The sequence below is a fragment of the Stenotrophomonas sp. YJH_SMC_130 genome, from assembly GCF_059369035.1.
Map to the genome: position 1 here is coordinate 55,978 of NZ_JCAFSH010000003.1, position 51,730 is coordinate 107,707.

Annotated in this window: 72 protein-coding genes and 2 tRNA genes (1 of these 74 cut by a window edge); 26 read left to right on the forward strand and 48 right to left on the reverse strand. The window is 64.9% G+C overall.

Annotated features, from left to right (window positions below):
* Positions 1–76: 76 nt before the first annotated feature.
* Positions 77–1,432 carry a hypothetical protein gene (locus tag AC5P5V_RS06490; protein WP_495215829.1) on the forward strand — a complete coding sequence of 452 codons (1,356 nt, stop codon included), beginning with the start codon at positions 77–79 and terminating at the stop codon, positions 1,430–1,432.
* Here the strand turns inward: AC5P5V_RS06490 and AC5P5V_RS06495 are convergent.
* On the reverse strand, positions 1,429–1,644 hold the full coding sequence (locus AC5P5V_RS06495) for a hypothetical protein (protein WP_495215830.1): 216 nt from the start codon (positions 1,642–1,644) through the stop codon (positions 1,429–1,431). The two genes, AC5P5V_RS06490 and AC5P5V_RS06495, sit on opposite strands and share 4 nt — an antisense overlap.
* A 175-nt stretch (positions 1,645–1,819) precedes the next feature.
* Between AC5P5V_RS06495 and AC5P5V_RS06500 the strand changes: the two genes are divergently transcribed.
* Both AC5P5V_RS06500 and AC5P5V_RS06505 read left to right on the forward strand, forming a co-directional pair.
* Positions 1,820–2,302, forward strand: a complete 483-nt coding sequence (locus tag AC5P5V_RS06500; protein ID WP_125892313.1) for a LexA family protein — start codon at positions 1,820–1,822, stop codon at positions 2,300–2,302.
* Positions 2,286–3,536: a Y-family DNA polymerase gene (locus AC5P5V_RS06505; protein ID WP_495215831.1), complete on the forward strand. Its 1,251-nt coding sequence runs from the start codon at positions 2,286–2,288 to the stop codon at positions 3,534–3,536. The genes AC5P5V_RS06500 and AC5P5V_RS06505 overlap by 17 nt, the downstream gene beginning before the upstream one ends.
* 69 nt (positions 3,537–3,605) lie before the next feature.
* Here the strand turns inward: AC5P5V_RS06505 and AC5P5V_RS06510 are convergent, their stop codons facing one another.
* From AC5P5V_RS06510 to AC5P5V_RS06620, 23 genes are all read right to left on the reverse strand, one after another.
* Positions 3,606–4,046 (reverse strand): hypothetical protein, encoded by a 441-nt coding sequence (locus AC5P5V_RS06510; protein WP_445978269.1) that lies wholly within the window; start codon positions 4,044–4,046, stop codon positions 3,606–3,608.
* A gap of 497 nt (positions 4,047–4,543) precedes the next feature.
* Entirely contained in the window at positions 4,544–5,476 is a 933-nt protein-coding gene (locus AC5P5V_RS06515; protein WP_495215832.1) for an SOS response-associated peptidase family protein, read from the reverse strand.
* Positions 5,477–5,488: 12 nt separating this feature from the next.
* Complete coding sequence (locus AC5P5V_RS06520) at positions 5,489–6,307, reverse strand: DUF7946 domain-containing protein (protein WP_445978271.1); 819 nt, start codon at positions 6,305–6,307, stop codon at positions 5,489–5,491.
* Between the two features lie 173 nt (positions 6,308–6,480).
* Positions 6,481–6,951: a hypothetical protein gene (locus AC5P5V_RS06525; RefSeq protein WP_495215833.1), complete on the reverse strand. Its 471-nt coding sequence runs from the start codon at positions 6,949–6,951 to the stop codon at positions 6,481–6,483.
* Between the two features lie 2 nt (positions 6,952–6,953).
* Positions 6,954–8,201, reverse strand: a complete 1,248-nt coding sequence (locus AC5P5V_RS06530; RefSeq protein WP_495215834.1) for a hypothetical protein — start codon at positions 8,199–8,201, stop codon at positions 6,954–6,956.
* A gap of 69 nt (positions 8,202–8,270) precedes the next feature.
* Positions 8,271–12,989 (reverse strand): host specificity factor TipJ family phage tail protein, encoded by a 4,719-nt coding sequence (locus tag AC5P5V_RS06535; RefSeq protein ID WP_495215835.1) that lies wholly within the window; start codon positions 12,987–12,989, stop codon positions 8,271–8,273.
* A complete protein-coding gene (locus AC5P5V_RS06540) occupies positions 12,980–13,372 on the reverse strand; it encodes a hypothetical protein (RefSeq protein WP_064239301.1) in 393 nt (130 codons plus the stop codon). The genes AC5P5V_RS06535 and AC5P5V_RS06540 overlap by 10 nt, the downstream gene beginning before the upstream one ends.
* A complete protein-coding gene (locus AC5P5V_RS06545) occupies positions 13,372–13,833 on the reverse strand; it encodes a DUF1833 family protein (protein ID WP_064239302.1) in 462 nt (153 codons plus the stop codon). Before AC5P5V_RS06545 ends, AC5P5V_RS06540 begins: the two co-directional genes overlap by 1 nt.
* Complete coding sequence (locus tag AC5P5V_RS06550; protein ID WP_134968102.1) at positions 13,830–14,156, reverse strand: hypothetical protein; 327 nt, start codon at positions 14,154–14,156, stop codon at positions 13,830–13,832. Before AC5P5V_RS06550 ends, AC5P5V_RS06545 begins: the two co-directional genes overlap by 4 nt.
* Positions 14,157–14,185: 29 nt before the next feature.
* Positions 14,186–16,957 carry a phage tail tape measure protein gene (locus AC5P5V_RS06555; RefSeq protein ID WP_495215836.1) on the reverse strand — a complete coding sequence of 924 codons (2,772 nt, stop codon included), beginning with the start codon at positions 16,955–16,957 and terminating at the stop codon, positions 14,186–14,188.
* Entirely contained in the window at positions 16,950–17,144 is a 195-nt protein-coding gene (locus AC5P5V_RS06560; protein ID WP_495215837.1) for a hypothetical protein, read from the reverse strand. Before AC5P5V_RS06560 ends, AC5P5V_RS06555 begins: the two co-directional genes overlap by 8 nt.
* Before the next feature lie 41 nt (positions 17,145–17,185).
* Entirely contained in the window at positions 17,186–17,596 is a 411-nt protein-coding gene (locus AC5P5V_RS06565) for a DUF6631 family protein (protein ID WP_495215838.1), read from the reverse strand.
* 3 nt (positions 17,597–17,599) lie between these two features.
* Positions 17,600–18,355: a phage tail tube protein gene (locus AC5P5V_RS06570; protein WP_495215839.1), complete on the reverse strand. Its 756-nt coding sequence runs from the start codon at positions 18,353–18,355 to the stop codon at positions 17,600–17,602.
* 36 nt (positions 18,356–18,391) lie between these two features.
* The gene (locus AC5P5V_RS06575; protein WP_235643171.1) at positions 18,392–18,847 is read right to left on the reverse strand and encodes a hypothetical protein; all 456 of its coding nucleotides are present in this window, start codon (positions 18,845–18,847) and stop codon (positions 18,392–18,394) included.
* Positions 18,840–19,172: a head-tail joining protein gene (locus tag AC5P5V_RS06580; protein WP_235643172.1), complete on the reverse strand. Its 333-nt coding sequence runs from the start codon at positions 19,170–19,172 to the stop codon at positions 18,840–18,842. The genes AC5P5V_RS06575 and AC5P5V_RS06580 overlap by 8 nt, the downstream gene beginning before the upstream one ends.
* A complete protein-coding gene (locus tag AC5P5V_RS06585; RefSeq protein ID WP_053494410.1) occupies positions 19,169–19,927 on the reverse strand; it encodes a hypothetical protein in 759 nt (252 codons plus the stop codon). The genes AC5P5V_RS06580 and AC5P5V_RS06585 overlap by 4 nt, the downstream gene beginning before the upstream one ends.
* Before the next feature lie 45 nt (positions 19,928–19,972).
* A complete protein-coding gene (locus AC5P5V_RS06590; RefSeq protein WP_180890523.1) occupies positions 19,973–20,974 on the reverse strand; it encodes a major capsid protein in 1,002 nt (333 codons plus the stop codon).
* Positions 20,975–21,061: 87 nt separating this feature from the next.
* A complete protein-coding gene (locus tag AC5P5V_RS06595) occupies positions 21,062–21,751 on the reverse strand; it encodes a head decoration protein (protein WP_495215840.1) in 690 nt (229 codons plus the stop codon).
* Between the two features lie 2 nt (positions 21,752–21,753).
* Positions 21,754–23,115 (reverse strand): S49 family peptidase, encoded by a 1,362-nt coding sequence (locus AC5P5V_RS06600; RefSeq protein WP_495215841.1) that lies wholly within the window; start codon positions 23,113–23,115, stop codon positions 21,754–21,756.
* A complete protein-coding gene (locus AC5P5V_RS06605; protein WP_495215842.1) occupies positions 23,105–24,652 on the reverse strand; it encodes a phage portal protein in 1,548 nt (515 codons plus the stop codon). The genes AC5P5V_RS06600 and AC5P5V_RS06605 overlap by 11 nt, the downstream gene beginning before the upstream one ends.
* The gene (locus AC5P5V_RS06610) at positions 24,579–24,794 is read right to left on the reverse strand and encodes a phage head-tail joining protein (protein WP_049461274.1); all 216 of its coding nucleotides are present in this window, start codon (positions 24,792–24,794) and stop codon (positions 24,579–24,581) included. Before AC5P5V_RS06610 ends, AC5P5V_RS06605 begins: the two co-directional genes overlap by 74 nt.
* A gap of 1 nt (position 24,795) precedes the next feature.
* Positions 24,796–26,835, reverse strand: coding sequence for a terminase gpA endonuclease subunit (locus AC5P5V_RS06615; protein ID WP_234413089.1), 2,040 nt, complete (start codon positions 26,833–26,835; stop codon positions 24,796–24,798).
* Positions 26,836–26,857: 22 nt separating this feature from the next.
* Entirely contained in the window at positions 26,858–27,361 is a 504-nt protein-coding gene (locus AC5P5V_RS06620) for a DUF1441 family protein (RefSeq protein ID WP_008265668.1), read from the reverse strand.
* A gap of 264 nt (positions 27,362–27,625) precedes the next feature.
* On the opposite strand from AC5P5V_RS06620, the gene AC5P5V_RS06625 reads away from it, so the two are divergent.
* Positions 27,626–27,835, forward strand: coding sequence for a YegP family protein (locus AC5P5V_RS06625; protein ID WP_231352323.1), 210 nt, complete (start codon positions 27,626–27,628; stop codon positions 27,833–27,835).
* 48 nt (positions 27,836–27,883) lie between these two features.
* On the opposite strand, the gene AC5P5V_RS06630 is transcribed toward AC5P5V_RS06625, so the two are convergent.
* The 6 genes from AC5P5V_RS06630 to AC5P5V_RS06655 form a co-directional block, all read right to left on the reverse strand.
* On the reverse strand, positions 27,884–28,156 hold the full coding sequence (locus AC5P5V_RS06630; RefSeq protein WP_231352324.1) for a hypothetical protein: 273 nt from the start codon (positions 28,154–28,156) through the stop codon (positions 27,884–27,886).
* A gap of 1 nt (position 28,157) precedes the next feature.
* Positions 28,158–28,640 carry a hypothetical protein gene (locus AC5P5V_RS06635; protein WP_231352325.1) on the reverse strand — a complete coding sequence of 161 codons (483 nt, stop codon included), beginning with the start codon at positions 28,638–28,640 and terminating at the stop codon, positions 28,158–28,160.
* The gene (locus tag AC5P5V_RS06640) at positions 28,637–29,080 is read right to left on the reverse strand and encodes a hypothetical protein (protein ID WP_223224762.1); all 444 of its coding nucleotides are present in this window, start codon (positions 29,078–29,080) and stop codon (positions 28,637–28,639) included. Before AC5P5V_RS06640 ends, AC5P5V_RS06635 begins: the two co-directional genes overlap by 4 nt.
* A gap of 8 nt (positions 29,081–29,088) precedes the next feature.
* Positions 29,089–29,577 carry a glycoside hydrolase family 24 protein gene (locus AC5P5V_RS06645; RefSeq protein WP_231352326.1) on the reverse strand — a complete coding sequence of 163 codons (489 nt, stop codon included), beginning with the start codon at positions 29,575–29,577 and terminating at the stop codon, positions 29,089–29,091.
* A 70-nt stretch (positions 29,578–29,647) separates the two neighbouring features.
* Positions 29,648–30,412: a DNA adenine methylase gene (locus AC5P5V_RS06650; protein ID WP_231352327.1), complete on the reverse strand. Its 765-nt coding sequence runs from the start codon at positions 30,410–30,412 to the stop codon at positions 29,648–29,650.
* A gap of 144 nt (positions 30,413–30,556) precedes the next feature.
* Positions 30,557–30,641 (reverse strand) — tRNA-Tyr (locus AC5P5V_RS06655).
* A gap of 90 nt (positions 30,642–30,731) precedes the next feature.
* Between AC5P5V_RS06655 and AC5P5V_RS06660 the strand changes: the two genes are divergently transcribed.
* Positions 30,732–31,079 (forward strand): hypothetical protein, encoded by a 348-nt coding sequence (locus AC5P5V_RS06660; protein WP_141098897.1) that lies wholly within the window; start codon positions 30,732–30,734, stop codon positions 31,077–31,079.
* A 23-nt stretch (positions 31,080–31,102) separates the two neighbouring features.
* Here AC5P5V_RS06660 and AC5P5V_RS06665 read toward each other — a convergent pair whose 3' ends face one another.
* Positions 31,103–31,651, reverse strand: a complete 549-nt coding sequence (locus AC5P5V_RS06665) for a hypothetical protein (RefSeq protein WP_495215843.1) — start codon at positions 31,649–31,651, stop codon at positions 31,103–31,105.
* A 39-nt stretch (positions 31,652–31,690) separates the two neighbouring features.
* Between AC5P5V_RS06665 and AC5P5V_RS06670 the strand changes: the two genes are divergently transcribed.
* Positions 31,691–31,960, forward strand: coding sequence for a hypothetical protein (locus AC5P5V_RS06670; RefSeq protein WP_495215844.1), 270 nt, complete (start codon positions 31,691–31,693; stop codon positions 31,958–31,960).
* Between the two features lie 73 nt (positions 31,961–32,033).
* Here the strand turns inward: AC5P5V_RS06670 and AC5P5V_RS06675 are convergent, their stop codons facing one another.
* From AC5P5V_RS06675 to AC5P5V_RS06730, 12 genes are all read right to left on the reverse strand, one after another.
* Complete coding sequence (locus tag AC5P5V_RS06675; protein ID WP_087786490.1) at positions 32,034–33,782, reverse strand: SNF2-related protein; 1,749 nt, start codon at positions 33,780–33,782, stop codon at positions 32,034–32,036.
* Entirely contained in the window at positions 33,782–34,213 is a 432-nt protein-coding gene (locus tag AC5P5V_RS06680; RefSeq protein ID WP_235643179.1) for a hypothetical protein, read from the reverse strand. The genes AC5P5V_RS06675 and AC5P5V_RS06680 overlap by 1 nt, the downstream gene beginning before the upstream one ends.
* Positions 34,213–34,527, reverse strand: coding sequence for a hypothetical protein (locus tag AC5P5V_RS06685; protein ID WP_134968313.1), 315 nt, complete (start codon positions 34,525–34,527; stop codon positions 34,213–34,215). Before AC5P5V_RS06685 ends, AC5P5V_RS06680 begins: the two co-directional genes overlap by 1 nt.
* Entirely contained in the window at positions 34,527–35,309 is a 783-nt protein-coding gene (locus AC5P5V_RS06690; protein WP_495215860.1) for a phage antirepressor KilAC domain-containing protein, read from the reverse strand. The genes AC5P5V_RS06685 and AC5P5V_RS06690 overlap by 1 nt, the downstream gene beginning before the upstream one ends.
* A 5-nt stretch (positions 35,310–35,314) precedes the next feature.
* The gene (locus AC5P5V_RS06695; RefSeq protein ID WP_495215845.1) at positions 35,315–35,827 is read right to left on the reverse strand and encodes a hypothetical protein; all 513 of its coding nucleotides are present in this window, start codon (positions 35,825–35,827) and stop codon (positions 35,315–35,317) included.
* A complete protein-coding gene (locus AC5P5V_RS06700; protein WP_064239322.1) occupies positions 35,827–36,357 on the reverse strand; it encodes a hypothetical protein in 531 nt (176 codons plus the stop codon). Before AC5P5V_RS06700 ends, AC5P5V_RS06695 begins: the two co-directional genes overlap by 1 nt.
* Positions 36,344–36,898, reverse strand: coding sequence for a hypothetical protein (locus AC5P5V_RS06705; RefSeq protein WP_495215861.1), 555 nt, complete (start codon positions 36,896–36,898; stop codon positions 36,344–36,346). Before AC5P5V_RS06705 ends, AC5P5V_RS06700 begins: the two co-directional genes overlap by 14 nt.
* A gap of 22 nt (positions 36,899–36,920) precedes the next feature.
* Positions 36,921–37,922, reverse strand: a complete 1,002-nt coding sequence (locus AC5P5V_RS06710; protein WP_495215846.1) for a YdaU family protein — start codon at positions 37,920–37,922, stop codon at positions 36,921–36,923.
* Positions 37,922–38,308 (reverse strand): hypothetical protein, encoded by a 387-nt coding sequence (locus AC5P5V_RS06715; RefSeq protein ID WP_495215847.1) that lies wholly within the window; start codon positions 38,306–38,308, stop codon positions 37,922–37,924. The genes AC5P5V_RS06710 and AC5P5V_RS06715 overlap by 1 nt, the downstream gene beginning before the upstream one ends.
* The gene (locus AC5P5V_RS06720) at positions 38,305–38,631 is read right to left on the reverse strand and encodes a hypothetical protein (RefSeq protein ID WP_495215848.1); all 327 of its coding nucleotides are present in this window, start codon (positions 38,629–38,631) and stop codon (positions 38,305–38,307) included. Before AC5P5V_RS06720 ends, AC5P5V_RS06715 begins: the two co-directional genes overlap by 4 nt.
* Positions 38,628–39,230 (reverse strand): DUF8585 domain-containing protein, encoded by a 603-nt coding sequence (locus AC5P5V_RS06725; RefSeq protein WP_064239326.1) that lies wholly within the window; start codon positions 39,228–39,230, stop codon positions 38,628–38,630. The genes AC5P5V_RS06720 and AC5P5V_RS06725 overlap by 4 nt, the downstream gene beginning before the upstream one ends.
* 108 nt (positions 39,231–39,338) lie before the next feature.
* Complete coding sequence (locus AC5P5V_RS06730) at positions 39,339–39,611, reverse strand: helix-turn-helix domain-containing protein (RefSeq protein WP_495215849.1); 273 nt, start codon at positions 39,609–39,611, stop codon at positions 39,339–39,341.
* Between the two features lie 82 nt (positions 39,612–39,693).
* Between AC5P5V_RS06730 and AC5P5V_RS06735 the strand changes: the two genes are divergently transcribed.
* From AC5P5V_RS06735 to AC5P5V_RS06785, 11 genes are all read left to right on the forward strand, one after another.
* A complete protein-coding gene (locus AC5P5V_RS06735) occupies positions 39,694–40,227 on the forward strand; it encodes a helix-turn-helix domain-containing protein (RefSeq protein WP_087786482.1) in 534 nt (177 codons plus the stop codon).
* On the forward strand, positions 40,115–40,519 hold the full coding sequence (locus AC5P5V_RS06740; protein ID WP_495215850.1) for a hypothetical protein: 405 nt from the start codon (positions 40,115–40,117) through the stop codon (positions 40,517–40,519). The genes AC5P5V_RS06735 and AC5P5V_RS06740 overlap by 113 nt, the downstream gene beginning before the upstream one ends.
* Positions 40,520–40,531: 12 nt before the next feature.
* Positions 40,532–40,942 carry a hypothetical protein gene (locus AC5P5V_RS06745; protein ID WP_495215851.1) on the forward strand — a complete coding sequence of 137 codons (411 nt, stop codon included), beginning with the start codon at positions 40,532–40,534 and terminating at the stop codon, positions 40,940–40,942.
* A gap of 123 nt (positions 40,943–41,065) precedes the next feature.
* Entirely contained in the window at positions 41,066–41,581 is a 516-nt protein-coding gene (locus AC5P5V_RS06750; RefSeq protein ID WP_495215852.1) for a hypothetical protein, read from the forward strand.
* On the forward strand, positions 41,578–41,862 hold the full coding sequence (locus AC5P5V_RS06755) for a helix-turn-helix domain-containing protein (RefSeq protein ID WP_087786480.1): 285 nt from the start codon (positions 41,578–41,580) through the stop codon (positions 41,860–41,862). The genes AC5P5V_RS06750 and AC5P5V_RS06755 overlap by 4 nt, the downstream gene beginning before the upstream one ends.
* A complete protein-coding gene (locus tag AC5P5V_RS06760; RefSeq protein WP_495215853.1) occupies positions 41,859–42,083 on the forward strand; it encodes a hypothetical protein in 225 nt (74 codons plus the stop codon). Before AC5P5V_RS06755 ends, AC5P5V_RS06760 begins: the two co-directional genes overlap by 4 nt.
* Positions 42,080–42,274 carry a hypothetical protein gene (locus AC5P5V_RS06765; RefSeq protein ID WP_049461230.1) on the forward strand — a complete coding sequence of 65 codons (195 nt, stop codon included), beginning with the start codon at positions 42,080–42,082 and terminating at the stop codon, positions 42,272–42,274. The genes AC5P5V_RS06760 and AC5P5V_RS06765 overlap by 4 nt, the downstream gene beginning before the upstream one ends.
* The gene (locus AC5P5V_RS06770) at positions 42,274–42,519 is read left to right on the forward strand and encodes a hypothetical protein (protein ID WP_495215854.1); all 246 of its coding nucleotides are present in this window, start codon (positions 42,274–42,276) and stop codon (positions 42,517–42,519) included. Before AC5P5V_RS06765 ends, AC5P5V_RS06770 begins: the two co-directional genes overlap by 1 nt.
* 15 nt (positions 42,520–42,534) lie before the next feature.
* The gene (locus tag AC5P5V_RS06775) at positions 42,535–42,759 is read left to right on the forward strand and encodes a hypothetical protein (RefSeq protein WP_495215855.1); all 225 of its coding nucleotides are present in this window, start codon (positions 42,535–42,537) and stop codon (positions 42,757–42,759) included.
* Positions 42,740–42,985 (forward strand): hypothetical protein, encoded by a 246-nt coding sequence (locus AC5P5V_RS06780; protein ID WP_134968300.1) that lies wholly within the window; start codon positions 42,740–42,742, stop codon positions 42,983–42,985. The genes AC5P5V_RS06775 and AC5P5V_RS06780 overlap by 20 nt, the downstream gene beginning before the upstream one ends.
* A gap of 10 nt (positions 42,986–42,995) precedes the next feature.
* Positions 42,996–43,448, forward strand: a complete 453-nt coding sequence (locus tag AC5P5V_RS06785; RefSeq protein ID WP_134968299.1) for a hypothetical protein — start codon at positions 42,996–42,998, stop codon at positions 43,446–43,448.
* A gap of 4 nt (positions 43,449–43,452) precedes the next feature.
* Here the strand turns inward: AC5P5V_RS06785 and AC5P5V_RS06790 are convergent, their stop codons facing one another.
* The gene (locus AC5P5V_RS06790; protein ID WP_134968298.1) at positions 43,453–43,689 is read right to left on the reverse strand and encodes a hypothetical protein; all 237 of its coding nucleotides are present in this window, start codon (positions 43,687–43,689) and stop codon (positions 43,453–43,455) included.
* Here AC5P5V_RS06790 and AC5P5V_RS06795 point away from each other — a divergent pair.
* From AC5P5V_RS06795 to AC5P5V_RS06830, 8 genes are all read left to right on the forward strand, one after another.
* Complete coding sequence (locus tag AC5P5V_RS06795) at positions 43,688–44,398, forward strand: hypothetical protein (protein ID WP_134968297.1); 711 nt, start codon at positions 43,688–43,690, stop codon at positions 44,396–44,398. The two genes, AC5P5V_RS06790 and AC5P5V_RS06795, sit on opposite strands and share 2 nt — an antisense overlap.
* 40 nt (positions 44,399–44,438) lie before the next feature.
* Positions 44,439–44,900, forward strand: coding sequence for a class I SAM-dependent methyltransferase (locus AC5P5V_RS06800; RefSeq protein ID WP_235643181.1), 462 nt, complete (start codon positions 44,439–44,441; stop codon positions 44,898–44,900).
* On the forward strand, positions 44,893–45,099 hold the full coding sequence (locus tag AC5P5V_RS06805; RefSeq protein WP_134968296.1) for a hypothetical protein: 207 nt from the start codon (positions 44,893–44,895) through the stop codon (positions 45,097–45,099). The genes AC5P5V_RS06800 and AC5P5V_RS06805 overlap by 8 nt, the downstream gene beginning before the upstream one ends.
* Positions 45,096–46,286 (forward strand): DNA-methyltransferase, encoded by a 1,191-nt coding sequence (locus tag AC5P5V_RS06810; RefSeq protein ID WP_134968295.1) that lies wholly within the window; start codon positions 45,096–45,098, stop codon positions 46,284–46,286. Before AC5P5V_RS06805 ends, AC5P5V_RS06810 begins: the two co-directional genes overlap by 4 nt.
* A 74-nt stretch (positions 46,287–46,360) precedes the next feature.
* Positions 46,361–46,609 carry a hypothetical protein gene (locus tag AC5P5V_RS06815; protein WP_495215856.1) on the forward strand — a complete coding sequence of 83 codons (249 nt, stop codon included), beginning with the start codon at positions 46,361–46,363 and terminating at the stop codon, positions 46,607–46,609.
* Positions 46,606–47,178 (forward strand): hypothetical protein, encoded by a 573-nt coding sequence (locus AC5P5V_RS06820; RefSeq protein WP_235643183.1) that lies wholly within the window; start codon positions 46,606–46,608, stop codon positions 47,176–47,178. The genes AC5P5V_RS06815 and AC5P5V_RS06820 overlap by 4 nt, the downstream gene beginning before the upstream one ends.
* Positions 47,175–47,585 (forward strand): hypothetical protein, encoded by a 411-nt coding sequence (locus AC5P5V_RS06825; RefSeq protein ID WP_495215857.1) that lies wholly within the window; start codon positions 47,175–47,177, stop codon positions 47,583–47,585. Before AC5P5V_RS06820 ends, AC5P5V_RS06825 begins: the two co-directional genes overlap by 4 nt.
* Positions 47,572–47,826 (forward strand): helix-turn-helix transcriptional regulator, encoded by a 255-nt coding sequence (locus AC5P5V_RS06830; RefSeq protein ID WP_135966546.1) that lies wholly within the window; start codon positions 47,572–47,574, stop codon positions 47,824–47,826. The genes AC5P5V_RS06825 and AC5P5V_RS06830 overlap by 14 nt, the downstream gene beginning before the upstream one ends.
* A 77-nt stretch (positions 47,827–47,903) precedes the next feature.
* Here the strand turns inward: AC5P5V_RS06830 and AC5P5V_RS06835 are convergent.
* The 4 genes from AC5P5V_RS06835 to dtd all read right to left on the reverse strand — a co-directional run bounded on the left by AC5P5V_RS06835 (position 47,904) and on the right by dtd (position 50,981).
* A tRNA-Ile gene (locus AC5P5V_RS06835) sits at positions 47,904–47,979 on the reverse strand.
* Positions 47,980–48,019: 40 nt separating this feature from the next.
* Positions 48,020–48,331 carry a hypothetical protein gene (locus AC5P5V_RS06840; protein WP_134968291.1) on the reverse strand — a complete coding sequence of 104 codons (312 nt, stop codon included), beginning with the start codon at positions 48,329–48,331 and terminating at the stop codon, positions 48,020–48,022.
* 265 nt (positions 48,332–48,596) lie between these two features.
* On the reverse strand, positions 48,597–50,450 hold the full coding sequence (gene rpoD / locus AC5P5V_RS06845) for an RNA polymerase sigma factor RpoD (RefSeq protein ID WP_005419586.1): 1,854 nt from the start codon (positions 50,448–50,450) through the stop codon (positions 48,597–48,599).
* Positions 50,451–50,540: 90 nt separating this feature from the next.
* Positions 50,541–50,981 carry a D-aminoacyl-tRNA deacylase gene (dtd, locus tag AC5P5V_RS06850; protein ID WP_005419588.1) on the reverse strand — a complete coding sequence of 147 codons (441 nt, stop codon included), beginning with the start codon at positions 50,979–50,981 and terminating at the stop codon, positions 50,541–50,543.
* Positions 50,982–51,042: 61 nt separating this feature from the next.
* On the opposite strand from dtd, the gene AC5P5V_RS06855 reads away from it, so the two are divergent.
* On the forward strand, positions 51,043–51,730 hold the 5' portion of the coding sequence (locus tag AC5P5V_RS06855) for a lauroyl acyltransferase (RefSeq protein WP_134968290.1). 233 nt of this gene lie beyond the right edge of the window; 688 of the gene's 921 nt are visible here — the first part of the coding sequence; the start codon lies at positions 51,043–51,045; its stop codon lies off the right edge, out of view.

Sequence of the window (51,730 nt, forward strand, 5' to 3'; positions counted from 1 at the left end):
TCTCAGGTTGTGCGACCACATACGCCCATCATCGTCCACCTCTTTCCATGGACAAACGGTCACCGAGCGGTCACCAATGGGCGCATCAAAGGGAATGCTTACAGCGAAGGGACTGGCCGCACTGCCGGCCGGCGAATGGGCCTCAGATCCGGCACCGCGCGGCGCGGGCTGCCTGGACGTGCGCAAGCTGGCCGGCGGGCAGCTGCGGTTCTACTACAGGTACACGAAGTCCAACGGGCAGCGCGACCGTCTGCTGATCGGCACCGGCCTGGCGCTGACCGCGGCACGCGAAGCGGCGGCGGCGTTGTCACGGCGGTATCAGGCCGGCGAACGGGATCTGCGCGACGCGATCGCAGCCGAGGCAGCGGCCGCGGACCGCGCGAAGGCTGAGGCCCTGGCCGAATCGACACGCCGATCTGGTGCAACGCTTGGCGCTCTGATGACAGCCTACGTCCAGAGCTTGGAGGACGCTGGCAAGGTCTCCGCCGCCGCGACGCGCGCTTCCATCAAGCGCCACATCGAGGATCCGTGGCCGGCCCTCTGGGCGCGCCCGGCGTCCGAGCTTGAGCTGGATGACCTGCTTCCGATCCTGTCGCGACTGGTGCGCGCCAAGAAGCTGCGCGAGGGCGGCAAGATCCGGTCGTATCTGCGGGCGGCGTATGCAGCCGCGATCGCAGCGAAGCAGGATGCGGCAGCCCCCGACGCTCTGCGCGTGCTCAACGTATCCAGAAACCCGGCGCGCGATCTGGCCACGCTCGACAGCGGGCAGCCGCGCGACCGGGTTCTGTCGGTGGCCGAGCTTCGTGCCTACTGGCGCCGGATCGAGGCGATGCCCGGGAGGGAGGGTGCTCTGGTGCGCTTCCACCTGCTGACCGGCGGGCAGCGCATTGCACAGCTGATGCGGCTGAAGTGGTCTGATCACGATCACGACACGGACACCGGCACCGGATCCGTCCGCTTGCTCGACATCAAGGGGCGTCGCCGCGTGCCTCGTGTGCACCTGGTGCCACTGCTTCCGCTGATGGCTGCGGATCTCGCCGTCTTGCGCGGCGATGATGACAGTGAAGGCGGCGGCGACGGCGCCAGGCCGCACCTGTTCTCGCTCACCGCCGGGAAGGCGCCGGCCACCTACGACGAGTTCCGAGGAATCATGGATCCGGTGGTGGCCAGCATGGTGGCCGCAGGCGAGCTGACATCGCCGTTCACGCCGGGCGATCTACGGCGCACGGTGGAGACTCGGCTCGCTGCGCTGGGCCTGTCGGAAGAAGTCCGGGGTCACCTGCAGTCCCACGGCCTGAGTGGCGTCCAGAAGCGGCATTACAACTTCTTCGAGTACGACGCGGAGAAGCGCGCTGCGGTGGAGGCCCTGTACGAATTGCTTACCGGCGCCGGTGCGACGGTGGTGCCGATGCGCAAAGGCCTGAGCCGCTAGAACGGCAGGTCCTCGGGCAGATCCAGGCCTACCAGGCGGCCTGCGGCGCGTTGATGACTGCTGGCCGCAGCGCGCAGACGTTGCGCGCTCTCCCGGCGGCGCGCGCGGCGACGCCAACTTCCAGAGGTATCTCGTTCGAGGTCCGACGCCTGCTGCAGCTTGGCCGCAGCCTTGGCCTCCAGTGAGGCCGGATTCTTTTGCCAGTTCGCCATTGCTGCAGGATGCCCGCTGAGCGTCGCGCGGTTCGCGACTGCCGCGGCACCTGGGTCTTCTCTGTGCGGAACGCGTTCAGGAATCCGAAGGCGACGATCACGGCCAGAAATTAGTAATTGTACTAACATGCGCCCCGTCTCGACCCGTGAGACATGCCGCTACCAGAGTACGCCCATGCAGTCCCTTCCCCACTCCCATACGCTGGCACGCCCCATCGGCCCGGCCATGATCGATGGCCCGGCGCAGTTCGTGCCCCTTGCCGCGGCGCGCGCGCGGCTTGGTTTCCCTTCGCCGGCCGACGACTTCATGGACGATGCGATCGACCTGCATCGCCTGTTGGTGCGCAACCCCGCCGCCACGTTCCTCTACCGCGCCGATGGCTGGTCCATGAGCGGCGCCGGCGTCAGCGACGGGGATATCTTGGTGGTCGATCGGTCGGTATCTCCCCAGGCGGGGGACCTGGTCATCGCCATCTGGGACGGGAACCAGCCCACTTGCAAGGTGCTGCAGCTGTTTGAAAGCCACATGGAGCTGCACTCGGCCAATCCGGACTTCCCGCCCATCGTGCTGGAGCAATCCACCGAGGTGGAAGTGTTCGCCGTCGTGGGAGTTGTCCGCCAGATCAAACGCCGGAGCGGCCGTGTTCGGGCTCGTTGACGGCAACAACTTCTACGCCAGCTGCGAGCGCGTGTTCCAGCCGGGCCTTCGCGGCGTTCCGCTGGTGGTGCTGAGCAACAACGACGGCTGCGCGATCGCGCGCTCGGCCGAGGCCAAGGCGCTCGGGATCAAGATGGGCCAGCCCGCTCACGAACTGAAGCACCTGGTGCGCCGGCATGGCCTGCAGATGCGCTCGGCCAACTTCGGGCTTTATGGAGACATGAGCGCCCGGGTCGTGAGCGTTCTGCGGGAGGCCGCGCCGCGGGTGGAGGTCTACAGCATTGATGAGAGCTTCATCGACCTGGACGGAATTCGGGATCGCGAGCGGTTCGCCCGGGATCTACGCCAACGTGTGCACCGGTGGACCGGCATACCGAATTGCATCGGCATTGGCCCCACGAAGACCCTGGCCAAGTTGGCCAACAAGGTGGCCAAGGGTGCTGACGGTGTAATCGACCTCGGCAATGTGGCCTACCGGGACACGGTGCTGCAGACATTCCCCGTCGGTGATCTATGGGGCGTCGGGCGCCGGCTAGCACCGCGGTTGGAATCCATGGGCATCAGCACCGCCGCGGCACTACGCGACGCGCCGGCGGACGACATCCTGGCCACCTTCGGTGTCACGTTGGCACGCACCCAGCGTGAGCTGCAGGGACATCCGTGCATGGAGCTGGAGGAAGTTGAGCCGGATCGGCAGCAGATCATGGTGAGCCGGTCCTTCGCGGATCGGATTGAAGACCACGATGCTGTAGCTCAGGCGCTGGCTACGTTCGCCATCAGAGCATGCGAGAAGCTGCGCGCGCGTGGCTTGGTTGCCGCCGGCGTCTGGGTGTTCGCCCATTCGGACGCATTCCGCCCCGAGCTGCGGCAGCACAACGCAACTAGGTCAGTGAGCCTGCCGGCCGCTACCGCCGACTCCATGGTCGTGCTGGGCGTGGTCCGCCGACTGCTGCACGGCCTGCTACGCGAAGGCATCGGGTACAAGAAGGCAGGCGTGGCGCTGCTCGACCTCGCCCGGCCGGATGAGCTGCAGGCGGATATGTTCGGGCCGACGGTGGTCGGTAATGACACGCTGATGGCCACCATGGACCGTATCAACCAGAAGTTCGGGCGCGGCACGGCTGGCCTTGGCGCATCTGGTTGGCAGCCGCGGCCGGCGTGGGGCATGCGGCAGCACATGCTCTCTCCGAACTACACGACATCTGTGCACGAGATCCCGCCGGCGCGATGCTGATGCTCCAATTGCAGACCGTCGCATGGAGTGAAGGCTGCGGCCGCCGAGTAGCGGCCGCAGCTGTGCACATCAGGTCAGATGGTCCAGCTGAGACAGAACGCTCTCCTTCCACTTCAGCTGCTGCACGTCAGTGCCGGAGAGCTGCTTCTTGTGGACCTGCAGGAGAACCCCGAAGGCTTCGCCAGCTGGAGTCATGCACCACTGGCCATCGCGCTTCGTCTGCAGACCACGTCCTTCCAGCAGCTTGTTGAACTTCTGGGCTGAGATGCCACGCCGGCGGCCGAGTTCGGTTGGAGTGAAGCAACGGACACCGTCAACGACAATCGCTACCGGAGCTGCCTTGCTCCAGGCCTCGGGGAAAGATGCGTCAGGCAAATTTGCTGCATTGAGCAGCTTTACGGTCGGGAACGTGAAGGAAACGCCGTCAACATTCAGCATCTTGCCGAGCATCGGACGGGGAAAAACGGGTACAACCTGCTTACCATTCTTCATGGTGGTGATCTCGCTCAATGCAGAGCATGAACCACAGCAAGTTGACGTTCGCTAGCAAGACGCTATGATCGCCGACAGCCGTTAGGGAATCCTAACTGCCTTACAGACACCGCTGGTAACGGTGAATGTGAGTTGCCGTAGTACATGTACTGCGGTTAGTGACGTAGGTGGCCTGAGGATCTCTTGGTCGGGACCTCGGGCCATCTTTTTTTGCCGGATCAGTACCTTGTAAACCGCTTCAAGGCGTGCTGACGTCCGACAGCCCGCAAGATAGTGGGGGCAATGGGGTCCGTCAACGCCAAATGTAGTGAAATTCGGCAACCCCTTGTGCCACAAGGCTTCTGCCATCGGCGCCCGGTACCCTTCCAATAGGACGCTTCAGACCTGCCGGAACGGGTTGCGCAGTCAAGCCCAAATCGTGTAATGGCGGTGGCACAACGCACCGCGAAAACGGAACGATGACAGCTTCACATGACAGTGGCTTCGCGTCACCGGATGCCAATCACTAGTGCAACTCAGGCAGCGATCCGGTGCTCATAGAACGGGTGCCGCTTGTCGTCGAAGATCCTGTAGAGCGCGGCCAGGTTGGCCGGATCCGGGTTGAGCCAAGCTTCGACGTGCTCGGGCTTGATGTTGATGATGGTCCGGTCGTGGCCGGCGGCGGCCACCTCGGGCTCGGGGTCGTCGGTGATGGCAGCGAACGACAGCAGATCCGGCTCTTTGCCGGCCGGGTCCTTCCAGTGCGACCACAGGCACGCTACCAGCATCGGCTCGCCCGTGCGCGGGGTGAACTGCACCACCTGGTTCTTCCCGTCCGGGCCCTCGACGTTCTCGTAGAAGGTGTCGACCACCATCAGGCCGTGGGTGTGGCCGAATGCCGGCGCCCAGAACTTCTCCAGACTGTCTCGGCGGGCGTTGTAGGTGCCGGGGAAGCGCTGGTCGTAGTTGGCCGGCTTCCCGGCCAAGCGGCACTGGTAGCGCATCGGCTTGATGACCAGCTTCCCGCCCTCGGAGACGATCACCGGAGCGTAGACGCCGGGAAAGATGCGGCTGTCGCGGTCCTTCGGATCAACGCGCTGTAGATCCGCCAGCCGCGCCTTGGCCCGCTCGATCTTGTTGCCGGCGATCCGCACATCCTCCCGAGCCTTCTTCGTCTCCTTCACCTGCAGCGCGCGCTCAGCGTCGGCCAGCCGCTTGCGGTTGGCGAACAGCTCCTGCTCCAAGATGGTGGCCTCGGCCCTATTCCATTGCTCGACCTCGGCCCACACCGCAAGCTCTGCCGGGCTCGCGCCGACCCGGAAGGCGTCATCCATGGCCTTCGGCGTCTTGGGCCGCTTCTTGCCCGGGTCGTGTGCGTAGAGAGCAGCGAACTCCTGCAGCGACAGGGTGGCGCCGGTCATCCTCACCAACTTCTGATAGGCAGCGGTGATCTGAGCGGAATAGCACATATTGATGAATACTCAGCCGAGAACCAGGTCGCTGATGTACAAGCAGTCGATCTCGCCATCCTTCATCACAGCTTTGCCCTTCACTTTGATCACGCTACCAGCAGCCAGCGCGGCTGCGTAAGGGCTCGGAATGGTTGCGCCAAGGGGATCGGTGATCTTCGCCTTAATACGCTTGGAGTCATCGTCCACAAGCCGCACCTTCGCAGTGCTGTTCTCGCGATCAAGTTCAGAGATCCAGAGCTCCCATACACGCTCGAGGCCTACTTCGAGCTCCCCACCTGCACGAATGGCATCGGCCGTTGCCTCATCGACAACATACATGCCACCGCCTACGGTCATCGTAGTGCACGTTCTGCCGACCGGGGCAACAGCCTGGCGAACTGCAGGACGCAGCGAATCCGCCATCTTGTCCAAAGTGGCGTGCAACCTGTCCTGATTGCTGCTCTGCATAGCCAGGACCTTGTCCAAGGCGTCTTTGAGCATCTTCATTTCTTCTTTCTTCCCACTCGCCCGGCTGAAGATCCATCCAACAAGTCCCCCAATGAGGGGGCCCGCTACGCCGCTAAATAGCTGTTGCTGCTGGGCAAACTGGATTACGGCGTCAAGTGTATAGCAGTTCGCCCGAGGCTCTTTGACCAAGACCTTTACGTTCATGGCCTGGTACTGCTTTGCATATTCTCCGGTTGCAGCAAAATTCCCGGTTACCGCCAAGATGCGCGCCATACCCTGCAAGGATTCGCCGAGTACATTCAGCTCAATCTGGTGATTCGCGGCGTCGCCGCCGTCATACCGGATTGGAACTACCGCAATGTCTTGTCCCTGATCATCCATAGGTCATCCCCCTGTCCATGTAGATAGCCCGTCCCCACACCATGTGTGGCGAGCGCAGCCGAACTTCGGACTGCACTCCAAACGACGTGATGGACAGATGCTAACCAGAAACTGAACGGCAGGCTAGGACGACTGCCAGTGTTGCCCCAAACCGGGTTGTGTCAGTGTGATGGTCAAGCCAGAGGCTGCTGATCCAGTCCATCCAGCGGCAGCTCCGCCTTCTCAGGCCAGGCGAACGTCTCCGGCTGCGGTAGCAGCGCGCGCACCTCGTCCCAGGTGTCGATCCCTTCCGGCGGATTCAGCACCAGCTGCTCCAGCGCCTGGTTCACAGCATCGCGCCAGGCCACCATCGCCCGCGCCTCCGCGCGGTATCGGGCCACGCTGCTGTTGTAGTAGCTGGCGCACGACTCGATGCTGTCGTAGCCACGCTCTACCGCTTCGGCGCGCATCCACGCGAACGCCTGGTCACGGATGTAGCGGTAGTGCGCGGGTGTGTGCAGCTCGAAGCCCGGGCCAGGGGGTGACGCTGGCAGCGGTGTGTTGTTCTCCAACCACTCGGTGGGCCACAGGTAGTGGCCGCGCGGAATGAACGCGCCGGTTTCGACGCAGCGAATTACATTGGGTTCTTCAGTGAGTTGATACATGATTAAATCTCCGCATCTGCCGTGTAGTGGAAAGCAGCACCCCACGAACTCGCCGGTGCGTAGTTCACTTGGCATCCGGTTTCGCCAATGTTGATCACAGAACTGACCGTACCCGACGCACCATTGGCGGCGGAGATGCTGTTGATCTGCCCGGTTTGATCGTTGTAGATCGCAATTGCCGACGATGCGCGCTTTCGGACAGTGAACCGCACGTCGGCGGTGCTGCCGGCACCCTGCTTGTCGTAGAAGCGATTGACGCGACCGTTGACGGAAACCGAACCCGGAAGGACACCCACGTCGTAGCTCTTTTCATAGAAGCGCTGACACAGCACAAGCTCCAACGCATCCGGCCGATACTCAAATGCCGTAGCCGTCGATCCCAGTTCCAGCTGTGCATTTGCGAACCAGTACGTGCCGCTGCGCTGTCCGAGCGAGTCAGTCGTGGTGTTGTAGTCGGCACCAGCATCCATCCAGATTTGCAAGATAAGAGAGCTAGATGTGCCGATGGTCTTCCCCGAAACGGATGGGATATTGAATGTAGCGGTGACAGTTTGCCAACCCGCCACAAGGTCGAATTTCTGCGCCGTGGTGTTTACAGCAGCGCTGCCACCAACGCCAAAATTCTGAGCGACATTCACTGCGATCTGGCTGGCTGATTGCGAATACAGACGAATGGAAGAAGTGACAGTTTTCCCCGACGCAGTGCGCACATCTTCAATGTGCTGCCGCATAAACCCAATGTTACCTGCACCAGCTACCGAGCTAACGATTACGCGATGCGCGGAGCGAGCAGGCGGGTCAATGCTTCCATCATTGATCACCATCGCGTCAACCTGTGTGGTGGTGCCGATGCTCCATACTTCCCAACGGTCAGCCACATAACGACGCGCAGCTGCCGCTGCAGACGTTGTGGCTCGTTGCCAAAACCGGAAGTCGCCATTGATAAGCAGGTTCTTTCCGATGAAGCGTGCACCAAGCGCGGTGTCGGCGTTCTGGCGTGCGGTCACTTCTGCAGTGATGGCCTGCGAGAGGGCGGCATCGGCATCGGCCCGCTGCTGCGTCTCCTGCTGCAAGCCCGTTTTCAGGTTGGCCACGTCCTGGCCGATGTTCGATGACCCGCCTTCCAGCGCGGAAAGACGCTGTTCGGCGTCCTCGAAGTTGTCGTTGCAGGTCGCAAACGCGGTGAATGCGTCGTCGCCTGGGCGGCCATCCGGCTGGATGGTCGTTTGATCGATGAGTTTCTGCGGCATGTGTGTTCTCTGCTGTTGATCGCCCACGGCAAAGCGGGCCGGACATGCCGGCCCGCGCCTTGTGCGGTTTCAGTTCTCGACCGAGATGATCGACAGGCTCTGCGTGATGGACTGCTGCTGGAACGAGCCAGACTCGTGCCGCACGTCCTGTTCGGTGAAGCTGGTAATCACCGCCCGGTAGGTCATCGTCTGCGCGCTGGTGCTGGTGTCATTCACGGTGAACGATCCGCCCCAGCTAGAAATCGCGCTGTCGGGGCCGTCCATTTCATTGAGGATATTCACCGACCCTGTGACGTTCAGCACCTGCCACAACGACTCAGCGCCCTCACCCACCCGCCGATAGACCTCCACACGCGCTGTGTTCTGGCCCGCGCCGGCGACGAAGCCGTCGCTGCCATAGGTGGTCTTCGTCCGCACATGTCGACGGGCAAAGCTGACCGTGACACTCCGAACGCGGCCGTTGGTGGCGAACGGCCCGTTCACCAGCTCCACACCGACTGTCTGCGTGGTCGTCGTCTGGTAAGCGTTGCGCAGGATGCCCGCCGACAGCTGGCCACCGAAGTAGGCACTGCCGTTGGCGTCCATCCACATGACCGCGTTGGACTTCGCCGCGGCCCCAGCGCCGACGTTCGGCCCGAAGTAGTCAACAAGGTTGTCGCCGGCAGCGCCGAAGTTGGTGCCGATGATGCGTTGGGCGGCCCCCTTCCAGACGCGCAGGAAGCCGTCGCGCCACTCCATGCCCTCGCTGGCCCCGGGCGAGATGACCTCGAACGTGTTGCTGGCGAAACGGGTGTTGATGACCTGGCCATTGTTGTCGATGACCATGCCACCGATCAGCGGTCCGCCGCCGCTGTTGGCGATGACGTTCAGGAACGCCCTCGCCAACACCTGGGTCAGGCCGTTCTCGTTCTGCACAACACGGGCCTCCATGCCCTGGACCGCTTCGGCGCTGGCCTTGCCGGACACTTCCGCCTTCACCGACGCAAGCTGGCCGGTGACGGCCTCTATGCCGTCCTCGGTGACGGCCACGCGGGCATCAATGCGCTCCACGTAGTCAGATGATGCCTTGCCCTCCAGCTCTGCGCCCACGTGCTCGATCTGTTCGGCTTGACTGGCCTGCTCGGTTGCGATCAGCTCGATGGACTTCGTGGCACTGGCCTTGAAGTCGCCCAGCTCGACGTTGAGCGAATCGACGGTCTTGGCCACCGCCCGATCACCCTGGACGATGACCGACTGCCAGGTGCGCACGCCTGCGTAGACGTTCCGGTCGCCGGCGTTCCAGTCGCGGTCGCCAGCGTGCTTGTACGTCATCTGCGCTTCCAGCGACGATGTGCGGTCTCCGACCGCGCGCAGGCCCTCTTCGGTTTCCTCCACCCGGCCGCTGACCGCGTCTACCGCCTCGACCGACGCCACCTTGCCGTCACCGGCCGGCATACGCGCCACGATGGCGTTGATGCGACCGGCCTCGGCCGCCAGGTCTGAAGCGTTCTGGTAGGCCATGTCGATCGACGCGGCCAACGCCTCGCCCACGCCAGAGAAGTTGCCCACCAGCTGCCAGTCGTCCGGGGCGGTGCCCGGCTCGGCGTCGGTGTTCTCTCGCAACGCCCGGTACAGCTTTCCGTCGTGCCGGGTGAAGTCGCCCACCGGGTAGGTCTTCCCGGCCTCCCATTCGTCGGCCTCGGTCAGATCCGCGACGATTGCCCCGATGGCATCGGCATGCGCGATCGCTGCTGCCATCGCGTCATTGGCCTTCTTCGTGGCATCGGCCGCGGCCTCGCTCGCGACACGAGCGTCCTCGTTGAATCGCTCGATCTTCTCCCGGTCAATGCGCTGCTGCGCGTCGATCAGTTCCTGAATGGTCTTGTCGATCACCTGCCCGAGGTTGGCGCCAAGCTTCTTGGTGATGACACGAGCCTCGGTGGACAACTCCCCCGACGTGTTCACACTCCGGCAGGCGAAAGTCCAGTCGCCCGACTCCGGGACAACGGCTTCGAAGGGTACTGCGTGGTAGCCGCTGCCCCCGATGGGGATCATCTGCTCCCATTCCGGTCGCAGCACCGCGCCCTGCATGTAGCGGATCTCGACGCCGGCAAAGTCCGGCGACTGGATGCTGTTGGCCAGGAATCCCCAGGTGTACATGCGCACGCCGCCGGACAGCTCGTCCACGTCGAAGAAGTCCACCAGGCGCGGCGGGACATCCGCACCGGCCGTGATGTAGGTCACCGACGCTGCAACGCCGGCCCGGCCGTCGGGGCTGAACGGTCGGACCACCACGGTGTATTGATCCGCATGGCTAATGCGCCAGGTGGCCGTGCGGGTGGTGGTCTGGGCCACCTCGGAGAGCACACCGTCGCTGCCGGCGGCCAGCACCACGATGTTGCCGACCGGGCCGCTGATCTCGAAGGTGACGGTCAGCTCGGTGAACACCGTATCGCCCTGCACCACCTGCTGCTCAGTGATGGCCAGGCCGCTGGCAATCGGGCGGCTGGTGATGGGGTTGGTATTGACCGGCGGGACGTATTCGCCGGTGAGCACGTAGTTCCAGAACTCGGGTGGTTCGGGTACCACGGACACCTTGGCGCCTTTCAGGTCGCTCTCGGGCTCGATGCCAACTACACGGACCCGGTACCCCGGCGTCTGCTTGAAGTCGTAGATCCAGATGGTGTCGTGAGCCGGGTTGTCCGGTGTGTCGCCGGGCAGCGGCGCATCGCCTGGCCAGGAACCGGTCAGGCGGATGGTGTCGCTGGTGCCGGTGAACGGCTGCACGCCGAACACGCGGTACACCCGCTCGCCGGGAATGCGCAGGCCGATCCAGGCGTTGCCGTTGGTCGGTGCCTGGACCGGCTCGTCCAGCCGCAGCGTGACAACGCCGTTGGCCGCGGTGGCCGAAACGATCCGGCCGCCGGCGCCCCACTGCGTCAGGTCGTGCTGCAGGGCCAGCAGGGACAGGCGACGATAGCTCAGGTGCTCGATGTCTGTGCTGTAGGTGATGTCCTTGTACTGGTAGAGGGACTGCGCCAGGTGGTAGCGCGCCATCCGCGCGGCGTGCGCCTCGTTGGTGATGCCCTCACCCTCCACAGTGGCGGGGTTGAGCATGGTGGTTACGCCGGGCGCGGCCACGCGCAGGGTCTTGGTCGTCCAGTCGGTGGCGTCGTAGTAGCTGTACTCGATCCCGTCGGCGGCGTTGGCCAGGGTGTAGTCAACCTGGAATTGCCCCTTCTTGATGGTGGCCATGTTGACCACGCCGGACAGCGGCTGCTCCGACCCGGCCCACACCACCGACAGGCGGCCGCCGGCCCAGGTGATCTGGCCGAACCCGGCCAGCGCGACGGCGTTGAGCACGTCGTCGTGGTTGCGGACATCCTTGATGTAGTTCGAGTAGCCGTAGCCGTTGGCCTGGCAGAACAGCATGAAGGCCTTCAGCGCCTCGATATCGATCTGGACATCGTCCAGGCCGATGCCGGCGATCAGCTTGCCGTGCTCGTCCCTGAAGCCGCGGGCATAGGCCAGGATCAGTGCGCCCGGGTTGTTGGTCTCCTTCGTCGCCCACCCCGCCTCCGTCCAGACCGGTGCCGGCTCGGCGTAGGCGACGCAGCGGATCTCGTCCGGCTGGCCGTTGAGCTGCCCGGTTGCCTTGATCCGGATGCCGATTCGGGCCAGACCGGCGTAGTCGGCGGTGTCCTTCTGGATGCTGGTCAGGGTGGACCAGGTGAAGTCGCTGGTGGCGCCGCTGCCATCGGTGTTGTGGCCGGCAATGCGGACCCGCACTTCGTACTGCCCCTCCGGTACGTCTCGGGAGTAGCTGCGGCGCTGCTGCTTCTGCGACCGGCTGACGATCGAATAGGACCCGAAGAAGCTCCAGTTGGCAATGCCGACGGCGCGGTACTGGATCTCAATCGTCTCCCGGTTGTCCTTCGGCTTGCCCTTGCTGGTCGTGTCGAACAGCATGAAGTCCACGTCCACCTTCAGGCGGATCGTGTTCGGGCTGCTGGTGCGCTGCACCCACGGGCTGGCCTGGCCCTTCTCCGCCTCCAGCGCGCCGCCGTTGATCGTGTCGGCATTGCTGTACAGCGGGATGGCCTCGCTGGGCATCTCGGAAAAGCCGTTGTGCCACACCGTGACGCCCTCGAATGACGACAGCAGCGCATCGCCGTTGTACAGGGCCTCCACACGCCCCACGTTGATGCCCGCCGTCAGGGTCATGGCGAGGTACTGGTCGTCGGCCTCGTACCAGGTGTAGGGGTTGCTGGCCACGTCCGGTGCGATGCGCAATGGCCCGCCCAGCAGCAGCGGCAGGGGCTGGTACGGGCGCGGCTGATTCCGGGCCGCACCGATGGTGTACACCGGGCTGGCATCGCTGGCGCTGGGCTTGGGCCGCTTGGGCCCCAGCACTTTCTGGATCAGCAGCGCCCCTGCGGCGTAGATCGCGCCCTGCGCCAGGCCGGCGACGGCTGCGCTGTAGCCGGCGGCCACGATGGCCGTACCGACACCCATGGTGAAAACGGTCAGGGCGATCAGCGCAACGATCATCAGCGCGGTCTTCTTGACCACGCCTCGAACCTCGATCACCGTTCCGTCCTTCGGGCGCACGCGGTCCATGACCTCATGCGGCACGACCACCCCATTGATGCGCACCTCCCACAGGTCGCTGGAGTAGTCAGGCACCACGCGTGCCAGGAAGCCACCCAGCCGCTCCCCCTCTTGCAGCTGCGCCGCCAGGGTGCGCTGGCCCTCCAGCGTCACCGGGTGCGGTGTGATGATCAGCGGCGCGTCCTTGATCAGGCCCATCTGTAGTAACCCTCAATCCTCAAGCCGAACTCCGGCAGGTCACGAACGCGGTGCAGTACGCTGCAGCCGTTCTTTTCGTTGGAATGCAGCACCCACCCCTCATGGGCCAGGTGGAAGTAGACGCCGGCGTGGCCGGCGCGCTTCTGCCCGTGCTCGACCATCAGCACCAGGTCACCGTCCGTTGGCACGGCCACCGCGGTCCCATACGGCCTCGACAGCTCGCCGATGGCGGCTTGGCCCACCACGCCTCTCGGGCGGCCGTTGGGGAGCTGAACGGCGCGCCCGAACAGCTGCCGTTGGACCAGCACCACGAAATCGGCGCAATCGCACGTGTGCTCGCAGTACGGCACGCCCACCAAGGCTTCTACGTCTGCCAGCCGCATCAGAAGATCCCCGGTAGCGTGAACGGGTTGGCGCGCAGGCGCACGGCCTGCTGCCGCATCAGGTAGTCGACACCGCACTGAGCGGTGGCGGTGGCGCCGGCCACCGACACGCTGGTGATCGGCAGGTAGTAATCCCGCTCGTACAGGTTGGGGTCTGCACGGTCCGACACCATCAGCCGCGCCATCATCAGCTCGTTCGGCCCCAGCGCCTCCAGGTCCTCGGAGATGCCGCGCCCGACGTTGTCCAGCACCAGCTGGGCACGCGGGGACTGACCGCGGGTGTCATCGGGCAATTTGAAGCCAAAAGGCACGCCCATGTAGGGAATGCCCTGGCTTACCCAGTCCTGGGTGTCGTTGACGATGCGCAGCGGACCCGGAAGCGACGGCGAGGTGATGGACAGGAACAGCAGCGTCCCACTGGTGTCGGTCATGCGCTGCTTACGTTCAGTGAAACTGCTCATCTCATGTACTCCACGACCACATCCATCCTGTAGTCCTCGGGCAGCTTCTCTTCGGGTACCAGATCGCCGAGGGCGCCATTCTCGAAGCGCGCGGTGATCACCTCCCCCGTGTAAGGGTGCACAAGGGTGAACCACCCAATGCGCTTTATCTCGCCGAAGTACCAGGCATCGAAGGTGTTCACGTCCGCGATGCTGGCGAAGTAGAGCGTCATGGCCTGCTTGATCAGCACCTGGCTGTTCTCCAAGCGCTGCTTGGGCGCGCCGCGCTCCATTTCGGTCCTCAGAACTGAGGGGTCGAAGGTTCGTTTTTGCCCTTCGAACATGACACGTGCCACTGAAGGTAGTGCTGTCATCACACCGAGTCCTTTAAGCCGAATCGGCTCCCCATTGCTGCATACGTTGATCCCTGACCACTGGCGACCTGGCCACCGATGTAGCTGTCGACCTGGCCCAGCAGAACCTCAATGTCGAAGCCGCCCTGACTGTTGCGAGACGCGCTGGCGGTGGTGCCCGCTGGCGCGTTCATCACGCGAACATTGATCGCGCCGGCGGCCATTCCGGAGCCGACCGGAGTAGCCACAGCTCCGCCCGAGTCATAGCCCTTCAGCCCTTTGCGCATCGCCTCAACCACCTCGACGCCACCCGCGCGCGCCACATCCCGCTGCGACCAGACCACCTCGCCCTTATGGACCACCCCGGCCGGCTGATGAACACCACCGTCACCCGTGTACCCGCCGGTGGAGTAGCCGCCCCTCATGTTCTGGAACAGCTGGTTATTGATGCTGCTGGTGCCGGCGGTGACCGCCTGGTTACCCGCAGCGGTGACACCGCCACCCCAGGCACTGGCGAACATGTTCACTATTCCCATTGCCGCCTGCCGCGCGGCGATGCGCGCCAGATCGGCCAGGACCGACTTGGTGAGGTCGGAGAAGCTGAGCTTTCCGGTCGTGGTGAACTTGACCCACGCGTCTTCGAAGCCACCGATGGCACTTCCGACCACGTCGCCCATCTGCCGAGCGGCATTGCCGGCCTCCTGCTGGTAGTTCGCCCAGGCAGCGGTGGCGCCTGCCAGCCAGCTTCCCTCGGCCTGCTGCAGCTCGTCGTAGCCGCTCTTGATGATCTGAAGACGGTCTAGCGTCTTGGCATGCAGCAGCGCCCTTTCTTCTTCGAAGGTGATCTGATCGATCTGATCCGCGTTCCGCTGCAGGCTCAGTTCTCGGAGCTTCTCCGCCTCATCCGCGATGGCTTCGTTGATCCGCTGCTGTATTTCATACTCGCGATCTCCCATGCCAACACGCTGCGCCTGGGTCGTGAGCTGACGCCGTAGCGCCTCATTACTGGCATCCAGTGCACTGGCGTAGGCTTTGACTGCGTTCTCCCGCGCCTTGGCAGCCGACTGTTCCTCTTTCGCTAGCACCTCCACTGCAGCGGCGCCTTCGATACGCAACTTGGCCAGTCGTGCTTCCAGCTCGCCGATCTGTCGGTTGACGTTGATTGCATCTTTGCCGCTAACGCCCTGCTTCTGCAGGAATTCAATCTGGCGCTGAAGCGAGCGAGATTGCGCGTCATTTCCCTGCTGCAGCAGCTCCCTCATACGGCTGTAGTACTCGGACGCCGTAATCTCGCGTGCTGAGTACTGTGCACGTAGCATCTGCGTGCTCGCCGTGATCTGCGCCTGTTCCTCTACCAGATCATCCTTGAAACCGCGTAGGCCGGCGGACCGTGATGCTGCGCCGGTGCCGGTCGCTGCCTTTTCCCGGTACTTCTTCTCAATGGCCGCGACTGCGGCGGCGCGCCGCCTCTCGATGGCCTCCGCCTCTGCAATGAGGCCTGACGCCTGGGCCTTTCGCCGGGCCGCTGCGGCTTCACCATTAACACGCTCTACCTCTTGCCGCTTCTTCTCTTCCTTGCTGGCCTGGGACTCGATGATGGAATCCATCTCCGAAATGAAATCGGTCGATGCAGCCTGAGCAGCTTTTACCTCCGCATCCTTGCGCTCTTTGATCAGATCAGCGGCCAATGCCTTGATCTTCTCCGACCGGTCTTTGATGGACTTCTCCATTGCCGCCAGGGCAATAGGATTACGGGCCAGCGGTAGGCCGCGCTGGGTACCGTTGGCCAGATTGTTCAGCTTCTCGAGTTCCCGCTGGTTTTCTGCCACCAGCTGCTGCATCTGTGCGGCAGCAGGCCCGAGGCCGACGTTCACCTGCATCGCCGACCACGCCTTCGTGGCCTCTACCCACAGGTCCTTGAATCCCCGGATCACCGGGTTCTGGCTGGCGCGGACCCGAGCGAGCGCCATGACGGTTTCATCCGCAGCTGCACGGGTGATCACAGTCACGGCGTCCTGATTCCGGCCCTGCTCCTGCAACGCCTTCACCTGCTCGTAGAGCGCCAGGGTCATGAAGTTGACCTGCTCGTTGAGCTTCTGCATTCCTTTGACCGGGTCTTCCGCCAGCTTTGCGTACATGGCGATGGTTTCATCGAGCGCCTGCCCGCTGATTTCCTTCATCGCCACGGCTGCATTGGCCACGTCCTGAAGATTCTGCGCGGCAATCTTCCCGTTCGAGCCGACGGCCTGAGCCGCCTCGGCACCAACACCGGCGGCAACCTGCAGCGCGTCGCTGGTCTTCTGAGCCATGGTGACGAGCGTCAGGGTCGTCGCGGCCGCCTCATTGCGCGATAGGACAAGTGCCTTCGTGTAGGCCTGGGCCTGCTGCTCGGCGTCATACCAGGCGTAGACCACCAATCCGACAGCCGCCGCGGCCACGGTATACGGATTCACCATCCCCAGCAGCGCCGACGAGACCCCCTTCAATGCCGGCTCCACACCCCCGAAGCTGTCCTTGATCTGGCCACCCTGCTGCACCAGCACTGTGAAGAAGGGCATGCCGCCCTGCAGGCTGGTGAAGATGTCGGTGAACTGCGCCGGTAGCTGGCGCATCGCCTGCGCCGTCTGCCCTGCAGAGACCCCCAGCTCCGTGATGTTGTTCTTCGTCGGCAGCGGCCTGGCCGCCTCGGTGCGCACCTCGCGCAGCTGGCGAGTGAGCACGCCCAAGCCCTGCCGAATGTCGGCCAGGTCCGCGCTGATGCGGACGCGCAGATTTGCTGAAGGATCAGCCATCGTTCGATATTCCTTGTCGCTGCTGTGCCGGGGCCTGGCCGCGCAGAGCAGTCAGGTACATCTGCCAGTCGGCAGCCGGGGCGGCCATAGCCATGCGGGTGGCCACGGCGAATTCCGCGATGCGGTCGCGCTCAACCTGCGCAGCTGCGGCGGTGAAGGCTCGCAGCTGTGCCAGGGTGTAGGTCATCACCTCCGCGCGGGAGTGTCCGTGGGCGATGAGGTACTGGATCAGGTCGGCGAGGCCGTACTCTCTTCCGCCGGAAGCTTCGCCTGCAGCAGAAGCCGCCGCAGGCGGAGGGCGAAAAAATCCCTGTTGAGCCCGACAACCGCCTCCAGCAAGTCAGCGATCTCGTCCAGCGTTGCCCCCGCAACCCATTCCGCCTCGCGTCCGATTGCCACCCCCAAAGCCGCGGCGATCTCGTTGCTGTCCTGCTCGAGCAGGTCGAGCAGGATGGCACCGATGCCAGCACGATCGGCGCCCTCGACCACACCGGCCATCATCGCCACTCGGGCGATGATGGTGCGGCTGGCCGTGATGAACGGACCGATCTGTTCCAGGCGCAGGGGACCCACAACCACCTTCTCGCCACGTACAAGAACCGTGCGCGTCGGCGGGGCGATCACGTCATCATCGGCCACGGCTTACTTCTCCTGCTGCCAGTAGAAGTAGGCCGACTTGTCGTTGCCCGTGGCCTTCGACGAGTCCTTGAGCAGCGCGCCGGGCACGCTTCCCGCGCCGAACTCATTGCCGATCAGGCCCATGCTCTCGATGACGCCGCCGGCCACCTTGTGCGCCACCAGGCGGACCATCTTGCCGCCGCGTGCCTCGTTGGCACCGTAGAACTGCATCTCGTAGAACTTCTGCGAGGTGACCGCAGCTTCAACGTGGCCCAGGTCCGCGTTCTTGTAGGAGACCTTGATGTTTGGGGTGCCGATCGCAGCCGGCGCTGCAATCGCAGAACCTACCGGGATGAACAGCATGCCGCGCTCGAAGCGGTAGTCCTTTCCGGCCTCGTAGGCGGTGGTTCCGGTTACTGGCTTCACGGCGGTCACCTCCGTGGCCAGGCGCGACAATGGCGCGAAGCTGCCCGGCACGGCCAGCACCGGCTCATCGGTGACGGTACCCGCGGCGATGCTGCTGGCCTTGCCGCGAGTTGCCCGGGCGAAGTTCTCCGGGTTGAAGTCGTGGAACGTGTAATTGAGGTTATAGCCGGTCACGCGATCGACACGGTTGGCCGTGCCGCCACCGGGGTTCTGGTAGTCGGCCAGCTCGATGGTATTGGTCTGCGGCGCCACGGTATAGGCTGAGATATTGCCGATCTCCAAGAACGGATCAGCGGTGTTCCACTCACGGATCAGGACGATTCCTGCGCCCAGGTAGCTGTAGTCTTCGGCCATGATGGCTCTCCAGTTGGGTTGCCGCTGTGCGGCGGGTTATTTCTTGGGGATGTGGGTCTGGTAGGTGATCAGCACGCCGACCCAGCCGGCGCTGGCCTTCTCCGGCATCAGCGGTTCCATCCCGACGTACACCGGTACCTGGATGCCGTCGGGGAAGTTGCGGGCTACGCACTGGCTATCCATGGCCGCCTCGATATCGGTCACCAGGTCGTCCAGCGCCTGCTGGTATCCCTCGGTGTCGGTGGGAACCTTGGCGATGACGCTGACGGTGGTAAGCCGGTGCGTGTTGACTTTCGAGGGGCTCTCCGCCCGCTGCTGCTTCTCGATCACGGCCGTCAGCACAGTCTGCGTGTCCTGATCACCGGGCTTCGGCTCCAGTGTCCAACCGGCACCGGCATCGGTCAGGTAGCCGTTGTCGGTGCTGATCAGCTGCAGCGTCTTGCCCATCGCCTGCAGCAGCTGCTTCCGCGGGCTGGGGGTGCGATCAAACATTGGCCACCTCCCACACCGCCGTCGATTCGTCGGCGTGGATCTTCTGGACCAGTTTGAGCCGGCGGCCGGTGCCCTCAATCCGCACCACACCGCCCGCGCGAGGGCTGATTTCGGCCAACTGGAGCGTCACCCGATCAACCGTAGTCGCAACGGGCGCCACATCGTCGGGCGTGAACTGCTCCACGGCCTCGTCCAGCAGCACTGTGCACGGCACCTCAACCGTGCCGCCCGGATCTTTGTAGTGGGCAGCATCGGCGACGCCGGCTGCGCGGAAGGCATCGAACGCGACTGCGTCGAAGGCCTGCATGAAGGCTTTCTGGTTCAAGGCAGGGGCCTCGCGGTTTCCATGGCCTTTTCCAGCTCGCGCTTCAGGAAGAACGGCATCAGCCGCTTCCAGGTGTCCTCGGCCATGCCGAAGATGTCGTAGCGCGGCGTGTAGGCGGCGGTGTTGGTGAAGATGAAGATGGATCGGACACCCGATCCGCGTCCGATTCGCTCATAGATGCCCGGGCGCAGCACGCCGCGGCGCTTGGTGATCACGAAGTACTCGCCATCACGGTTGTTGCCTTTGCCCCGTCGCCGCTTCCGGCTGACACTGGTCTCGTTCTGGTACCGGTCCCGCTGGGCGCCCAGCTGCGACAGGATTTTGGTCACCTGGCCGGCCGGAACGTTGCCGTACTGGTTCGCCTGAGCGCCCCGACCCATCACCGCAAACTGCGTCGGCGACAACAGGCCTCGGCTCTGGAGGAGCCGCTCGAAGCCTTTCCGGCGGCGCTGACCACCATCCACCTCGGCAAGCAGGTACTTCGCCGGCGGCGTGCCCTTGAAGGCCTCGTCCCGGAGGTAGATTTCGGCGTACGGCTGGGCCTTGGTGGCCTTGCGGTACATCGCTGCGTTGACTGTCAGCGGCGTGGGCCGGTCGAACACCCGCGGCGCCTGGCGCTTCCAGCGCTCGCGGATCTCGTAGGCCACCTTGTTGGCGGCCTGCGATGCAGCGTAGGGCAGCTGGGACTGCTCCAGCGCGGTCAGCTGTCGCCCGAAGACGTTGTCGGGGTCGACCCCGATCCTGATCTGGGCCATACACCCTCCTGCCTGGCCCGCCGGAGCGGGCCAGGCACTGTTGGCTTACTTCGCGCCGGCCTTCAGGCGGATCACCGCGTCCGGTCGGGTGTTGATGTTGAGCGGGTTGGACTGGCTTTCCAGCTGGATGCCCTTGTTCATGCGCATCGGGGCGGTCTTGGTGTAGTACGGCAGGCCGATGCCGCGCACCGTTTCCAGGTAGTCCGCCGGCGCGAAGCGGGTCAGGAACATGTCCGGCACACCCAACGGGAACGCGATGGCCTCTCCGTCGGCAAGGGCCAGCTTCCCGCCGGTATTGCCCGGCAGCTCTTCGAAGGTGATATCGCCGAACACGAAGCCCTTGCGGACGTCATCGCGCAGCGCAGCACCGTCCTGCCAGCGCTCGTAGGCCTTCTGGACGTCCGGGTGGTCGGTCAGGGCATCGAAGAAGCCGGCGCTGCAGAACACATGGATGCCGGTGTACGGAATGCCACCCAGTTTTTCCTCGATTGCGCGCTTGATGGCCATGCACTTGGCGCGGACCTTGGTGGCGTCCTTGTTCAGCTCCATGCCGATGACGATCTGGCTGACACCGAATTCCTCGTAGAAGTCGATGATCACTGAGCCGTCAGCATCGAGCAGCTTGCCCTGCAGCGCGCCCATACGGTGGTATTCGATGGTGAAGTCCAGGTCGCGCTTGTGCACCGCCTGCAGCGCGTTGACCACGGCGGCAACGTTGGCGCCTTCCGGGTCGGCCGGGTCATAAACGCCCAGAAGCTGGTCAGCCATCACCGTCGAGTTCTGCGGCAGGTGGGTGGTTTCCAGCAGCTTCACCTTGCCACGCTCCAGCCCCTTGGGCTGGCCGGGTGCACCGCGCGGAACGTTCGGGACCAGCACCAGCTTGGTGCCCTTGATACCCACCTTGACGATGGTGGTGCCGACCAGGCCATCTTCCTGGAACAGGCGCATGTCGGCCAGCCGCGTGGAGATGCGCGGCAGGTTGTTGATGTAGGCGTTCAGGGCGTCGAAGCTCAGCACGCCCAGAGCCAGAAGGGTCTGCAGATCCATGGTGATTTCTCTCTTGGAATGGGATACGAAAAGGCCCCGCGAAAGCGGGGCCAGGGGTCAGCGGGTGAAGAGGGAGCTGCTCGGCGGTCAGCCGCCGGCAGCGGCTGCGATGGTGATGGTGTCGCTGATGGCTTCGCCCAGGTCGGTGGCCGTCACCTTGAGGGTGTAGTCGCCCGCTGCGCTCAGCGTCGCGGCATCCCAGGTGATGACGCCGCCCACGGCCGCCTTCGCACCGCCGCCGGCCAGGTTTCCGGTGCCGCTGGCCTTGGCCAGAGTGGCGCTGACGGTGCTGCCGGTGACCAGGGCACCAAAGACGTCCTTGACGTGTACCACGATCGGGCCCAGCGCAACCCCGGCGGTGCCGGTCAGCGGTTCGGACACGAACACCAGGTGATCGGCTGCGTTCGACGCGATCGGCTGCTGGGTCCAGCGGGTGATGATTCCCGACTCAGCCAGGCTCAGCGCGGCCAGCAACTTCTGATCGTCGGTAACGCCATCAGCCCAGACCAGCTTTTCGCCAAAGACCTCTGCATCGCGTGCGATCGCTGCGCCCTTCACCGCCAGCTCGCCAGCGTTCGCACCGGTATCCACCGGGCCGTAGAGCACCTTCACTGCATCGGCACCGTTGGTGGCTACGGTATTGTCGGCCCTGAGCAGGGTGCCGGCGGCCAGCATGCCCTGCCCGGCCGGCAGACGGATCAGTTCGCGGCTGCGCTCGCCGCCTGCTTCGGACAGCAGGAATTCGCCGGTGCGGGTGCCGGCCAGAGAGATTTCCATCGTCAGTTACCTCGGTTCTTGTAGATGTTGTTGGGGTTCAGCTGCGCCTTCATTTCGGCGGCTCGTTGATCGGCCATGGAGGCCGGGTGTGCGGTGACGACCTGAGTACTCCGGCCCTCTTCCGCCTTCATCGACAACAGCTGTGCACGCACCGTGTCGAGGTCGGTGTTCTTCTCGATGAAGCTGGCCGCGATCGTGTCGTCGCCACGCAGTGCAGCCGCGCATGCATCCTGGACTGCGGTCGCGTACTCGATCGCGCTTTCCGCCTGCTCACCCTCCGGCTGCGCGCGACGCAGCAGGGCCACAGCGAGCGACGGCGGTAGATCGCTGGAAGCGACCGCGGCAGCCAGCGCGGCTGTCGGGTTCTCCAAGACGGCTGCCGGCGGCGCGAGTGCGGCCTCGGACACCAACGGCGTTGCCGCTGCCTCCGGCTCGTCGTCCGGATCCGCGCCGCCCGGCGCGGGCGGCGGTGCCGCTTCGGCCGCGCCGAGGTGCGCGATCAGGTCGTGCCAGGTGCCGAGCCGGGTAGCAAAACCCACCGCCACAGCGGCCTGGCCGCGGTAGCAGGCCGCCTCGGTGGCGCGCACCGCTTCGGCTTCCATGTCGAGGTTGCGCGCGACGGTATCGACGAACAGCGTGTACATGTCCTCCAGATCCGCCATTGCCTCTGCGTGCGCTTCCTCGCTGAGGGGGAAGTTGGGGTTGAAGTCGACCTTGCGGGCACCTGCGAAAAGCGGGGTGACCTTCAGGCCGATCTGTGCGTTGTTGCCACTCCAGTCATGGTGGAAGCGGACCACGCCCACCGACCCGACGCCGCCGGTGCGGCTGACCCAGATCTCGTCGCACGCCGAAGCGAGAGCGAATCCGGCGGAGTACGCGTGGTCATCGACCAGTGCATACATCGGCTTCCTGCCACGCGCCTCGAAGATGTGGTCGACCAGGTCAAAGCAGCCAGACGCCATGCCGCCCGGCGTGTCCAGCCGCAGGATGATGGAGGTCACCGCATCATCGTTGAGCAGTTCATCGAAGAAGTCGCGCACCGCGGCGTAGCTCACCGGACCTGGGCCGCTGGCGCCGGGCATCGGCCGGTTGACCATTGCACCGGACAGGTTGATCACACCGATCAGTTTCTGGGCGACGCCCACCGGCTGCCCGTCGGCGCCGGACACTTCGAAGCGGTCGGCCTTCAGCACGCTGTCGTCGCTGGTGACCTTCCCTTCCAGATAGCCGCCCACCAGTGCCTCGCCGATGGTCGGCTGCACCAGCAACGGCTGATTGAGGACTGCGGCCGCGAGCGAGGCCACCACAGGCGCACGGCTGCCGCGACCCAGCATTCGGGCCAAGAGGCCAGGCTTACTCGTCATCGTCATTCCCTTCATCGTTGTTGGCGCCAGGGGCGCCGGGTTTGTCGTCCTGCCGGGCACCGGAGGCGTTCGTACGCCTCGGGTCGCTGTCGTAGCGAAGCCCGGCCGCGTCTGCGCGCTCGTTGTCCAGCGCCTGCTCAGCGTCGACCTGTTCGGGATCCTCGCCAGCGCCCAGCACCACCTTGCTGCGTGATTTGAAGCCGGCCCGCACAGCCTTGAGTTCGGACGTCACGTCCTGCACCGGGTGGCTCCACGGCCAACCCTCGGGCACCCACAAGGTTTCGGTCACGTCGTCGCGAAGGGCCGCATACCGTGGCACCTTCAACAGACCAGCCAGCACCGCCTGATCAATGAAGGCGTCGCGAACCTTCTGGCAGAACATGGGGATCATGTAGAGCCACTGGTCCTGCTCGATGACACGGCGGAACTCGTTGAGGATCAGGCGCAGCGCGCGGTCGGAGACGTTGCGCAGGTCGCCGGTGAGCACCTCGTAGGGCACGTCCTGGCTGGCGCAAATCGCCAGCAGGTGACCGCGCAGGAACTCGGCATAGTCCGAGCCTGCACTTGGCGGAGCCGCAAATGTGACCTTTCGGCCGGGTGGCAACTCCTGCAGGGTGCCGGGTTCAAGGCCACCGAGGGCGGTGCCGTCCACATCCTCACCGGTGATCAGGTCTCCGATGGCATCGCCCTCTTCCCCATCCGAATTGGCATCGGTGGTGATGAAGCCTGCGAACAGGTTGGCCAGCGCCTGCCGTTCCAGCACCGCGTCATCGAGGCGGTCCAGGTTGAACATGCGCAACAGAGCCGGAGCGGAGCGTGGTACACCTCGCATTGCACCGGCGCGGCTCGGCCGGAAGAGGTGCAGCACCTGCTCCGCCGGCACACGCACCAACTCGTTGCCGTTGACGGTCTGCTGCAGATCTCCGGGATGTTCCCGGTACATCCAGTAGGCCACGCGGCGCCCGATGCGATCGACCTCAATGCCTTGTCGAATCGCGTTTCCGTTGCTGGCCACGCCGTTGTAGTGCTGCGGGCACTGCTCCGATTCGATCAGCTGCACCTGCAGCGGCACCGGCAAGCCGTCCTCGGGCCGCCGGTAGCGGAGCCGGGCGAACACCTCGCCGGCTTCGTTCCACTCGCGCCAGGACAGCGCCTGCAGGCCCTCCCAGCCCAGCACGCCGTCTGCATCAGCGTACTTGCTCCAGCGGGTCCACAGCTTGGTGAGCTTCTTCTTGTGCTCCTTCGACCCCCAAACTGGCTTCGCCTGGATGCCCGTGGCGATGCCGTTGGATACGCTCTTGTTGAGCGCACTGACCATCCACGGGTCATTGCGGGCCAGATGCCGTGCCCGGGCCAGCAATGTGGACAGGCCCGTCAATGCGGCATTGGGCCCGAGCGAGGTCGGACGGAAAGTGCGCAGGCGTCGGCCATTGCCGGCGGCGCGGTAAGGGCCTTCGGCGATATCAGACATTTCCGGTCCCCGACTGGTAGAGGCGCACGATGCGGCGACGCCGTGGCGCGCCTGATGCTTGGCCAATCTCGTCCCGCATCTGCTTCAGCAGCCGCCGCATCGAGTCCAGGCTTTGGTAGGTCACAGTTCGGTCGGCGTAGCGGACGCTCAGGACGCCCGCCGAGATAGCTGCCTCCAGCTTCGCGACCTGTTCTTTGGTAAATGCCATATCAGCGTCCCAGGTACTTGCTTCGGATGACGCGGCGGGTTCGCGTGCGCGGCGTTGGCGCCGGCGCGACGTCGTCTGCCCTCACGTCTGGGTTGTCGTCCCACGGCGCGGCCCATGCCGGCGGCGCGGTCCAGTTGATGGCCGGAACCTTCAGCCACAGCGCCATGCCTTCGGCATAGCCGCACAGGTCGAAGGCTTCGTTGCGGCGCTTGGCCAAGTTTTCCCAGCCTCGGGCCGTCCTCGATTCGGCCGTCAGCTCCGCGTAGAACGCCTCGGGCAGCCAGTCGGGAAAGTGGTAGTAGCCCGGCCCGGGCTCGGCCCGCTTGATGTTGGCATCCACCGTGTCCTTCAGTCGGTCCACGTTGAGCAGCAGCTGCGGCACATCGCCCTTCGACCCTGATTTGCGGTCCCGGCGCTTGCTGCTGTCCGGGAAGGTCTCCCGGAACAGCCCACCCTCGCGGCGCGCGTCGCCCTTGATCAGCCTGACCCTGGCGTGCAGCTTCCTGGCCTTGAGCGAACGCCAGAACTCCAGCGCGCGCACCGAGGTGCCCGACTTGCCGCCCCAGTCGATACCCACTGCATGCACCGGCATGCTGCGGCCGGTGGCATCGTCCAGCGGGTAGCGCCGGCTGATGACCTTTTCGACCAGGCGTTCCCAGTCTTCCAGGTACTTCGGCGGGTCCAGTGGCAGGAAGCCGCCCGAACCGTCCTCCCGCTTGGAGGTGCGCAGGGTGAAGGAATCGACCACCCAGCGCTCCAGTTGCCCGGATTCTCCGATGCCAAAGCCCAGCACCAGCACGACGAACCGGTTGGCCTGGACGTCGACCTCACCGAGCAGGAAACGCACGCCCGCCGGCACAGCACCCGCAGGCCAGACCTCGGCGCGCTCCTGCATCTCGTTCGGATCACTGGCAGAGCGCGCTGCCATCGGCACGTAGTTGATCGCGCCGTCGACGTTGTGCGTGGTCTTCAGCGGCCGCTCTTCACCGGTGGTGGCGAACGTCCGCAGTGCCTGGAAGTAGCGCTCGATCAGCGATTCCCAGGACTGGTAGGCGGCTGCAACACCACCCAGCCAGTAGCTGGCGATGCGCGCTTCCGGCCTTTCACCGGTGACCGTTCCGTCGGCGTGCACGACCTGGCCCTCCGCAGCCCACACGCCGCTGCGGTTCATCCCGTCCTTCCACCGGTGCTGCAGGCCCACACCGCAGTGCGGACAGTGCAGCAGCGAGTAATGCCGCGCCATCTTCTGCACGTCGTCCAGCACGACCCGTTCGAGCAGTTCCTCCATCGGCGGTAGCGCGAAGCCGTCATAGCCTGGCGCTGCCTGAAACCGCTCGCCGCACTCCGGGCATGGCCAGTACCAGCGTCGGCGGTCGCCGCGCGCGTACAGCGCCGCGATGCCGGCCGCCGGCGGGCCTTGGTGTGGGTGCAGAGGCTTCCACGCACCGTCGGCGTAGTCGGTTGCCGGGCTCGATTCGGCCACCACCATGCCGGCGGACATGTAGGTCTGCGTGCGCTTCAGGCCAAGGCCGAAGCACTCGTCGATAGTCAGGTCGCCGGTGTAGTTGTCCACGTCCGTCATCAGGACGTCGTGGATGTCCTTGCCCGACAGCACCGACACCGACGGCCAGCCCATGCGCAACGACATTCCCGACCGGAAGAACTTCAGCAGGATGTTGTCGTCGTGGGCACGCGGGCTCAGCCGGGAGCGCAGCTCCGGGCTGGCGGCGATGCTGCGGGCGATACGGGTCTTGCTGTAGTCCTCGGCCGCATCCTTGGACATCTGCACAACCATGGCGTCGGCCGGGTTGCAGGTGATCAGATAGGCCAAGCGCGCATCGATCAGCGAGATGGTCTTGCCAGACCGCGCCGGCCCTACGAACACCACCGCCTCGTAGTGGCGGCTACCGGTCGTGTCCAGCGGCTCGACCATGTAGGGCGTCGTGTCTGGATCCCAAGATCCGGCTGCGCCGGCGGCATTGGCCACCTGCAGCACGCGCGCTCCCTCGCTCACCCTGATGCGGCGCGGCGGCCGGATCATCTCGGCAACGCCTTGGCGCACGCTACGCGCTGTCGCGTACGTCGTCATCGGTGATGCCCTCGTACATGGATTGCCGGACGCGATCGCACTCGTCCTGCACCTTGACCACCTGCTCCGGCGTGAGCCCGGCCTTGCGCTCGAGCACGTCAGGTAGCGTGTCGAAGAACTGCACGACCTTCTTCACCAGCTCGGCGTAGTCGGCCTCGACCTCTGCGGCCGGCACCAGCTGCCCGATGGTCGACTCGACCTTCAGGCGCTCGTTCTCCGACTGGTAGTAGGCGCGGCGCTCCATCGGCGGCAGGTCGCGCGGATCGACCACGCCCTCCGCGCCGAACGCCGCGGCACCCGGGTTCACCAGCGCCGGTGCTGCATCGGCCAGACGATAGACGTCGTGCCCAGCGCGCTTGGTCAGCGGCGGGACGCCGGCCTCCTTCAGCCGCTTGCTGGCCGTTCGGCGGTCCATTCCGAACTCATCCGCCAGCCTGGCCACGGACCAGCCCTTGGTGAATTCGTGGATGTCGGCCATGTGCTACTCGATGCGCAACCTATTCAGCTATGAAAATTGGGTTTCTCCCGGGAAAACCCGCCAAAACCGTGCCCTGTGGTGGAGCACCATAGAGGCCGAAAAACTGTCTTTGACCGGGGTCCGAATTCCCCCCGGTTGCTGTGGGTAAGCCCGGGGGCCCCCGCGCACACGTTGCCAACAAGTTGTCCACAGGGCTGTCCATGGCGAGGTGTGATCCCCGTCACATAGAGTCACCTCGACCATTCCGGTCGCTAGGAGAACGACATGGCAGGTAATCCCGAGCAGTTCGTCGTCTATAAGGACAGTGCTGGTGAGTTCCGTTGGCGCCTCTTCGCTCAGAACGGCAAGGTGATCGCAGACAGCGGTGAGGGCTACAAGAACCGAGGCGACTGCGTTCATGGAACAAGGCTGGTCGCTTCGATTGCTGCGGTCGCCGCTATCTGGGATGCAGACAACGAGAAATGGATTGAATGACCGAGGGGGCGGCGCACACTGCGCCGCCTTCCTTTTAATGATGGCCACCTACTGTGCTGCCGGCTTCCCCTGCACCTGGTCGATGGCATCGAACTGCGCCTCGTACTGCAGCAGGCAACGCTTCCGGCCGTTGCTCACCTCGAATACGGCAGACGGCGCCGCTTCCTTCACCCACATACAGCGCTTCCGCAGCTGGGCGTCGATCGGCACGTAGGTGGCCACCGGAACCGTGATGACGGCTGCCGGCGGCGCGTTCGGCTTGGTAGGTGCTGCATGGCACGCGGCCAGCAGCGCAGCGGTAGCAACCACGATGGTGCGCATATCAGTACCCCTTCAGTGCTGGGCAGGCGGAATCGAGCAGCTCCAGTGCTGCCTTGCAGGTGTCCGGCCGTTGTTCGTAGCGGCCGCGCCAGGTGGAGGCCTCCTTCTCGGAAGCCTCGATCTTTCCGGCCAGGCCCTGAAGTGCTGCCGCGCTCTCTGCCTTCAGGGCTTCCAGCTTCTCGGCTTCCGCCCTCAGTGCGGCGGCCACCTCAGCAAGCCGCTGATCGCGGCTGTCCACGTCGGCCTGCAGTCGGGCGGCATCGGCCTGCCAGTCGGCCCGGACCTTGATCACCTGGGCGCTCAGGTCGCGGATCTTCTGCTCCCTCTCCCAGGCAGTCAGCCCGGACACCATGCAGCCGAACGCCAGCACCGCACACACCAGCTTGACCTTGCTGCCGGGCTTGCTCAGCCACTGCAGCGCGTCGGCAGCGGCGCCTACGATCAGCGTCCACAGCGCGCGAAAGAAACGAATCAGTACGCTCATGGCTTATCGCCTCCGATCGCACCGGTGGCTCGCTCCACCATGCGCACGTAGCCGGGCAACAGCCGGCGGATCAAGACGCCCGACAGGCCGGCCAGGGGCAGCTGCGGGGCGCCCGCCAGCGCCGGCCAGATGGATGCTGCAACGGCGATGACCCAGGCGGCCACGATCGCGTAGGCCACGACCGCGACAGCCAGGGCGGCCCAGCGCGCCGCGGTCTGCAGGAGACGATGACCGCGCCGGCGGCTGGCGTCAGCGGCCACCCGTTCCGCGTCCTTCTCCGGAAGCAGCAGGACCCCGATCAGCGCTCCCGCCATGGCAACCAGCAGCACGGACTGCGGTACGCCAAGGATCACCCGTTCGGCCTCACGCAGCGCGTCGGCTGTCGCCGGCGCCACAACAGCCGCGGTGAACGTCCCGACGATGGTTTTCAGTGTGCTCACGGGCTCAGTCACGGCACCACCGTCCCGCCGGCCTTGCGGTACACGGCCAACAGGTCGGCAATCTTGTGTTCGTGCTGGCCGTAACCAGCGCCCGGCAGGCTGGCCCAGATGTTGCTGACCGCCTTGATAGCCTCCGGGATCTTGCCCGCCTGGATCAGCGGAAGCGCGCGGCGCTCACGGATCTGCTGCAGCGCAATCAGATCCTGGCTCAAGGGCGAAAAGTCCTTGAGGCCGAGCGTCTTCTTGTACGCGTCGTAGTAGCGCCGCAGCAGCTGGTACCGGCCTGCCGCAGTGGACTGGATCTTGAGCTTCGGAAGGTCCACCAGCACGCGAGGATGGTCGGCGTAGCCCCGGAACAAGCCACCACCGACCAGCACGTCGTAGCCGCGGTCGTTCGTGGGCTGCCTGCCGTTGTCCGTCCCTTCGGACCAGGCCAGCATGTCGAGAAAGGCCACGACGTTCACGCCGCCAGCCTGTTGGGGAGTGATCTGCGTCATTTCGGTTCCTGCAGAGGTTCAGCCCAGCCGCGTAGGCGGAGCACGGTACCCAGCCAGACCCGATGCCTGACTAGGTTGTATAGATGAGCTCGCTCCGCGCAACGCCTTGGCCACCACCCACGGTGTAGCGGATGGGCACGCTGACCCGACTGAAGCGATCGAACAGCGCGCTCATAGCGGGGTGATCGTTGATAGTCAGGATTGCCCGGCCTTTGAGCTGGCTCATGGTTTCAGCCAACAGCTCGTACTGATCCATGCCGAACTCGCTTCCATAGCCCGTGGTCTCCCAATACGGAGGGTCGAGCAGGAACAACGTTTCGGGACGATCGTACTTCTCGATGCACCGCTGCCAAGTCAATTGTTCGATCACCACCCCCTGCAGTCGGAGGTGCGCATCACTCAGATCCTGTTCCAATCGGAGCAGGTTGATGCGCTTCACTGCCGTCGGGCCTACACCCAACGACTGACCATGTACCTTTCCGCCGAAGCTCAGCTTCTGCAGGTAGTAGAACCGCGCGGCACGCTGGATGTCGGTAAGCGAGTCGACGTGCTGCAGTTGGGCCCACCGGTACATTTCCCGGCTGGTCAGCGACCACCGGAAGTGCCGAACGAACTCGTCCAGGTGGTTGGCAACCACTCGGTACAGCCTCACCAGCTCTCCGTGCGTGTCGTTCAGAACTTCAATCTTGGCCGGTGCACGCTCGAACAGCATGGCGGCGCTGCCAGCAAAGGCTTCGACATAGCAGGTATGGGGCCGCTCGTTGATCAGCGGCAGCAGGTGCTTCGCCAAGCGTGTCTTACCGCCCGGCCAGGGGAACAATGTCTTCGTCTTCAAGTCTCAACCTGTGCGACATTCGTTAAGCAAACTGCGCGCGCTCTCCGGAGAGCGGCAGGGCTTAAGCCAATGGCACGCGGGCGAAACGCGTGTACTGCGGCGGCGCCTGGGTGCTTGCAGGCATCCAGGCGCCGCTCTGTTTAATGGTGGGGCGACGTGGAGTCGAACCACGCGAGTCACAGACGCCGGATTTACAGTCCGGCCCAGCGCCCATCTGGCAACCCGCCCCAGAAACGACGAACCGCAGGTGACTGGACCTCCCGAGTCCAGGCCTGCGGCCGTTGAGTGGAACGGATCGGAATCTCGCCCACGGTATCGATTGGACAACAATCCCGGTTCCCGCTGCAACTGCGGTAAGGTTCCTTACCGCATTCGCGCGAATGCGGTAAGTTTCGCCGCGAGTGCGGTAATGTTGCTTAACAGCAGTCCGATTCTACAAGGAGCGTTTCAAGTGGGCTTTACCATCAATTTCCCGAACGTTGCAATTGTTGCCGACGAAATTTCGTCATTCGAGCTCAATCCCAACGTTCCTCGTGTTGACGTGTACCTCAAGAATGGTAAGGAATATTCCTTCCCTTACAAGACGCTTCCCGAAGCGCAGCATGCGTTTAACTCGCTCAAGGCCGGGATGGGGCATGCCGGCTATGACGGCCATAGCATTATCTGATGCAGCCTGATTCCAGGGCGGATCTAAACCGATCCGCCCTGGCGTCCTGCAAACAACCTGACCTTGAACTCTTGCCGGCCATCTTCGAGTGCTTGCCAGAGCGTCGCTGCCGCGATTCCATACACGCGCAGGTAGTCGCCCTTCCTCATCTTCACCGCCTTAGCTGCGTCCTGCGCAGCAGTCTTCCGCTCGGGCCACACCAGGTCGTTCACCGCGTCCTGCAGTACCAGCCTCATGCGCCACCGGTCGGCCGGATCATCCATTCGAAGCACGGGCCGTGAGCCGTGCCACCGATCCCATTGGATCTGTCGCATCACACGCCTGGCCAGCGCCCGCCCGAGCGAGGCTAAGGACACGCCCTGCCCCCGCAGCGCAACCGCTACAGCAGCCTGCTTGGCAACTGGATCCCTCATTAACCCGACGGCACCTGCAATGTCGGCGGACGTCAATGGCTGTATGGACGACCGGCCGTTCGATGGCTCGCGGAAACTTCCGCCGACCAGCATGCGGGCGATCAGCTCGAGCGGATCGCGCTGCAGGGTGGGTTCCGGAATCGGCGTTCTGCCGCGCATCAGACCCACCGCCGGCGGCGCCGGAGGCACGTTGGGTTTGTGTCCCCACGCCTTGACCGCCTGAGCTTCCGCGTCTGCGCCGACGCACAGCTCACTCTGGGCGCTGCAGCGCGCGCACATGACCTGCGCGGTGCGCCGGCTGCTGGCGCCGCCCCGCGCGCGCATGCGCACTTCGTCGCTGCCGCAGTGGCCGCACGGCGTCAGGGCCGCCGCGGCCGCGGCTACTGCCGACATCAGACCACCTCGCAGTTGCTGACCCAGCGCGACCGGCCGTCCTGCCAGACGTCCCACACGCTGCCGTCGACCTGACACCTGATAGGGCCTTCCCTCCCCTCCAGGTACAAGTGGTGGGTTGCCTCATCCAGGCTCGGGAATTTCGGGATCATCGGGGAGTCTCCATGGTTGTCACGTTCGTTGTTTCCAGGGCCACGCCCTGCTGTTGAAGGAACTGCTGGGCCAGCGCGCGCAACTGGTTCTCGCCTACGTCCAGGCGCTCCACCAGGTGTTCCCCCGGGCTGCGCACGCCTTCGATCTGCTCCCGCTTCACCCCGAGCACGTCCGACACGATCGGGTCGCTGCCGCTGTCGGAGAGAAGGAAGTACGCCATGACCGGCTCGGTCTGCCCGTCGCGATGGACGCGGCCGATACACTGCTCGTGGACACCTGGCGACCAGTCCAGTTCGCCGAACACCACGGTGCTGCACACGTGCTGCAGCCCGTCGATGCCCGCACCAGAACGCAGGCTGATCAGCATCACCTGGCTATCGCCGCTGATGAACGCGTCTTTCGCTGCCTGCTTCTGGCTCGGCGACTCGCTGCCGGTGTACATGACGGGGTTGTACGCAGCCAGCTTCTCCTGCCAGATGCTGTAAACCTCACGATGCCATCCGAACAGCAGCACCTTCTGCCCGCTCTCCAGCAGCAACCTGACGAACTCGGCCACGTAGGGGGCCTTGGCCACACCGGTCGCCTGCCGCAGCAGGCGGTCGAACTCGCCGGCGGCCTGCATCTTCTCGCCGCGGTACTGCTCGTTGGCCCGCAGGATGATCCGCGCCAATGCCGCGGCGTCCCCGGTGATGGCATCCAATGCTTTGGCGTCGGATTCCACCTCGTGCGGGATCTTCGACAGCGCCGGCAGCTCACGCCCTACTTCCTTGCGAGTGCGGCGCAGCATGATCCCCTGCCGCCGCAGGTACTGGCCGAACTGCTCTGCGTCCTGCAGCTTGGCCTTCTCCCCGGGCGCGGAGATGCACCATTCCCGCAGGAACTCGTCATAGGTGCCTAGGCAGCCCGGCAGCAGCGGGTCGACCACATGGAAGAACTCGCAGCCGTAGTTGTAGATGGGGGTAGCGGTAAGGCCCATGCGGAGCCGCGCACGGCTGGCCAGGTGGCGGCAAGCGCTGTGGATGCTGCTGTCCGGGCTGCGCAGCTGCTGGCATTCCTCGAACACCACGTACTGCGCGATCTCCCCCAGCGTCTCGGCCCAGCCCCGGAGCTTGTGGTAGCTGACCAAGATCACGTCCGGCAGCGTGTCCCACAGGTCCTTGATCCTCTGCTTCGGCTGGCGCACGAGAGGGTACGGCGCGCTCTTCCTGATGTGGTGCACGCGCAGCTGCGGTGCAAATTCGGCCAACTTCTCCGGCCAGTGGTTCGGCAGCGCCGCTGGGTACACGACCACGGCCGGCAGGTTGCCCGGCGCGGCCATCGGACAGATGCCGGTGACCGTCTTGCCGAGGCCAAGATCGTCGGCCAGCAGCAGGCCGCCGCGGATGGACAGCTGCGCCCCCGCCACCCTCTGGTACTCCCGCGGCGGCTTGGCCAAGGTGAACTCTGGAATCTGAACGCGGCCGGCCAGCAATTCGCCCAGGCTGCGCTCCATGTCCACGTGCTCGTCCGCCAGCTGCTGCAGCGCGCGCTGCGTGTCGGCATCCATCGCCAGCGGATAGCGCTGGGTGAACCACTGCAGCTCCCGGCTGTTCTCTGGCGTGGCCGACAGGTCGATGTGCTCTGCGGCGTGCTGACGCACCCGGGGAAATACGCGCTTCATGCGCGCGCGGACCTGCGGCTCGCAGATCACCCGCCAGGTACTGCCGGCGGCGCTGTACAGAAGAGTTCCATAGGTCGTCTGCATTACAGTGCCTGCCTCTTCAGGCGAATGATGTTGAAGGGCTTCCCCTGCCAGGCCGGCCGGGCCACGAGCGGGCGTTCACCCCAGCGCTCGGTAGTAGCGAGCAGCACGCCGCGCACCTGCGGCAGGCTGATGTAGCGCCCAACCTGCCGCAGGGCGTCGGCGAGCGAGCCCGCTACCTTCACCTCGATCACCAGGCCGTCGAGCCAGAAGTCCGCGCGGTTGCTGGCATCGAGCCGGTACTCGCGCACGTGGGCATGGCCGGCCTGGTCAAGGACGGTCGACAGAGCCTGGTGCAGCTGCACCTCAGAGCCGTAGCGATACCCGAAGCCGGCCAGCAGCCGACCAATACCCTTCAGCTGCAGCTGCTCTTCCATGGCGGTACCCGGCTTGACCGGCGTCACCTCCCGGTGCGTGACGATTCCGCCTGCCATCAGGGCACCTCCGGGCGAGCGGCAAGCGCGGCTGCCCACGCGTCCTGCATCTCGGAATCATCAATGCATCGACGCTTGAGGACCCACGTCTCCATGAAGGCGATCTCCATCTCCACGGTCAGTTCCACCGGCACCAGTACGTAGCCCTCGGGCGGCGTGAGGGCGGCGATGATGGCGCGGATAGCCATGGCTATGTCGTCGTCGCCAAAGTCGGCCAGTTCGGTATCGCGGATTTCGTCGGCATAGCGCGGGGAACCGCGATTCGCGTACTCCGCAGCCAGCAGCTCCCGCGCCCGCTTCTCGATGGCGTCCATCAGCCCACCTCCGCAGCCAGCTGCAAACCGGTGGCCGCGTCTGCCTGAGCCCAGGTCATCTGCCCCCGGTCGATGCTCTCCGCCAGCCGCGACAGACCTTTCGCGGTCACCAGCACCTGCTCGTGTACGCGCTCCTGCTCACCGTCGGTGCGCTGTATGCACGCCTTGTGCACCAGCACGCCCTGCTGCAGCCGGTTCTGGTACGCCAGCCAGTTCTTGCTGCCCGCGCGGCGGTAGATCCAGCCGTGCTCGGACAGCCAGGCGAACAGCTGGCGCGGCTGGACCTGCAGCATCTTGGCGGCGGTGCTGATGTTGAAGGCACCGTCAGCCTGGGTCAGTCGCAGCAGCGCGCGGACCTGCGGTTCCTGGTACTGCACGCGCGCCTCAAGGATCTCGGCCTTCTCGCTGTAAGACAGCAGCAGCGCGCGCAGCGTCGCCGGATCGGTCAGCGCCTGCATCGGGTCAGGCGCCGCTGCCCCGGCCGTGAGCGCGTCATAGGCGCGGATCACTTGCAGGCTGAAGCTGGGGCTGATCCACATGGCGTAGGCATAGACCAGTTCGCGCACCACGTAGCTGCCGCCGTAGCGGCCTGCCACCGAGTGCACCGGGTAAATCCGGGAATCACCGGAGTTGACCAGCTCGGCCACCAGTTCCTCGGTCTGCTTCAGGCGCTGCCAGTCGCTGGGCTGGTGGCGCTTCGCACCACCGGATGCCTGGTGCAGGTCGTTCAGGCAGAACCTGCCCACGTCGTCGCGGCGCACAGTGACCCCGCCAATCATCATTGCGTTCAAGAGAACACCTCCGTTTTCCAGCCGCCGCCTGGGGCGCGCTGGACTGCCAGGAATCGAAACGGGTACATCTCGGCGGCCACCTTCACCTTCACGCGTGCGTCTTCCTCCCAGTAGCCCTTCACCTCGTGGGCCTCCAGGTCACCAGCGGCCGTCATCACGAAGAAGTCGATGGTGAGGTGGGTCTTTTCGGCCAACTTCAGCTTCACGGACTCGAACCGGAACCATGCGATCTCGCCGGCGGCCAGCTGCAGCGCCAGATGCGCGGCATAGGCTTCTTCGGTCTTGTTCATCTCCCCGGGCACGTGCCGCGGCCTGCCGCGTGCGACCTTGCCGGCGGCGTTTCCGCTGCCAGAGGGCTGACCAGCAGACGGCGGACGGTAGGCGCGCGGCGCGGCCGGTGCTGGCCCGGCTGCCGTCGCACTGGCCTGCACGAGGCGGCGCATGCCTTCCGGCATGTCCTGCACAGTTGCGTAGCGCAGGGAGCGGCTGGATGTCTTCTTCGGCGGCATCAGGCAGATGCCTCCATAGCGCTCCACACTCGCATTGCACGCTGCCGGAATGCGTCGAACTCCTGCCGGGCGCGTTGCTGCGCGGCCTGGTGCTCGCGGTCCATCTGCTCAAGCATGCAGTCGAATTCAACGTTCAGCAGTGCCATAAGCTGTTCCATGGACAACCCGCCGCGCGTGCGCTGCCCCGATGGTGGCGCGAGCATTGGCATGGCCAGCTGCTGCTGACCCGAGGGCGGCGCCGGCGCACGCTCCACGCGGCCGGCCTCGGTCGCAGCCCACGTCGCCACCGGCCGCCCATCGCGGCCGCTGTCGCGGTTCTCGCACCTGCGCACCAGGCCATCACCGTCCAGCTCTCGCAAAAGGCCAGCCACGGCGGCCGTGCTCAGCAGCATCACCTCGCGTGGCGCGCCGGACTCGAGCGCGGCGTTGCCCATCAGCTCCAAGGCCTCCGCTGCGGTGCTCTCGCCGTGGATGCCCAAGCAGAACAGCAGCAGCTGCCGTTGGTAGGCGCGGATTTCAGCCGGCTCCATGGGTGCCTCCGAAACCCAGATCCGCCGCGGCCTGCGCCATGGCGCTGCGCGCGGCGTCGCGGTTGCGCACCACGTGCAGCTCTGGCTTGGGTGCAGGCAATGCAGCCATCGCCTCGGGCACGGCGCCGCCGTCCATAACGTGCTTCACCGCCCTGTCGTAGGCGTTGGCCAACATGCGCTGCTGCTGCGCGCCGCTCTCGGCCGTGGCGTAGGCGTGCAGGTCCAGATTCGACCGCACAAGCACGGTGAACCCGCTATGTGCTTGGCCGGGTCGCATCTGGCCATCGACTTCTGCCAACGACGGCACGCCCAGGCACATGGCCCGGAACTGCCCGGGGTTCGGCGGCCACTGCAGCGCACTGCGCAGGCAGTTGCCCATACCGTCGGCCACCTGTCGCGGGGTGATACCAACCAACACCTGGAACCACAGTTCTCCGGCGGTGGTCAGGCTGCCCGCGTTGTTCACCGGGGCCGAGCCGTTCTCACGCACCCACTTCCCGGGAAACATGCCGGCCATCCGTTCCCATACCGTCCACAGCATGCTCACCGCGCGCTGGTCCGGCTCAGTGGTGGACGGGCTCGAACTCGACGTCGATGACGTCGCCGCCCGTTCCGCCAAAGCCGCCAACTCCCGCGCGCTGCTCGAATTGTCGCCGCTGCTCTGTGACCTGATCGGCAGAACCTGGCTGATGGCTTGCATTGGTGCCTCCGGTGGTATTGGGGATTGCGGGCATTGCGCCTGCCGCATGGCGGTTGCGGGCGGTCTTGATTGCCCAAGGGAACGGGTTCGTGACCGGTGGCGATCGCGCCAGCCCTTCAGCGACCGTGTGCCCCAGCGTCTCCGGCGTCACGCCCTCCTTCAGGGCGGCCAGTAGGTCGGGGTGGCTCGGGTTGGTGGAATGGCAACCGGCCTTGCGCATCAGCAAGCACGCACGCCCCGCGTCGGTCACGCCTCCCAGAGATCCTTGAGTGAGATGTGATGTATCTGGAGTAGTAATGGGGTCTGGGGTCTGGGTACCCGTGTTCACACCTGTGTTCACACCAACTGTCACACGTGACTCTGCGTGACATGTCACGCGTGACAACTGATCGAGTGTCACGCGCTCGTCGCCCGTGACATGCGTGACATGAAGCGCCTTCAGCTGTGCCATCGTGACCATGCCTCCCGGCACGACGCCGACGGCGCGCAGGTCTTCGAACAGCATGGTTCTGCGTGCTCGGGTCCGTGCCTGACGCTCGGTTTCGTTGCTCTTTCGGGCATCACGGCGACCTTGGCCCTCCGCAATCCGGCCTTGCGCCTTGGCGATTTGTTCATCGCAGCGCTTGCTGTGCCGCAATCCGTCTTCTGCCACGGGGAAGTAGCGCTCGGCGACCTTCTTGACCGCAGCCTTGTCCGCCGCAGTGATTGCGCCGGCGATGATGTACAGCTCGGCCAGGCTCTCTGGCAGCGCCTGCTCTTCCGAGTAGTACGCCAGCATCAGCTTGAAGTAGACGCCGTGGTCGGTCAGGGACAGTCGGGTCGTGTCCTTGAGGTAGTCGCCCGGGAACATTTCGAAGTAGATCATCAGGGTTCCCCAGCACCGTGCTTGCCGCGTGCCGCGGCACGGGAACTGCCAACCCTGGCCAGCTCATGCTCGTTGGGCGGCAGCGTCTCCAGCCGGTATGTCTCACCCAGGCTGTTGCGCCAGCGGTACGCCGTGGCGCGGCTCACGCCGAAGTGCCGGACAATGGCCTCAACGGTTGGGAAATCGCTGAGCTCGACTGCCCAGCGCATGAACTCCATGACGATCCTGGTGGTGTTGTAGCCGGCAAGGGCGTGCTGCGGCGCGCTGCGCCGCTGCTTCTTTTCAGACATCGCGGCGGCTACCGGAGCTACGGTCGGCTCTCGCTCAACCGGAGCGGTGCGGAGCGCAGGGCCACAGCGCAGGCCGAGGGTCGGACTGATGTTCATCCTGCCGCTCCCGCATGGCCCGAAACGGGAACCTCACGCCCCATCACGGTGCTCAGCTGCCGCAGGCTTGGAAGCCGTCGCCTGGCGGCTGCCGGGTCGTTGAGGTCCTGCAGCGCGAGCTGCCAGCGGTATGCCGTCGCGCGCGAGAGGCCGAATCGCTTCTGAAGCGCATCAACGCGCACCGGCTGCGGCTGCTCTTTTGCCCAGAGGACTACATTCACCATGGGCAGAAGCGGCACCACACTCTCGGGGATGCGACGGCCGGCACTGTCGAATTCGCTGACCACGGCGATTGCCCAGCTCACCATTGCACCGCCGCTCATCGCTGCGCACCCTGCACCGCTCGCGGCGCCAGATCCTGCAGGTGGCCCGACACGTAGCGCTTGGCCGTCACCAGTTCCGCCTCGAGCTGACCGATCTCGTCCAGCGCGCGGCGCAGCTCGGGTATGTCCTTCGGGCAGATGCGGCCGTCGGCCAGGACGTTGGTGATCGCTTCGAGCGTGTGACCGAACTCCACCGACAGGCGGGCCACAGCCAGCACGCCGGCATGCGGCTCCATCATCGGAATACGGGCACCGAGAAAGCCATAGCGCTGGGCCAGCTCGCGCGAGCAGGCGTCGCGCCAGTGCGGTGGCAGCGCACGAACCCACGACTCTTCCAGGTCAACAGGCATCTTGACTGTGCCATTGCGGATGCGGGCAATGAGCTGGCCGTTGGACTTCAGCGCTTTTTCGGTGCTGTCGGCGTCTACACCGACATGGAAGTGCAGGATGCGCTCGGCTGGCGCTACGTCCGCCATGTACTGCTCGGCGATCGCCTGGGCGAGGCTGCTGTCGGTGTGGCCGCTGTTGCGAATGGCGTCGGTCGTGTGCCGGAACACCACCGCAGAGCGCGGCTCGTGGTACTGAGGATCAGGCTTCATTTACGCACCTCGGGAGGCGATGCAAAGTGGTCGCCATGGACAGGACGACCGAAATTCTGGGATTGGGTGGCTTGCGGATCGCGGCTCAGTGGTCTGGTTGGAACGCGGTCACACCGCGTCGACCGGCACGATCCGGTCAGCGTCTGGGTCGGTCTCCGAGCTGGGGAGTTCGCCGAAGATGTCAGGCCGCAGTTCATGCCTCGAGACGTGGGTCATTGCCTCGATCGACAGGATGTGGTGCGCGGCAACCGGCCGACGGCCTGTGCGCCATTGCGAAACCAACGCGGGGTGAACCTTGAGCAGGCGCGCTAGTGCGCCCTGCCCTCCTACCGCGTCGATGGCCTTTTGGATCGGTACCACGGGGTGGTTGGGCTCGTTCATGCGCCAAACATAGCAGTGCTATTTACCCATGTAAATAGCATCGCTGTTCGTTTTCCTGAACACCTTCAAATAGCATCGCTATATGCCAAGGCCAGCCAACCCCAAGACCGCTGAAGGCCGCGCAATCGCGGAGGCCATCACCCGCGCCGGCCTGACCCAGGCGCTTGTTGCCGAGCGACTGGAAGTCACCCCCAGCTTCATTTCTCAGTTTTCCACTGGCTTGCGACCAGTGCCGTGGGACAAGGCAGAGGCTTTGGCCGATGTTCTCGGGCTGCAGCCCCAGGAAGTAAGCGCTGAGTACGCTCGCCTGATGGACAGTTTCGGCACGTCTCAGGTTGCGAGACTTAACGCCGATATCGTCGTGGCCGCCATCGCTGTGGTGCGCAAGGCTCTAGATCTGGCCACAGGCGAGACATTTGATGTCGAGCAATCGCCCGATCTGTTCGCCCAGGCGCTGCGCGTTGCACTTGCTGCGGATTTGAGGAAACAGGGGAAGCGTACAGATGGATCTCGATCAGGAGATGGACAAGCTAGCTCAGCTGATCGCGCTGCGCGCGCAGCGGAAGTTGGGCGAGAAGCCCAAGCTCACGGTGGTCGGAAGCGCAAAGCCGGCTGAGCTGCCAGCTACAGCACCTGATGGAGCCAGCAGGAAGGTCACGCACCCGGCGGGCCGCATGGACGTCGTACTTCGTGAATCACACTGCCGCATGATCCGGCACTTTCAAAGGCGCTGGGGCGCTCCCATGCAGCTTCTGATCGATCAGGCTTGTTTCGGTTACATGGGAATCGAACAGCTTCCGGACGATGACCTGATCCAGCTGCATAAGGACCTGGAGCGCGCCGAAGATTGCATGCGGGACGGCGTCAGCTTTGAGGATGCCGGCTTGCTCCGCAGCCGCTATGGATGAGAGGCATGACCAATGAGGAAGTACTTGTACGCCGCTGGGATGGTGGTGCTGGCCCTTTGTGGCTGCGTCAACGCAAGCAATCCTAGCAACGATCCAGCGCGCGCCGCCGCTGCCCGTGCGTCTGCATCGGCAGCCGAGGCTGCGACAAAAGCTCAAGAGGCTATCGACACGCTCAAAGGATCGACGGCCGAACTGTGCGAAGGCGAGTCCACTGCTGCCGAGCGCATCATGAAGGCAAGGCAGATGGGCACACCCATGGCTACCGTCATGGCGACTGCAACGAAGTATGGTGAGCCGTACGTGGGCTTCGTCCACAAAGCATATGAACTTCCACGGTTGACCAGTGATGCCGCCAAAGACGTGGTCACGGGGGAATTTAGAGACGCTGCATACAGCGACTGCCTCAAGCGCTGGGAATTCTGATTTCTTAACGGATTCACAAATTCATTGCGACAAATTCGCTTCGTAAACAGCATCGCTATTGTCATGGTTAGATAGCAGCGCTATTGTTCCGTCATCGGCAGCCGCCGGAACGGAGACCTAGCAATGCCCCTGACCCTCAGCACCAAGCGCACCGCCTGCGTCGGCCTGGCCGCCTTGGCGTGCTTCATCGCCCTGGGCGTGGTTGCCTGGGCCACCCCCGTCGATGCACCCGCCGCGGCTACCGGCGACGCGCCAGACGGCCTCGTGATCACCAGCCCCCGCATCTGCGCCGCCCTGGCTGTGTATGAGCTGGCCGCCGGGGACGATTGGGCACTGCGTGCCACCGTCGCCAACACGACCCTCAACGCCTTCCGCGATGCAGACCGGGTGCCCGACTGTGCGGCAGGCGTCACTGCGGCGCTGACGCAAAACTTCGAGCCGGCGCGCTGGCAGCTTTCCCTCGACGCGGCCGATGCCGTCCTGAGCGGCTCCTATGAGATTTCCCCGGCGGCATGCGTCCGGGCCAATGCGGTTGTTCCCCTGTCGACCGCAGACGGCAAAGAGCCGAGCACCTCCCCGGTGCTGGCCCGGGCGCAGTGCGTCATGCACGAACTGGCCTTCGTGGAGGTGGCGCCGTGATCACCGGCCTCCGTACTGAACCGCGCGCCGCGATGATCGGCGCACAGCGCCTGCCCCTGAGCCCCACCGAATCAAAGGTGCTGCAGCTGATCATCAATGCAGGTGACACCCCGATCAGCCGCTCCGCGCTGGAAGAGAGCCTGTATGGCGGTGCCGGCCGTAAATCGAACACCGTCGAGGTGACCATCTGCCGCCTGCGCCAGAAGCTGGCCCAGCACGGCTACCGCATCAATGCCACCCGCAGCCGTGGCTACACGATCAGTCAGGCCGGTGCAGCATGATCGCCACCATCACCTACCCCCTCGCACAGCGCGCGGCCGTCGCCGCCAAGGCAGCCGCTACGGCCGCCACTGGTATGGGCTTCGCCCCGAACCTGGTCGCCGCAGCCGCTGACGTTGCCGCGCGCGCAGTGCTGGAACGTCGCGCCAGTGCCGGTCGAGCCATCGCCGACGTGCGCAGGAACCTTCGCCGCATGTTGCGGGCACAAGGCGGTGCCGCATGAGGGCTCCTGCGATCAAGCTCCCTGCCCCTGACCTGACGCCGGACCAGCGCGCGGCCCTGGAGCGCGCGAAGCGCCCCCGCCGCCATCCCTACCGCGTGTATTGCACGCACCAGGCGAGCGCGCAGCGTCAGCGCGAGGCGGAGGAGCAGCGCCAGCGCGTCGCGCCGAACCTGCACAGGTTGGTGCGCTGATGGACGGCCTGCATCCGATCGGCGGCGGCCTGGACGCGGTGATCGTCAGCACGGCCACGCCGACGCCTGAAGAGAGGCTGCAGCGGTACGCGGCAGCAGTTGCTGCCCATCCGTGCCGCTGGTTCTCGCTCCGCGTGCAGTTCGGCCAGATCCTGCAGCGCTCGATCAAGAACGGCACACGGGTGGGCTACGCAGCGTGGCAACGGCAGATGCCGGCTCTCTGGCCCCGTGTACACATCAACTGACTGGAGAAGCTTCGTATGCCGACCATCACTATCGACGTCGACCTTGACGATTTCGATGACCAAGACCTCTTGGAGGAGTGCAGGGTTCGCGGTCTCAGTGTGCTGCCCACTGCCCCTGCCGATGCGCCTGTTGCGGAGCTGGTTGTAGAGCGCGCCTATCTAGCGGCTCGCGCCATGACCGAACTTCCGCAGGAGCTGAAAGACCTGTTCTGGGTCGTGCATGGCCGCGCAATCGCATGACGTCGAAGGGCCGCCCGGGATGGACCTCCGCAACCAGCTCGACATCTTTGACCACGACCCAGCCCGCCTGGCCAAGGCCAACCGCGCCGCCGCCGAGCAGGCACTGACCGATCCGTTTTTCTCCGCGAAGGTCCGACAGGACCGTCACGACTACTACATCGCCGAAGCCGAACGCCTTGAGCGCTTGGCAGCCATGGCCGAGAAGCCGGCCACCACCGCAGCCTGAGATCTCCCGAATGAAACCGCCTCAGCCCAGCGACGCCAAACCTTCAACTCCGATCCCCGATAGCGCGATTGAAGCGTTCCGCGCTGCCTACGCAACCCATGGCGCCCAAAAGGGCTACGCCGAGGCCATCCGCGCGGGCCTCGCCGCCGCAGCGCCACTGATCAGCCATGACGCCATGCTCTCGCTCGAGCAGGATGCGCAGGCCTACCTGGTGCGCCAGCTGGACATTGCCCTGAATGGTGAGGCCGCCGCAGCGCGCGAGCCGGTGCTGGCTGATCTTCTGAGCCAGTGCCAGGACGAGGTTCGCCGCCGCAGCGGCCCAGTTTTGACCACGCTTCCGATCTGCGCGCAACACCACCTACTGCAGGTGTTCAGCGATATGGCCGATCGCGCGCGCCTAATGACCGACGCCGCTGTGCGTGAAGTTGTGCTGATGGGTACTACGGAGGTGCGCTGTGGCTGATCACTCAGTCCAGGTCCAACGGATGAGCTCGCGCGTAGTCAGCCCCCAGGCCTTCGGCGATTCTCTCGGCCTCATCCTGGCTTGCGTGGTGCGCCATCGTGTGATCACGGAACGCAGGCGCGTCATCACCCTCGCGCCAGACCTCAACTTCCGCGCGCCAGAACGGCAGCGGTTGGCCCTCTGCGATGTACTGGGAGTCGATGTCCAGATGCCATCCGGAAACCAATCGGGTGAAAGGCATGGCTAAGCGTCCGATTCTGACGAATGGAACCATCGTACGCGCTTCCCTGGCGGACGGGCAGCCCGGTGGGAGGGTGAGGCTCCCCGATCAGGCCGAGCGTGCGCGGTTTGAGGCATTCCTAAGTGGGAATCCGCTCATTGCCTTGTCCGCTGGTACGGCATGGCAGGTTTGGCAAGCCGCCCTCTCCGCCCAGCCCTCCCCGGGTGGGCAGGGGGATAGCCGAAGCGAAAAGGCTGAAACTTTTCTTCGTCAGTACCTCACCTATCTGCGCAGCAGCCCAAGGAAAGGACTGCGGCCTCGCTGGTGTGACGTATATGAGGCGCTCGAAGTCGCAATAGAAGCCCTCGCCGCCCGCCAGCCGGTGGGGCAGATCGTCGGATGGCAGCATTGCGCCGACAACTACGCGCACATGGTGATTTCCGACAGCAACAAGACCGCCTTGAAGGAAGGGGAAACCGAGGAAGGCATCCGCAAGATCGACGCGGCCTACAGCATCCCGTTGGTACGCCAGCCGGCGACCCCGCCCGCTCAGGCCGTGGACCTGGGTGCGGTGCGTGAGGCCCTGCGGGCAGCAGAGGGGCTGGCGACCATCTGCGCCTCAGTTGATGGCTATTCCCGAGAGGAAGTGGCCGCCAGTGGCCGCGCGATGAGGCAGCAGTTTGCCGACGCACTTGCCAAGGTCGACAGCCAGGCGGTGGGCAATGGCTGACGCTCTGCCAGCCGTCCTCGATCCCTGCTGCGGTAGCCGCATGATGTGGTTCGACCCCAGCGACCAGCGCGGCCTGTTCGGCGACCAGCGGCACGAAACCATCACGGTGATCGACCGCACGCATCGCGCCGACGGCACGCGCGTCCTGTCCATCCATCCGGACTGCCTGCTGGACTTCCGCGCCCTGCCCTTCGCAGACGGATCGTTCCCGCTGGTGGTGTTCGATCCACCGCACCTGGTGCGCGCAGGCAAGGACAGCTGGCTGGCGGCGAAGTACGGGAAGCTGAGCAAGGACTGGCGCGCGGACCTCCGCGCCGGGTTCGCCGAGTGCTTCCGCGTCCTGCGCCCCGAGGGCGTGCTGATATTCAAATGGTCAGAGGTGCAGGTGGCCACGCGCGACGTGCTGGCGCTCACCGATGCTCGCCCGCTCTTCGGGCATCCGTCCGGCAAGCGCGCCGGCACGCACTGGATCTGCTTCATGAAGGATCCCGCCCATGGCTGACCAGCTGCTCACCGCTGCTCAGGCCAAACACACAGCCCGCGTGCTGCTGACCGAATGCCGGGCACGCCGACACGGCCTCGGCTTCTGGTTCGCCTTCAACGCTGCACAGCGCGCGCGCATGCGCGCGACCGCTCCCGCACCACTGCCGGCATCGCCACGCGCACCGGCACTGCCGGCCCAACTGGACCTGTTCGCATGATCCACATCGGAGACTGCCTGGAAGTGATGCGCGGAATGGCCGCCGGCTCGGTCGACGCCATCGTGACCGATCCGCCCTACGGCCTGTCGTTCATGGGCAAGCGCTGGGATTACGACGTACCCAGCACCGAGATTTGGGCCGAGTGCCTGCGCGTGTTGAAGCCTGGCGGCCACCTGCTGGCTTTCGCCGGAACCCGCACGCAACACCGTATGGCAGTGCGAATCGAGGATGCTGGCTTCGAGATCCGCGACATGATCGCGTGGGTCTACGGCAGCGGTTTCCCGAAGTCGCACAATGGTGCTTGGGGCGGTACCGCTCTGAAGCCAGCGCTCGAACCGATCACGGTCGCCCGCAAGCCTCTTATAGGTACGGTGGCAGCCAACTGGCATCAGCATGGCACCGGTGGGCTCAACATCGACTCTTGCCGGATCGAGACGATGGACAAGCTCGGCGGCGGCGACCAATCGGCCGCGCCGAAGATTGCTTCCGATGGTTGGCACCGGCCATGGATGGAGGACGAGCAGGCAAAAGCCGCACATGCTGACCGTTGCAACACCAACGTAGCGAAGGCGGAAGCGCTGGGTCGCTGGCCTGCCAACCTGATCCACGATGGCAGCGAGGAAGTACTCGCGGCATTCCCTGCAGCGCCGGGACAGAAAGCGGACCTGAGTGATGATGGGGAAAGCGCCCGATTCTCGGTCGTGTACGACGGCGGGCCCCTCCCGCGAGGCGGCGAAGCGAGTTCGAACAGCGTCAACGATGGAGCGGTGGGCTTCAAGATGCGTCCTGGTGCACGCCGTTTGGATAGCGGCAGCGCTGCCCGGTTCTTCTACTGCGCTAAGGCAACGCGTGAAGACCGCAACGACGGCCTCGATTCTGGCCCGGTGCCAGCAGTATCGGCTGGTGCAACGATGCGCGACCGCGAGACTGCCAACTGGCCGGCGCGGAACGGCAACCACCACCCCACAGTGAAGCCGACTGACCTCATGCGCTACCTGTGCCGGCTTGTCACTCCTGCCGGCGGCATGGTGCTGGACCCGTTCATGGGTAGCGGCAGCACCGGCAAAGCTGCCGTTCTCGAGGGCTTCCAGTTCATCGGCATCGAGCTGGACCCCGCCTATGCCGCAATCGCCGAGGCGCGCATCCGGGTCGCACAGCCTGGCCTTTCATTTGGAGACGTCGCATGAGCCCAGGACGCAACGCCGCATCTATCCGCGCTGCTCTTCGCGGCCCAGCGCCCGCGCACGTAACGGCGCGCGACATGATCCGCCGCCACTGCCGGGAGCATGGCAAGCAGCTTGCCTGCCTTGCGCCCGCCTGGGGCTGCCAGGTGTTCAGCGTTTGGCGCGCATTCGGCCGGACGTCCCGCCCCCTGCAGCCGCATCAGGTTGAGGGCACGATCACAACGCTGCAGCTGGACGAGTTCGATGCGAACGAGCTACGGCTGCGTGCTGCTCGCGAAGCAGGGTGGCACATCGATCCCAAGATGCTGCTCGAGGGCGGAGCATGAGCGGGGATGCTTCGACCATCAGCACAGCACCGCCGCAGACTGCGAGTGACGCCGTGCGCGAGATGCGAGCAGCAGGCCGCGCCGGTCATGCAGTGCCGGCCGATCAGGTGAATCGATGGGCCACCACGCTGATGCGTCTGTTCGGTCAGCAGCGAGCCGTCAGGCTCGAGCAATGGGGCGGATCGTTCTGGTATCAGATCGATGAAAGGCAGTGGTACCGAGCCCTTGCAGCTGGCGAACAGGTCCGGGCTCTTTACACCCAGCCGCTGCTCCACGAGGTCCGCAGGGCCGGCAAAGATCGGGATCACATCTGGTCGGCGGATCGAACGCACTGCACCGTCTGTAACGACCCCTTCGATTGGGCCGATCCGTACTGCAACCCACCCAAGCCGCCGACGCCCATCGCGCTGAAACCCCAGCCGTTCAATCCGTCCTGGGTTCTCCCGCTGCTCGACCGCCTGGAGCGAGCGTTGAAGCGTGAAGGCAAGCGGGAAAGGGACGAGTGGGGTTTCCGAATTGCGCAGATGCGTAAGTCAATCGAAGAGCATACGAAGGAGAAATCACATTGACCGTTGAGCACATCAAGGCCGCTGCGGGCGAGCGGTCACCACTGATCCACCAGCAGCGCGCGGCCATAGCGGTTGCAGCAGCTCTCGAAACCGCCCTGACCAGCACGCGCCCCGCCAGCGGCGGCGGCCGCGCATTGACCTTCACCTTTGCCGGTGAGCCGCAGCTGCGGGCCGCGTGCGACGCCTGGCGCGCATACGCCCTCGCCACCATCGACACGCAGGCGCCGCTGGCGGAGACGGCGACCCAGCGGCTGACGGCCCAGATCGGCCTCGCGCTTTTCGATGACCCCACCATGGACCTGACACAGATCGCAAACCTTGTGTCCACGGCGCGGGCGGATTCGCACACTGCGCTCCTGTTGGCGCCCACCACTGAAGTAACGGAGGCCCGAGATGGGCGCAGCTGAGAACATCCCCGAAGTCCTGCTGAAGCTCGAGCAGGTCGAAGCTCAGACCGGGATGAAGAAGAGCTACATCTACCGCGAGATGGAGAAGGGCACTTTCCCGCCCAGGCACAAGGTCGGCGGCGGCACTCGCTGGTACCAGAGCGACATCCAGCGTTGGATCCGCGCACGCAGGAGCGCCCCGCAGTGGACGCCCGACGATGTGGGGCGGCCAGCGGCCAACTGCGACAGCAGCGGAGCGTAAACGGTCACCGAGCGGTCACCGCGCGGCACTGGCTTGACGAAGAAGGCACTGCGGATGATCCTAAGTGCCTGATTCGATGGTGGGCCCACCAGGATTCGAACCTGGAACCAAGGGATTATGAGTCCCCTGCTCTAACCGTTGAGCTATAGGCCCTGCGCAGCGCCACAGTGTAGTGGAGGCCACGCTCGATCGGCTACCCGGCAGCTGCAAGAGCCTCACCAACACGCCCCAACCGCTTCTCCGCCACGTCCGCAAACCACATCTGCCGCCGCAGATGTGCCTGGAACAGCGCCACCGTCCTCCTGGCCTCTTCCAGTGCCTTCTGGTTGCCGCCGTCAAAGCCCTCGACCAGTTCCGCACCAGACAGCGTCAGCAACGCATACGTCGTGCGGCGGGCAAACCCCAGCCGATCCTCACGCTCATCCTGCATCACCTCATCCCAATCAAGCAGCGACGAAAAATCAGTCTGCCGGGAATCAGACAGATCGTGCTCCACATCATTCATGGCGTTACTCCGGATGCATGGCAAATCAGTGCCGCAGGCCGCATGTGATGTACGTGACCTGCTGCGCGCTTGCATCAGCGCCGATGGAGACCGGCCTGCCTACGCGATGTGTTGAGCATCTGCACGGTCAGCGTGCGGCCACCGCAGGAAGTAATCAAATGGCAGACGCGACATCGGCAGGATCCGAGCGGCATGGCCGGGAACGACCAAAGAAAAACCCCGCACCAGGCGGGGTCTCTCTCAACGCTTCAACAGCCGCTGGCTATCAATCGATATCCAGGAAGCTGCGCAGCTGCTCCGAACGGCTCGGGTGACGCAGCTTGCGCAGGGCCTTCGCTTCGATCTGGCGGATGCGCTCGCGGGTCACGTCGAACTGCTTGCCGACCTCTTCCAGCGTGTGGTCGGTGTTCATGTCAATGCCGAAGCGCATGCGCAGCACCTTGGCTTCCCTCGGGGTGAGGCCGGCCAGCACGTCGCGAACGGTTTCAGACAAGTTGATGTTGGTGGTGTTCTCGATCGGGGACTCCACGTTGGTGTCCTCGATGAAGTCGCCCAGATGGGAATCCTCGTCGTCGCCGATCGGGGTTTCCATCGAGATCGGCTCCTTGGCGATCTTCATCACCTTGCGGATCTTGTCTTCCGGCATGTCCATTTCCTTGGCCAGCTCCTCCGGCGTAGCCTCGCGGCCGTACTGCTGGAGCATCTGGCGGGAAATGCGGTTCAACTTGTTGATCGTCTCGATCATGTGCACCGGAATTCGGATGGTGCGCGCCTGGTCGGCGATCGAGCGGGTGATCGCCTGGCGGATCCACCAGGTGGCGTAGGTCGAGAACTTGTAGCCGCGGCGGTACTCGAACTTGTCCACGGCCTTCATCAGGCCGATGTTGCCTTCCTGGATCAGGTCGAGGAACTGCAGGCCACGGTTGGTGTACTTCTTGGCAATCGAGATCACCAGGCGCAGGTTGGCCTCGACCATTTCCTTCTTGGCCTTGCGTGCCTTGGCTTCACCGTAGGCCATGGCACGGCTGATTTCCTTCAGCTCTTCCAGGTCCAGCTGGGTCAGCTTCTCGATGTCGATCGTCGCCTGCTGTTCGGCGATGATCTGGTCCTTCACTTCGCGCAGGGCCGACGACCACTTCTGCTTGCGCTTCAGTGCGTCTTCCACCCACTCCAGGTTGGTCTGGTTGCCTTCCCAGGAACGGATGAAGTCCTTGCGCGGCATGCGCGCGGTGACGGTGGCCAGGTTCAGCACACGGCGCTCATGCGACTTGATGTCGGCCATGGTGTCGCGCAACTGCTTGGTCAGCACGTCGGTCAGCGGCAGCGGCAGCTTCAGGGTGACGAACACCGCCGACATCTCTTCGCGCAGGCGCGGCAGGTTCTTCTTGTCGCCCTTGGTCGCGGCCTTCTTGAAAGCGTTGAAGGCATCGCTCAGTGCCTGCATGCGCGCGGCGACTTCCTCCGGATCCGGACCGGTCGGTGCGGCTTCTTCATCGCCACCGTCGACATCGTCGTCCTCGTCCTCGTCGCCTTCGGCGTCCGCATCGGCGCTGTCATCGGCAACGACCGCCGGCGGTGCCGGCTCTTCGTCGACCAGGTCGTTGAAGCCGACGATCACTTCGGCCAGGCGCTTCTTGCCTTCCTTGTGGGCTTCGTAGTCGTTCAGCAGCGACTCGACCGAAACCGGGAACTGGCCCAGGGCCGCCTGGACCTGCGAAAGGCCTTCCTCGATGCGCTTGGCGATGGCGATTTCGCCTTCGCGGGTCAGCAGCTCGACGGTGCCCATTTCGCGCATGTACATGCGCACCGGGTCGGTGGTACGGCCACCTTCGGTGTCGAGCGCGCTCAGCGCGGCGGCAGCTTCTTCAGCCGCGGTGTCATCGACTTCGCGGTTGCCGGTGTTGCCATCGTTGAGAAGCAGGGTTTCCACATCCGGCGCAACTTCATGGACATCAATGCCCATGCCGTTGATCATGCCGATGATGTCTTCGATCTGTTCCGGGTCGACCATGTCGTCCGGCAGATGGTCATTGACTTCGGCGTAGGTCAGGTAGCCCTGTTCCAGGCCCTTGCTGATCAGTTGCTTGATTTCGGATTGGGCAGGACGTTCGTTGGCCATGTAGTGCTCGCGCCACCGGCTAGGGAGAAATAGGGAACGTAGCATTATACCAGCCCGGGGCCCCGCCTGCCGGGCGGTGGTCCCGCAGGCTCAGGGCCTGAGAAGGAAGGTCACGGGACCGTCATTGACCAGGCTGACGACCATATGGGCACCAAATCGGCCCGTTTCCACCCCGGGCGCGTGATTTTCACGACAGATCTCGACAAATCGATTGAACCCGCGTTCAGCCTCGTCCGGCGGTGCGGCGGTCGTGAAACTGGGGCGCATGCCCGAACGGGTATCGGCGGCCAGGGTGAACTGGCTGACCAGCAGCAGGCCGCCGCCGGTGTCGCGCAGCGACCGGTTCATCTTCCCGGCCTCGTCGGCGAATACCCGGTAGCCCAGCAGGCGCTCGGCCATCCGTCGCAACTGGGCCTCGGTATCGCCCGGTTCCATGCCGACCAGGGCCAGCAGGCCGGGGCCGATCTGCCCCACCACTTCCTGGTCGACATGGACGGCGGCCTGGCTGACGCGCTGGATCAGGACGAGCATCGTGGGCTTCCAATGAACAGGGCCGGCCACGATAGCAGCGCCCTTGGCTAAACTGGCGCCGATGAATCCGCAACGCAAAGCCCGGCTGGTCTACCGCGCCACCACTCTGTTCGCCCGCCTGCCCTGGCCAGTGCTGCGGGGGTTCGCGCATGCCCTGGCGTGGACGTGGGTCCGTCTCAACGCTCGCGAGAGCCGCGTCACCCGGCGCAACCTGGAACTGGCTTACCCGGAACTGGACGGTCCGGCGCGCGACCGCCTGCACCGCGAGCTGCTGCGCTCCACCGCCCTGCAGGCCATCGAGACGCTGCGGCTGTGGAGCCAGAGGCCGGCCGACAACCTGCGCCTGCACCTGAAGCAGCGCCACGGCGAAGCCCTGTACGACGCGGCGCTGGCCGGCGGGAAGGGCGTGATCGTGGCCGCACCCCACTTCGGCAACTGGGAGCTGCTGAACCAGTGGCTGGCCTCGCGCGGGCACATCGCCATCGTCTACAAGCCACCGGAGGACGAGGCCAGCGACGCCTTCCTGCAGCTGGTGCGGGGCGGCCAGAACGTGCAGCAGGTGCGCGCCGAGGGCCCCGCCGTGCGCCAGCTGTTCAAGGTGCTCAAGGACGGCGGTGCCACCGGCATCCTGCCCGACCAGCAACCCAAGGCCGGCGACGGCGTGTTCGTGCCGTTCTTCGGCGTGCAGGCACTGACCATGACCCTGGTCAACCGGCTGGCCGAGCGCACCGGCGCCACCGTGCTGTATG

Coding starts and splice junctions, on each gene's coding strand:
- AC5P5V_RS06590 (WP_180890523.1), bottom strand. CDS start 20,974: ATGGATCTGCAGACCCTTCTGGCTCTGGGCGTGCTGAGCTTCGACGCC.
- AC5P5V_RS06575 (WP_235643171.1), bottom strand. CDS start 18,847: ATGTTTGATCGCACCCCCAGCCCGCGGAAGCAGCTGCTGCAGGCGATG.
- AC5P5V_RS06555 (WP_495215836.1), bottom strand. CDS start 16,957: ATGGCTGATCCTTCAGCAAATCTGCGCGTCCGCATCAGCGCGGACCTG.
- AC5P5V_RS06720 (WP_495215848.1), bottom strand. CDS start 38,631: ATGAGCGGCGGTGCAATGGTGAGCTGGGCAATCGCCGTGGTCAGCGAA.
- AC5P5V_RS06770 (WP_495215854.1), top strand. CDS start 42,274: ATGGACGGCCTGCATCCGATCGGCGGCGGCCTGGACGCGGTGATCGTC.
- rpoD (WP_005419586.1), bottom strand. CDS start 50,450: ATGGCCAACGAACGTCCTGCCCAATCCGAAATCAAGCAACTGATCAGC.
- AC5P5V_RS06645 (WP_231352326.1), bottom strand. CDS start 29,577: ATGACGCAGATCACTCCCCAACAGGCTGGCGGCGTGAACGTCGTGGCC.
- AC5P5V_RS06620 (WP_008265668.1), bottom strand. CDS start 27,361: ATGGCCGACATCCACGAATTCACCAAGGGCTGGTCCGTGGCCAGGCTG.
- AC5P5V_RS06500 (WP_125892313.1), top strand. CDS start 1,820: ATGCAGTCCCTTCCCCACTCCCATACGCTGGCACGCCCCATCGGCCCG.
- AC5P5V_RS06700 (WP_064239322.1), bottom strand. CDS start 36,357: ATGGAGCCGGCTGAAATCCGCGCCTACCAACGGCAGCTGCTGCTGTTC.
- AC5P5V_RS06690 (WP_495215860.1), bottom strand. CDS start 35,309: ATGATGATTGGCGGGGTCACTGTGCGCCGCGACGACGTGGGCAGGTTC.
- AC5P5V_RS06750 (WP_495215852.1), top strand. CDS start 41,066: ATGCCCCTGACCCTCAGCACCAAGCGCACCGCCTGCGTCGGCCTGGCC.
- AC5P5V_RS06600 (WP_495215841.1), bottom strand. CDS start 23,115: ATGACGAGTAAGCCTGGCCTCTTGGCCCGAATGCTGGGTCGCGGCAGC.
- AC5P5V_RS06610 (WP_049461274.1), bottom strand. CDS start 24,794: ATGGCATTTACCAAAGAACAGGTCGCGAAGCTGGAGGCAGCTATCTCG.
- AC5P5V_RS06680 (WP_235643179.1), bottom strand. CDS start 34,213: ATGGCAGGCGGAATCGTCACGCACCGGGAGGTGACGCCGGTCAAGCCG.
- AC5P5V_RS06595 (WP_495215840.1), bottom strand. CDS start 21,751: ATGGAAATCTCTCTGGCCGGCACCCGCACCGGCGAATTCCTGCTGTCC.
- AC5P5V_RS06560 (WP_495215837.1), bottom strand. CDS start 17,144: ATGACCTACACCCTGGCACAGCTGCGAGCCTTCACCGCCGCAGCTGCG.
- AC5P5V_RS06535 (WP_495215835.1), bottom strand. CDS start 12,989: ATGGGCCTGATCAAGGACGCGCCGCTGATCATCACACCGCACCCGGTG.
- AC5P5V_RS06570 (WP_495215839.1), bottom strand. CDS start 18,355: ATGGCCGAAGACTACAGCTACCTGGGCGCAGGAATCGTCCTGATCCGT.
- AC5P5V_RS06540 (WP_064239301.1), bottom strand. CDS start 13,372: ATGCGGCTGGCAGACGTAGAAGCCTTGGTGGGCGTGCCGTACTGCGAG.
- AC5P5V_RS06705 (WP_495215861.1), bottom strand. CDS start 36,898: ATGCTGTGGACGGTATGGGAACGGATGGCCGGCATGTTTCCCGGGAAG.
- AC5P5V_RS06790 (WP_134968298.1), bottom strand. CDS start 43,689: ATGCCTTTCACCCGATTGGTTTCCGGATGGCATCTGGACATCGACTCC.
- AC5P5V_RS06815 (WP_495215856.1), top strand. CDS start 46,361: ATGATCCGCCGCCACTGCCGGGAGCATGGCAAGCAGCTTGCCTGCCTT.
- AC5P5V_RS06685 (WP_134968313.1), bottom strand. CDS start 34,527: ATGGACGCCATCGAGAAGCGGGCGCGGGAGCTGCTGGCTGCGGAGTAC.
- AC5P5V_RS06675 (WP_087786490.1), bottom strand. CDS start 33,782: ATGCAGACGACCTATGGAACTCTTCTGTACAGCGCCGCCGGCAGTACC.
- AC5P5V_RS06530 (WP_495215834.1), bottom strand. CDS start 8,201: ATGCCGCAGAAACTCATCGATCAAACGACCATCCAGCCGGATGGCCGC.
- AC5P5V_RS06635 (WP_231352325.1), bottom strand. CDS start 28,640: ATGAGCGTACTGATTCGTTTCTTTCGCGCGCTGTGGACGCTGATCGTA.
- AC5P5V_RS06760 (WP_495215853.1), top strand. CDS start 41,859: ATGATCGCCACCATCACCTACCCCCTCGCACAGCGCGCGGCCGTCGCC.
- AC5P5V_RS06495 (WP_495215830.1), bottom strand. CDS start 1,644: ATGGCGAACTGGCAAAAGAATCCGGCCTCACTGGAGGCCAAGGCTGCG.
- dtd (WP_005419588.1), bottom strand. CDS start 50,981: ATGCTCGTCCTGATCCAGCGCGTCAGCCAGGCCGCCGTCCATGTCGAC.
- AC5P5V_RS06805 (WP_134968296.1), top strand. CDS start 44,893: ATGGCTGACCAGCTGCTCACCGCTGCTCAGGCCAAACACACAGCCCGC.
- AC5P5V_RS06545 (WP_064239302.1), bottom strand. CDS start 13,833: ATGAGCAGTTTCACTGAACGTAAGCAGCGCATGACCGACACCAGTGGG.
- AC5P5V_RS06785 (WP_134968299.1), top strand. CDS start 42,996: ATGAAACCGCCTCAGCCCAGCGACGCCAAACCTTCAACTCCGATCCCC.
- AC5P5V_RS06820 (WP_235643183.1), top strand. CDS start 46,606: ATGAGCGGGGATGCTTCGACCATCAGCACAGCACCGCCGCAGACTGCG.
- AC5P5V_RS06740 (WP_495215850.1), top strand. CDS start 40,115: ATGGATCTCGATCAGGAGATGGACAAGCTAGCTCAGCTGATCGCGCTG.
- AC5P5V_RS06795 (WP_134968297.1), top strand. CDS start 43,688: ATGGCTAAGCGTCCGATTCTGACGAATGGAACCATCGTACGCGCTTCC.
- AC5P5V_RS06525 (WP_495215833.1), bottom strand. CDS start 6,951: ATGTATCAACTCACTGAAGAACCCAATGTAATTCGCTGCGTCGAAACC.
- AC5P5V_RS06520 (WP_445978271.1), bottom strand. CDS start 6,307: ATGGATGATCAGGGACAAGACATTGCGGTAGTTCCAATCCGGTATGAC.
- AC5P5V_RS06585 (WP_053494410.1), bottom strand. CDS start 19,927: ATGGCCCAGATCAGGATCGGGGTCGACCCCGACAACGTCTTCGGGCGA.
- AC5P5V_RS06625 (WP_231352323.1), top strand. CDS start 27,626: ATGGCAGGTAATCCCGAGCAGTTCGTCGTCTATAAGGACAGTGCTGGT.
- AC5P5V_RS06515 (WP_495215832.1), bottom strand. CDS start 5,476: ATGTGCTATTCCGCTCAGATCACCGCTGCCTATCAGAAGTTGGTGAGG.
- AC5P5V_RS06765 (WP_049461230.1), top strand. CDS start 42,080: ATGAGGGCTCCTGCGATCAAGCTCCCTGCCCCTGACCTGACGCCGGAC.
- AC5P5V_RS06800 (WP_235643181.1), top strand. CDS start 44,439: ATGATGTGGTTCGACCCCAGCGACCAGCGCGGCCTGTTCGGCGACCAG.
- AC5P5V_RS06730 (WP_495215849.1), bottom strand. CDS start 39,611: ATGAACGAGCCCAACCACCCCGTGGTACCGATCCAAAAGGCCATCGAC.
- AC5P5V_RS06735 (WP_087786482.1), top strand. CDS start 39,694: ATGCCAAGGCCAGCCAACCCCAAGACCGCTGAAGGCCGCGCAATCGCG.
- AC5P5V_RS06725 (WP_064239326.1), bottom strand. CDS start 39,230: ATGAAGCCTGATCCTCAGTACCACGAGCCGCGCTCTGCGGTGGTGTTC.
- AC5P5V_RS06550 (WP_134968102.1), bottom strand. CDS start 14,156: ATGTTCGAAGGGCAAAAACGAACCTTCGACCCCTCAGTTCTGAGGACC.
- AC5P5V_RS06490 (WP_495215829.1), top strand. CDS start 77: ATGGGCGCATCAAAGGGAATGCTTACAGCGAAGGGACTGGCCGCACTG.
- AC5P5V_RS06665 (WP_495215843.1), bottom strand. CDS start 31,651: ATGCGCGGCAGAACGCCGATTCCGGAACCCACCCTGCAGCGCGATCCG.
- AC5P5V_RS06715 (WP_495215847.1), bottom strand. CDS start 38,308: ATGAACATCAGTCCGACCCTCGGCCTGCGCTGTGGCCCTGCGCTCCGC.
- AC5P5V_RS06710 (WP_495215846.1), bottom strand. CDS start 37,922: ATGATCTACTTCGAAATGTTCCCGGGCGACTACCTCAAGGACACGACC.
- AC5P5V_RS06780 (WP_134968300.1), top strand. CDS start 42,740: ATGGCCGCGCAATCGCATGACGTCGAAGGGCCGCCCGGGATGGACCTC.
- AC5P5V_RS06775 (WP_495215855.1), top strand. CDS start 42,535: ATGCCGACCATCACTATCGACGTCGACCTTGACGATTTCGATGACCAA.
- AC5P5V_RS06615 (WP_234413089.1), bottom strand. CDS start 26,835: ATGATCCGGCCGCCGCGCCGCATCAGGGTGAGCGAGGGAGCGCGCGTG.
- AC5P5V_RS06810 (WP_134968295.1), top strand. CDS start 45,096: ATGATCCACATCGGAGACTGCCTGGAAGTGATGCGCGGAATGGCCGCC.
- AC5P5V_RS06745 (WP_495215851.1), top strand. CDS start 40,532: ATGAGGAAGTACTTGTACGCCGCTGGGATGGTGGTGCTGGCCCTTTGT.
- AC5P5V_RS06830 (WP_135966546.1), top strand. CDS start 47,572: ATGGGCGCAGCTGAGAACATCCCCGAAGTCCTGCTGAAGCTCGAGCAG.
- AC5P5V_RS06630 (WP_231352324.1), bottom strand. CDS start 28,156: ATGCGCACCATCGTGGTTGCTACCGCTGCGCTGCTGGCCGCGTGCCAT.
- AC5P5V_RS06695 (WP_495215845.1), bottom strand. CDS start 35,827: ATGCCGCCGAAGAAGACATCCAGCCGCTCCCTGCGCTACGCAACTGTG.
- AC5P5V_RS06840 (WP_134968291.1), bottom strand. CDS start 48,331: ATGAATGATGTGGAGCACGATCTGTCTGATTCCCGGCAGACTGATTTT.